Raw genomic sequence first — 56867 nt, 5'->3', positions numbered from 1 at the left:
GACCGGGAGCGACGCGACGCCGAACTGGCCGAGCGTCTGCTGCAGGTGCTCGACGCCCTGGAGCCCGAAACGCTCGGCGCCTACTGCGCCACGCGCGGGGAATTCGACCCGCTGCCCACCCTGGCGAAGTGGCGGGCCGCGCATCCCGAATGCACCCTCGCCCTGCCCCGGGTCCAAGAGGCGACCAAGGCCATGACCTTCATCGCCTGGGCGCCCGGCGAACCGCTGCAGCCCGGCCCCTACGGCATTGCCGAGCCGACGGGCCAGGCCGCCCTCAGCCCCACCACCCTGCTCGTGCCCTGCGTGGGCTTCGCCGACGTCGGGCTGCGCCTGGGCTACGGCGGCGGCTATTACGACCGCTACCTCGCCGGCCGCGAAGAGGTCTACACCGTGGGCCTGAGCTACGCCTGTTGCGAGCTGCATCAGCTCGACATGCAGCCCCACGACCAGCTCATGGATCTGGTGCTGACCGAAGACGGCCTATACGGCCTGGACGCGCTCTCGCTCACCCTGGTCGACTGAACGCCTGTTGCACGCCGCTTGAAGCCGCCCTCCAGCCCGCTTCTGGACGAAGCCGATCTCGCGCCCGACGCCAGCGGCCAGCTTGCCAGCGCCCGCTACGGCGACGTCTACGCCAGCCGCGCCGGTGCCCTCGGGCAGGCGCGCGCCGTGTATCTGCAGGGCTGCGGCCTGCTCGACTCGCCCGCGCGCTGGGCCGGCCGCGATCAGTTCACCATCCTGGAAACCGGCTTCGGCCTGGGGGTGAATTTTCTGGCCACCTGGGCGGCGTGGCGCGCCGACCCGGTGCGCTGCGCGCGGCTCGACTACGTCAGTCTGGAGCTGCATCCGGTGCGAGCCGCCGATCTGCTGCGACACGCGCCGCCCGAGCTGCAGTCCCTCGCCGCCGAGCTCGCCGCGCATTGGCCCCCGCCCGTGCGCGGCCTGCACCGCATCGAGCTCGACGACGCCCGCGTGCATCTGCTGCTGGCCTTCGGCGACGCCACCGATCTGGCGCCACGGCTCAAGCTGGCGGCGGACGCGCTCTACCTCGACGGCTTCGCCCCGGCGCGCAACCCCGCCCTGTGGACGCCCGAACTGTTCCGCGCGCTGGCCCGGTTGACCCGGCCCGGCGCCCCCGCCGCCAGCTACACCGTGGCCCATGCGGTGCAAAAGGGACTGAGCCAGGCCGGTTTCGAGCTCGCCCTGCAGCCTGGCTGGGGCGGCAAGCAGCAACGATTGCAGGCCACGTTCAACCCGGTCTGGAAACGCACCCGCCACACCCTGCCCACGCCTTGGCCCGCCGCCCTGCCCCGGCACGCCGTGGTCATCGGCGCCGGGCTTGCCGGCGCCGCCTGCGCCCACGCCCTGGCGCGCAGCGGCTGGACGGTCGACGTCCTCGAAGCCGGCGCGCATCCGGCCCGCGGCGGCTCGGCCATGCCCGCGGGCCTGGCTCACCTGCAGCCCTCGGCGGACGACAACCTGCTCTCGCGCCTCACCCGCGCCGGCATGGCCGCCTTGCGCCGCGCCCTGCCGCCCGATGCGGCTGACCTCGCGCAGTTCGTCCCCGCCACGCTCACCCCGGCCGATGCCGCCGAAGCCCGGCGCATGCAGGACTGGCGGCGCACCGTGCAACTCCCCCCGGAGATGGCGCAATGGACCGAAGCGGGATGGCAGGTGGACAGCGCCGTCCTGGCCAATCAGGCGGTCTGCGCGGCCTGGCTGGCGTCGCCGCGGATCACCCTGCGCTGCGGCGTGCAGATGGCCCGGTTGCGGCACGACGGCGCGTCCTGGAACGTGCTCGACGCTGCGGGGCACAGCCTGGCCCGCGCCCCGCAGATCGTGCTGGCGACCGCCCTGCAAACCCCTCATCTGCTCGCCGCCAGCGGCCTGATTCCGGGCCCCGACTGGCTGCCCTTGCGTGCCCTGCGCGGTCAGGCGCAGGCGCTGCCCGCGCGGTTGTGGCCCGCGCTGCGGGATCTCAGCCAACCGTGGATGGGAAGCGGCTATGTGCTGCGCCTGCCTGAAGCCGCGGCGCGCCTGCTGCAAGACGCCGGCGATCCAGCCGCCCAGGTCGACGCCCATCACGACTGGCTGCTGATCGGCGCCACCTTCGAGACCGACGATCAGTCCCTCACGCCCGAACAGGCCTGGCAGCACAACCGCGCGGGCCTGAGCGCGCTCACCACCTCGCCCCCTCGGCCGGACCATGTCGGCGCCCTGCGCCACTTCGCCGGCGTCCGCGCCGCCAGCACAGACCGCCTGCCCTATTGCGGCCCCCTGGCCGACCTTGCGCCGCTGCGGGCCAAGCCGCAGCGTGCCGCGGGCAAGCAATTGCACGAACTGCCCCGGCTGCCCGGTCTGGCCGTGTGCGCGGGCCTGGGATCGCGCGGGCTCACCCTGGCACCGCTGCTGGCCGAATTTCTGGTCGCCACGCTCGAAGGCACGCCCCTGCCCCTCGAAACCGATCTGGCCGATGCCCTCGACCCGGCCCGCGTGGCCTTGCGGCGACTGCGGCACGGCGCGGCCTCTTGATCGAGCGCTCGTTGAGCTTCGAGACGACTTCCCGCCCCGGCCCACCCCACAAGTCGAGGGCACGCGCGATCTCCCGTATGGACAGCCTGCCCCGGCGTTTGTAAATTGAACTGAACAAATGGGACGAATCCACGGTGGGTGCCGTGTGAAAGGATCCCAAACTCTCCCTGGAGCCCAACATGCTGGGTGAATACGTCGGTTCCGAGCAGTACGCGCGCCTGCTGCAGCGCGGACAACAAAGCCCCGAGCACTGGCTGCAGTTCGACGCCGGCCGGATGCAGGCGCATTACAACCGCCGCCCGTTCCTGGTGAACCATCTCCTGAACGAGCACCCGATGTTCGGCATCGACGCCTTGTTCGATCTGGCACGCCGCCTGCCCGCGCGCCAGGTGAAGTTCCGTCGCGGCGACATCGCACCCGATGCCGATTTCGACGCGTCCTTCGCCCGCGCCGGCGACGGCCTGACGCTCGAACACCTGCTGGCGCATTTCGAGCCCCTGCACGGTTATGTCTGTCTCAACAACCCCGAGCAGGACGCGCTGTACCGGCCCCACATCGAAGGCCTGCTGGCGGAACTCGCCGCGCACACCCACCCGCTCGACCCGCACATCACCTGGTATTCGACCTATGTGTTCATCTCGGCGCAGGGCGCCGTCACGCCGTATCACATGGACCGGGAGATGAACTTTCTGCTGCAGATTCGCGGGGAGAAGACCGTCGATCTCTGGGACCCGTCCGACCCGTTCATCATGGACCCGGCGCAGAAAGACCGGCTGCTGGCCTACGAGGGCGCCCGCCCGCCCTACAGACCCGAGTTCGAAGAGCGCGCCCTGCACTTCTCGCTGCGGCCGGGTCTGGGGGTGCACCATCCCTTCATTGCGCCGCACCGGGTGTGGACGCATTCCAACCTCTCGGTCTCGCTGGCGTTCACCTTTCGCACCCGCCACTCCGACCGCGACACCGCCGCGCACCAGTTCAATGCCCGGCTGCGCCGTCTGGGGCTGAAGCACCCCAAGCCGGTGGGCGACAGCACCTGGCGCGACGGTGCCAAAGCCCTTTCGCTTCACGCACTCCAACGCCTGCGCCACCCCCTGCATCCCGCGGGCCATTGAGCCCTGGCGGCGGCGCCAGGAAAGGTCAGCCGCCGCCGATATCGATCTCGCGCCACGCGGTGAACTGCTGCTGCAGCCAGGCCAGCATGGCCGCGACCTCGGGCCGCTGCGGCGATCCGGCGCGGGTGGCCAGGTAATAGCCATAGCCGGCATCGACGCGCCGCCCCACCGGGGCGATCAGGGTGCCCGCCGCCAGCAGGTCGCGGATGAGGCCGATCTGCCCCATCGCCACACCCTGCCCCGCCACCGCGGCCTGGATGACCTGATAGGTGTAGTTGAACCGCAGCCAGCGTTGCGGTTCGGGCTGCGGCAGGCCCAGCCCCGCATACCAGCCGCCCCAGGACAGGGCCTGCATATTGGCGCGGGCGATGGGCGGCGCGCCATGCGCCCGCACGTCGTCGATCCAGACGCAGCGGGGCAGATCTTCCAGGCCAGTAGGCGCCCGGCCGCTCTGCGCCAGCGCCGGGCTGCAGACCGGGGTGATCTCCTCGCCGAAGAGAAACGTGGTGCCGGGCGCCTGGGCCAGCGGGTTGTCGCTGCGCAGGCGGCGGATGGCGAGGTCCAGCCCGCCGCTTTCCAGGTCGCTGAGGTTGTCGAAGGTTTCGACGGCAATGTCGATATCGGGATGGATGGCCTGGAATTCGCCCAGACGGGGAATCAGCCACTGGCTGGCCATCGAGGCAAAGGTCGTGATCTGCACCCGGGGACGTCCCTGGCTGGCGCGCAGCCCTTCCACCGCCGTATCGAGCTGGTGCAGCGCCTGCCGCACCACCGCGGCGAACTGCTCGCCCGCGGGAGACAGGCGCACCCGCGGCCCCTCGCGGGTGAACAGCGGCACGCCCACCTGGGCCTCCAGCGTCTGGATCTGACGGCTGAGGGCCGACTGGGTCAGCGCCAGCGCGTCCGCCGCGGCGGTAAAGCCTCCGAGACGCGCCGCGGCTTCGAATCCGCGCAGATGCCCCGCGTCGATCTGACGGCTGCGCGGTATGGCACGCGCGGCGGGGCCTGGCGGCCGTGCGCCCGAATCATCGCTTTTTTGCATGATGAACCTTCCCTATTTGCGCTTTTTCCAAGGGGGCTTGTTGCCTAAACTTCCTCTTCATGAAAGGCCGAAAAACGACTCACCGCCCTTTCAACCCCGGCTTATTTCATGCCTTTTTCACATGCTAACGGAGAGCATCATGCGGCATACCGAAGTGTCCATCCAGCGTGACTGGATTGATTTGCAACTCGGCGACTCGCTGTCGCTGCGGCGCGCCGCCGGGCAAAGCCTGCGGATCGAATCGGCGCGCGCCCCGGCATCGCCCTGCAGCGACCCTTGCCTCTGGCTCACCGAGGAAGGCCAGCCCGAGGATGTGTTCCTGCGCGACGGCGAGGCGTATGTGGTGCGCGGCAGCGGCCGGGTGGTGATGACCGTCTGGCGGGGCACGGCACGGGTGCGTCTGAACGACGCCGCCGCCCCGCGCCCTCAACCGGCCAGGCCGAGTTCGCGCTCCATCCAGTCGGCCAGCGCATGGGCCACGGCGTGCGGCGCCTCCGCCATGAGGTTGTGACCACAGTCGAGCAGCACCGTGCGGTGGCGCGGCAAGGCGGCGCGCAGGTCGTCGGCCTGGGCTGCAGGCGTCATGCGGTCGTGCTCGCCGAGCAGAAACAGGGTGGGGCCGCCCCAGGAGCGCGCGGCGGCGTCACCGCCCGAATAGCGATCGCAGGCCGTCAGGTCCGTGGCCAGCACGCTGCCCCCGGCCCAGTGCGTCTGCTGCCGCAGCAGCAACTCGCGGTAGGCCTGCGGCGACTGGAATCCCGGTGCGGGGCTGAGGGGCTCGGCCTGGGCGTACGACCACCGCACCACATTGGCGATCGCCTCCTCCGGGGCCTGCTCCGCCTGCGCCAGCAGCCGGGGCGAGACGCGCATCGGAAACGCCGTGCCCAGCAGCGCCAGACCCCGAAGCTGACCGGGACGCTGCCCGGCGGCCTGCAGCGCAATCAGCGAACCCATGCTGTGCCCCGCCAGCACCACCGGGCCGATCTGGCGGGCGTCGAGCTGCGCCCAGACCCAGTCGGCCATGCGCTCGATGCTGCCGAGCGGCGGCGCCGGCGTGGCGCCGTGCGCGGGCAGTTCCAGCGGCAGGCACTGCCAGCCGCGCGCCGTCAGCCAGTCGGCCTGCGCCGCCCAGACGCTGGCGTCGCCCCCCGCCCCGTGGAGCAAGATGAGGGGAAGCGAAGAGGGATGGTGGGCAGACATGACGAGGCGTGATTCCGGAGGTGAACCGAGGCGCACCCGACCTGCGGGAATGACCTCTGGTGAGTGCGGGATGCACTGACTATATTTCACCCACTGAAAATCAGAGGAGAACGCCATGAAAGTCAGCGACATTTTGCGGGTGAAGGGCCATGTGCTCTTCACCGTGCCGCCCCAGGCCAGCCTGCTGCAGGCGGTGCAGACCATGGCGCAACATGACATCGGCTCGCTGGTGGTCATGGAGCACGGCAAGCTCGTCGGCCTGCTCACGTTTGCCGAAGTGATGGAGGCCGTGGCCGAAGGCGAAGGAGCCTTGGGCGGTCATATCGTGTCCGAGCGCATGGACACGCACTACGAAGTCTGCGGCCCGGAAACCACCCTGGACACCCTGCGCCGCACCATGCTCGACAGCGGCACCCGCTACATCCCGGTGATGCAGAATGACGCGCTGCTGGGCGTGATTTCCTTCCACGACGTGGCCATGGCCGTGGTCCGCGAACAGGACTTCGAGAACCAGATGCTCAAGGCCTATATCCGCGACTGGCCCGAAGAAGACGGCCAGGCCGGGGCCGACCCCGCGCGCACCTCGGCACCCGCCAGGGGCTGAGCCGCCGCCAAACCCGGCGCGCAGGGCGCCGACGGGTAGCATTCGGGGGCGGCGCCCGATCGCGCCGCGCCGAATCCGCCCCATGCCCACCCTGCTCTATCTCCACGGTTTTCGCTCATCGCCCCAATCCGCCAAGGCGCGCGCCACGGCCTTGCGCGTGGCGCAGCTCAACGCCCAGCGCGAAGCCCTGGGCGAGCCTGCCGTGCGCTGGCTGTGCCCCCAGCTCCCTCCATCGCCGCGCGACGCGATGGACTTGTGCCTGGATCTGCTGGGATCGGTGAAAGGCGACGACCTGCGCCTCATCGGCAGCTCGCTCGGCGGCTTTTACGCCACCTGGCTGGCCCACACCCTGCAGGCGCGGGCGGCGCTGATCAATCCCGCGGTCGATCCGGCCCGCGATCTGTGCGGCCAGATCGGCAGCCTCGCCGCCTGGCACGACCCCACGCTGCGCTTCGACTTCACCGCGGCGCATGTGGACGAACTGCGGGCGCTGCAGGTCGGCGACCTGAGCGCCCCGGTCCCCGAGCCGCAGCGCTATGTCGTGTTGATCGCCCAGGGCGACGAAGTGCTCGACTGGCGTGACATGGCGGCCCGCTACCGCGGGGCGCACTGCACCGTGCTGCCGGGGGGCGACCATGCGCTTTCCGACTATGCCGATCGCCACTTAGATACCGTGCTGCGCTGGTGCCTCGCACCCGCCCGGCCGATTGAGACGCCACTTCCATGACTGCTCCCATGCGACTCCAAGGCCAAATCGCTCTCATCACCGGCGCGGCGCAAGGCATCGGGCTGGCCACCGCGCACACCTTCGCCGCGCAAGGCGCCAGCCTGGTGTTGTGCGACCGCCATGCCGACACCCTGAATCCGGTCGCCGACGCCCTGCGCGCCGAAGGCACGCCGGTGCTCGCCCAGGCCCTCGACGTGGCCGACCGCGGCGCATTCACCGCGCTGGTGGACGCCGCCATCGCCCGGTTCGGCCAGATCGACGTGCTGATCAACAACGCGGGCATCACCCGCGACGCCCGGCTGGTGAGTATGACCGACGAACAGTTCGACGCCGTGATCGACGTGAACCTGCGGGCCGTGTTTCGCTGCACCCAAATCGTCGCGCCGCACATGATCGCGCGCGGCAGCGGCGTCATCCTCAATGCCTCCAGCGTGGTGGCGCTCTACGGCAACTTCGGCCAGACCAACTACGCCGCGAGCAAAGCCGGCATCATCGCCATGACCAAGACCTGGGCGCGCGAACTCGGGCCCAAGGGCATCCGGGTCAACGCGGTGGCGCCCGGCTTCATCCAGACACCCATGATCGCCACGGTCCCCGAAAAGGTGATCGCGCAGATGGCCGAGCGCGTCCCCCTGCGCCAGCTCGGCCAGCCCGAAGACGTGGCCAGCGTGTACGCCTTTCTCGCCAGCCGCGACGCCCGCTACATCAGCGGCACCGTGATCGAGGTCGATGGCGGAATGACGCTATGAGAGTGAGAGCCCCCACGCTCATTGCATTCGCTGCCCCCCGAGGGAGCGGCGCGGCCCTTCGGGCGGCCGGGCGGGCCGCGCTCGTTGCCGGGGGGGGGGCGGGCGGCGGGGCGGGCCGCGCTCGTTGCCCCCACGCTCATGGCATTCGCTGCCCCCCGAGGGGGCGGCGCGGCCCTTCGGGCGGCCGGGCGGGCCGCGCTCGTTGCCCCCACGCTCATGGCATTCGCTGCCCCCCGAGGGGGCGGCGCGGCCCTTCGGGCGGCCGGGCGGGCTGCGCGTTCTGTTTCTTTTGACGGAGTATCCGATTGAGTAATGTGTTGTTTGAAGATGGCGGCAAGTTCCACGCGGGCCGCGTCATGAGCGAGGCCGAGGCCAGTCTGCAGGTCGAACTTGATTCGGGCAAGCGTCAGAAGATCAAGTCGGCCCAGGCGCTGGTGCGGTTCGACCAACCGACGCCCGCCGAACTGATGGCCTGGGCCCAGGCCCAGCAGGACGGGCTCGATCTCGATCTGCTTTGGGAGTTCGCGCCGGAGGACGAATTCCATTTCGAGCAGGTGGCGGCCGATTACTACGGCGGCACGCCCGATGGCGGCCAGCGCGCGGCCATTCTGCTGCGGCTGTTTGGCGCACCGCACTACTTCCAGCGCCGCGGCCGTGGTGGCCAGTTCCGCAAGGCGCCGGCAACGCAGGTGCAGGCGGCGCTGGCGGCCATCGCCCGCAAAGAAGAGCAGCTTCGCCAGATCGAGACTTCCGCGGCAGAACTGGCCGCGGGCCGCTGCCCGCCTGAGATTGCCGAGAAGCTCTATCAGATTCTGTTCAGACCGGACAAGAACAGTCCGGAATTCAAGACGGTGGCGCTGGCGGTGAAACAGACCGGTCATGGCGCCCTCACCCTGCTGCGCGAGGCCGGCGCCATCGCCTCGCCGTGGGCCTTCCACATGCAGCGCTTTCTGCTGGAGCGCTTTCCCAAGGGCACCGATTTTCCGGTGTTGCCCGTGCCGTCCCTGGCCGAAGCGCTGCCGCTGGCCGCCGCCCCGGCGTTCAGCATCGACGACTCGGCGACCACCGAAATCGACGACGCCTTCTCGCTGCAATGGCTGGAGGATGGCCGGGTGCGTCTTGGCATCCACATTGCCGCGCCGGCGCTGGCCCTGACGCGTGATTCCGGCTGGGAGCAGGTCGCCCGCAACCGGCTGTCCACCGTCTATATGCCGGGCGACAAGATCACCATGCTGCCCGACGCCCTGGTGCAGACCTTCACCCTGGAAGCCGGACGCGACTGCCCGGCGCTGTCGCTGTATTGCACGGTCGGCGCCGACCTGCAGGCCACCGCGTTCGAAACCCGCGTGGAGCAGGTGCACATGGTCAGCAATCTGCGCCACGACCAGCTCGATGACGCGGTCACCGAAGACGCTCTTGCGGCAGACCCGGCGGCGCAAAGCTACCCACATGCCAAGGAACTGGCCTGGCTATGGACGTTCGCGCAGGCGCTCAAGCGCGGCCGCGAACAGGTGCGCGGCAAACCCGAGCGCGTCGGCGGGGTGGACTACACCTTCCGCATCGACGGGCGGGAGCGCGGCGCCGAGGCCGCAACCGTGCGCATCGAGCCGCGCCGGCGCGGCGCGCCGCTCGATACCATCGTCGCCGAGCTGATGATTCTGGCCAATGCGACCTGGGGCGGCTGGCTGGCCGAGCTGGGCATGCCCGGCATCTACCGCAGCCAGAGCGGCTTCGGCGCCAATCTGCGCACCCGCATGGGCCTCAAGCCCGCGCCGCACCAGGGGCTGGGCGTGGCGCAGTATGCCTGGTGCACCTCGCCGCTGCGGCGCTACGTCGATCTGCTCAATCAGGGTCAGCTCATCGCCTGCGCCCGCTTCGGCAAGACCGCACTGCTGCAGGCGCCGTTCAAGCCGCGCGACCCGCTGCTGTTCGCCATCGTCGAGTCGTTCGAAGACACCTACAAGGCCTATGCCACCCACCAGTCGGCGCTCGAGCGCTACTGGACGCTGCGGTATCTGGCCCAGCAGGGGCTCGACACCTTCGACGCCAGCGTGCTGCGCGAGGGCGCCGTTCGGGTGGACGGCCTGCCGCTGGTGTTCACCGCCGTGGGCGCACAAGACCTGCCCCGCAACACCCGTGTGCAGGTGCGCATCACCGGCACCGATCTGATCACCCTGGAGGTCTTTGGCCGCGTGCTCAGCCAGATCGACCTGCCACAGTTGGCCATCGAGGCGGGGGCCGAAACGGAAGACGAAGAAGACACCGTGGCCCTGGCCGCGCCCATCAGCGTGGCCGTGGACACCGAGGAGGCCGAGACCGAACCGGGCGCCGAAGCCTCCCGGCAGGCTTCGTAGAATCGCCGCCGTCCATCCTGCCGCCACCGCCGTGCCCGCCCTACGCCTGCGCTCCCTCAGCCCTCTGCAATGGGCCCTGATCGCCTCGATCGGGGTGCATGCGGCCCTGTTGAGTCTGCGCTTTGCCGCGCCGCAGACCTTCAACCGCCTGTTCGACAACGCGCCGCTCGACGTGGTGCTGGTGAACCAGCGCACCGACGACGCTCCCGCCAAGCCCCAGGCCATCGCCCAGGCCAACCTCGACGGCGGCGGCGACGCCAACAAGGGCCTGGCCACCACGCCGCTGCCCTTCACGGCGGATATGTCGCACGGCGACGCCGCGGTCAATCAGCAGCGCAGCCTTTCGGCGCTGGAGCAGAAGCAGCAGCAATTGCTCACCCAGGTCCGGCAGCAGATCGTGCAGCTGGCCCAGACCGTGCGGCAGGAAAGCAACCCCGAGCGGCAGCAGGCGCTGGAGCAGAAGCGCCGCCAGCTGCTCGACCTGCTCGGCGCCATCGAGCGCCAGATCCAGCAGCAGAACGCCAAGCCGCGCCGCCGCTTCATCGGCCCGTCCACCCGCGAAGCCGCCTACGCACTGTATTACGACAAGCTGCGCACCAGAATTGAAACCCTGGGCACCCGCGAGTTTCCGCAAAGCGGCGGCAACAAGCTGTATGGCAGCCTCATCATGTCGATCACCATCGGCGCCAACGGGCGTCTCATCGCCGCCGACGTGGTGCAAAGTTCGGGCAACCCCACGCTCGACCGCCAGGCCCGCGCCATCGTGGAGGCTGCGCAACCCTATGGCCGCTTCACCGACGCCATGCTCAGGCAGGCCGATCAGATCGTGGTGATCTCGCGATTCCGCTTCACCCGCACACAAGGTCTGGAAACCGCCGTCCAGGCCCCGCAAAGCCCGGCGCAAGCCACCCCCTGACCCGGGAGACCGCACGATGACCCCGCTCTACGCCGTGTTCGGCAATCCCATCGCCCATAGCCGCTCCCCACGCATCCACGCCCTGTTCGCCGAGCAGACCGGGGTCGCGCTGCGTTACGAGGCAAGGCTCGCCCCGGTGGATGGGCTGGACACGGCGCTTGGCGCCTTCCATGCCGAAGGCGGCTGCGGCGCCAATATCACGGTGCCCTTCAAGTTCGACGCCTGGCGACTGTGCGCCCGCCGCAGCCCGGCCGCGCAACTGGCCCAGGCGGTCAACACCCTCGGCTGGGACGAGGGCGGCTTGTGGGGCGACAACACCGATGGCATCGGCCTGGTGCGCGATCTGTCGCGCGTGCTTGCTGCCGATGCCCACGCGCCACTGCAAGGCCAGCGCGTGCTGCTGCTTGGGGCCGGCGGTGCGGCGAGCGGCGTGCTGAGCCCACTGATCGCAGCCGGCACGCGAGCGATCGCGCTGTGGAATCGCAGCGCCGAAAAAGCGCAGGCCCTGGCCGCGCGCCACAGTGCCCTGGCCGCGCAACACGGCGTCGATCTGCAGGTCGTGCTCGATCCGCCGACACGCTGGGCCGATGGCGTCATCAATGCCACGGCGGCAAGCCTTGGCGGCCGCACCCTCGATCTGCCCGCAGGCGTTCTGCAGCCCGGGCAGTGGGCTTACGACATGATGTACGGCGCACACGACACGCCTTTCGTCGCCCAGGCCCGCGCCGCCGGCGCCCGCGCCTGGGACGGTCTGGGCATGCTGGTCGAGCAAGCCGCGCAGAGCTACACCCTGTGGCATGGCGAAGCGCCGGACACCGCCCCGGTACTCGCCACGCTGCGGGCCGAAATCACCGCCGCCCCCTCGTCCTGACCATGCGCAAGAACGCTTCCGCGCCGCTGTGGCGCCGCTTGTTGTGGCTGTTCATCCTCTCCGGCGTCGTGCTGCAAGCCTACTTCGCCCTGCGCATCGCGCTGTGGGCAGTGATTCCGCCCTCCAGCTCCACCTTCATGCGCGCCGCCGAACTGCGCATGCTGCGCAGCGGCGACACAGTGGCATGGCAGCACGACTGGGTGTCTTACGACGCGATCAGCCCGCATCTCAAACGGGCCGTCGTAGCCTCTGAAGACGCGACCTTCCTCACCAACGACGGTGTGGACTGGGACGCCATCCAGAGCGCCTGGGACCGCAACCACAGCCGCCACTTCGAGCGCCGCGGCAAGATCGTGGGCGGCTCGACCATCACGCAGCAGCTCGCCAAAAACCTGTTCCTCTCGCCCGAGCGCGACTACCTGCGCAAGGGCCAGGAGCTGGTCATCACCTTCATGCTCGAAGGCATTCTGGGCAAGCGCCGCATTCTGGAGATCTACCTCAACAGCGTGGAATGGGGCCATGGCCTTTACGGCGCCGAAGCCGCTGCGCAGACCTACTTTCACACCAGCGCCGCGCGCCTGAGCCCGTCGCAGGCCGCCAGGCTGGCCGTCATGCTGCCCGCACCGCGCATCTATCAGAAGCGCCTGTATTCGCCCTATATGAATGGCCGCACCGCGGTGATCGCCGCGCGGCAGTGGGACGTGCAGATCCCCCGCTAGGACTGTTGCCCCCACGCTCCGGCTGCGCCTGCGCTGCCCCCCGAGGGGGCTGGAAAAACTTGGGACGGCCCGGCGTTTTTCCGTGCTCGCTCAGCGAGCCGCCAAGTCTCTGAACGCGCCGTCGGCCGCCTGCAGCGTGGCGTCGATCACGGCGTCGTCGTGCGCCGCCGAGACGAAACCCGCCTCGAACATGCTCGGTGCCAGATACACGCCGCGATCGAGCATGGCGTGGAAAAAGCGCTTGAAGATCTCGACATCGGCATCGGCCATGTCGGGATAGTTCTGCGGAAGCCGGGTGGAGAAATAGAAGCCGAACATGCCGCCTTCCGAGTCGGTACGGAACGGCACGCCGTGCCGCTCGGCAGCGGCATCCAGGCCGCGCATCAGCTTCTGCGTCGCGGCGCTCAGGCGCTCGTAGAACCCGGGCTGCTGAATCAGACGCAACTGCGCCATGCCCGCCGCGACCGCCAGCGGATTGCCCGACAGCGTGCCGGCCTGATAGACCGACCCCAGCGGCGACAGCTTCGCCATCACGTCCGCCCGTCCGCCGAAAGCCGCCAGCGGCATGCCGCCGCCGATCACCTTGCCCATCACCACCAGATCGGGGCGAATACCGTAGACCTGCTGCGCCCCGCCCAGGGCCACGCGGAATCCGGTCATCACTTCGTCCCACACCAGCATGGCGCCATGTTCGGTGCAAAGCTCACGCAGCCGCTGGTGCCAGGCCTGCGTGCCGCGGATGAAATTCATATTGCCGGCGATGGGCTCGACGATGACGCAGGCGATCTCGCTGCCGCGCTTGGCGAACAGTTCCTCGATCTGAGCGATGTTGTTGAACTCCAGCACCAGGGTGTGCTTGGCCAGATCGGCCGGCACGCCGCCCGAACTCGGATTGCCGAAGGTGAGCAGGCCAGAGCCCGCCTTGACCAGCAGGCTGTCGGCATGGCCGTGGTAGCACCCCTCGAACTTGACGATGGCATCACGCCCGGTGAAGCCGCGCGCCAGGCGGATGGCGCTCATGCCCGCCTCGGTCCCGCTGGACACCAGGCGCACCTGCTCCACCGCGGGCATGAGCTTGCAGATGGCTTCGGCCATGTCGATCTCGTCGGCCGTGGGCGCACCGAAACTCAGCGAACGCGTGGCGGCCTTCTGCACCGCGGCGGTCACGTCCGGGTGGGCATGGCCGGCAATCATGGGGCCCCACGATCCGATGTAGTCGATGTAGCGCGTGCCCTCGGCGTCGATCATGTAGGGCCCTTCAGCGCGGTCGATGAAACGCGGTACGCCTCCGACCTGACGGAAGGCGCGCACAGGCGAGTTGACCCCTCCGGGGATGGTGCGCTGGGCGCGATCGAACAGTTGCTGGTTCGTGATGGACATGGTGCTCTTTCTTGAATGGAAATCGCCCCGACGAGCAGGGCGATGGACATCAAATGACTTACGGACGGTCTGTCTGGCGCGCGGGCCGCGGAATGCCGAACGCCTTCAAGGTCACTGCAAGGTCGGCGTGCCCGGCTCGCCCGGCATCTCGTCGTCCTCGTCGGTGGGCTGGGCCCAGAAGAAACGGTCGGGGACGACCTGGCCCATGCCGGGGCGATAGCCAAAATCGAGACAGTGATCGAGGTATTCGATGGCCTCGTGGACGGCCTGATCGAGCTTGGCGCCATTGGCCAGAATCGCCGTGAGCACCGCCGACAAGGTATCGCCGGCGCCGGTGAACCCGGCCTCGAACAGCTCGAAACTCTCGCGCAGGAGCACGCGCCTGGGACTCATCAGCACGTTCTCGACCTTGCCCTCGCTGGCCACGATGCCCGTGACAAGCAGGTATTGCACGCCCAGTTGCTGCGACTTCTGCATCAGCGCGTCGAGCGTGGGCGGCGCCTCGCCCTCCCATTCGGGCAGCAGCAACTGAGTGAGTGCACTCTGGTTGCCGGTGAGCACGCGGGTTTGCGGCAGGATGAGGTCCTGCATGGCCTTGATGTAGTCGTCGGTCTGCGACTCGTCGAGCACATGGAAATTGCCGGCATAGGTCACGAGCGGCACCTGGCTGTAGTCCGCCAGCAATTCGGCCACGGCATTGACCACATCGACGCTGCCCAGGAACCCGACCTTCCAGGCGGAAATCTCGACATCTTCGAGCACGGCCCGCGCCTGCTCCACCACCGCATCGGCCTCGATCTCGATGGTGTCGAAGATCTCCGCGGTGTCTCGCACCCAGAGCGCGGTGGTGACGGGCAAGGGATGGCAGCCCACGGCCGAGCACGATGCCAGATCGGCCGCGAGCCCCGCACTGCCGCTGGGGTCGGCGGCGTTGAAGAACATCACGGCGGGAGGGGATTCTGTGGATTCGGTCATCATGACGGCATGGTAGTGCCCAGGCGCGGCGGCGCAAGCCTGGCAAACCTTCGCCTTGATCTGTCACACGGCTTGCGCATGAAGGCGTGGTCTTGGGTCAAAATGCAACATCAAACCCTAGAATCGTTGAATCTTCTCTCTTACCCCGATACGCTGTGGACAAACAAGACTTTTGCAGTTGGATGTGCCTGATCTGCGGCTTCATTTACTTCGAAGCCGAAGGCCATCCAGAAAGCGGCATTGCACCAGGCACGCGCTGGGCGGATGTTCCGATGAACTGGACCTGCCCCGAGTGCGGTGCACGCAAAGAAGATTTCGAGATGGTGCCGGTTTAATCGGGAACGGCAAGTCACCGCAGCGTTTTTCCTTTTCCTCTATCGCAAAGGATGTGCATGGTTGCGCCTACCAGCCCATTCAAAGTGTTGGTCATCGATGACAGCAACACCATCCGCCGCAGTGCCGAGATCTTTCTCAAGCAGGCGGGTTACGAGGTGCTGCTCGCCGAAGACGGGTTCGATGCCCTGTCCAAGGTCAACGATCACAGCCCCGATCTGATCTTCTGCGACATTCTGATGCCCCGGCTCGACGGCTATCAGACCGTGGCCGTGATTCGTCGCAGCGGCAAGTTCGCCCACATCCCCATGGTCATGCTGTCCAGCAAGGACGGCGTGTTCGACAAGGCTCGGGGCCGAATGGTCGGCGCCCAGGATTACCTGACCAAGCCCTTCACGAAAGACCAGTTGCTCGACGCGGTCAAACGCCATCTGAACGCCGCCCTCTCCAGCACCTGATCGCCCCACCCTTCGACTGCCATGTCCGTACACAACATCCTCATCGTCGACGATTCCAAGACCGAGCTGTACTTCCTGTCCGACCTGCTGACCAAGCACGGCTACAGCGTGAACACGGCCGAGAACGGCGAGCAGGCCATGGCCATGCTGGCCGCCGTCAAGCCCGATCTGATTCTGATGGACGTGGTGATGCCGGGTCAGAACGGCTTTCAGCTCACCCGCCAGATCACGCGCGATCCGGCCTACTCCGGCATCCCCGTCATCATGTGCACCAGCAAGAAGCTCGAGACCGACAAGGTCTGGGCCATGCGCCAGGGTGCGTCCGACTACGTCATCAAGCCGGTGAACGCCACCGATCTGCTCGACAAGATCCGCGCCATCGTCTGAGCCAGCGTCCGCCCGATTACTCCCTCGAACCTGTCGCCCATGTCCCGAGCCTCGCTGCGCGAATTCCAGTCCCACCTCGCCCAACGCCTGACGGCCGCACAGAGCGGGCAGGCCCCTTCGCGCTGGCTGGCCGTGATGGCGGGGCAGTGGCGCTTGCTGCTGCCGCTGGAGTTCTCCGGCGAAATTTCGCCGATGCAGCACTGCGCCCCGCTGCCCCACGCCTCGCCCTGGTTTCTGGGCCTGGCCAGCCTGCGCGGCCAGGTCTGCGGTGTCGTGCACCTGGGCCGTTTTCTGGGCGACGGCTCCAACGGGTTGACGCCGCAGGCGCGGCTGATCCAGTTCGCCTCCGCGCTCGATCTCAACACGGCCCTGCTGGTCGATCAACTTGTGGGCCTGCGCAACCCGGATCAACTGCAGAAAGACCCGGATGCCGCCCGCGATGTTTCCCGCCCCTGGCTGGGCGCCGCCTACCGCGATGCAGAGCACAACCTCTGGAACGAAGTCGATCTTCTGGCCCTGGCCGAGAACGAGCACTTCCTGAACGTCACCTGAGACAAGGTGTGAATCATCGGATGACGTCCTTTCCCTGTTTTCTTTCGTAAACCGATCTCGAACGGTTTGCCTCCCCTACGTCCATCAGTCTTCACGGAGCGGTCATGTCCTTACTCTCGTCCCTTTTCGGAACGAAAAACAACGAATCGCAAGGCGACACCGAAATTGCCCCGGCGGCCCTCGGCCGGGGTGGACAGGAAACCCTGCAGATCGATTCCAGCATCGGCGACCCTGCCTCCGCGCTGCATCAGGCCCAGGGCAATCGGCCGCTGATTCTGCGCCTGCCCATGATCAGCCGCATGCTGCTGGCGCAGCAGCAGCGGTTCTTCGGGGTGCTGCTCATCATCTCCCTGGTCCTGCTCGGTCTGACCCTGATCGTGGTGCTGCGCGGCACCTCCGATTCGGCGCGCCAGCTGGAGGCCTCGGGCTCGGCGCTGACCCAGTCGCAGCGTCTGGCGCGGGCGATGAACGCGGCGCTTCTGGGCAACAAGGATGCGTTCGACACGGTGCGCTCCAGTGCTGAAGCGCTCAAGTCCGAAGTCGCCGTGTTGCAGCAGACCAACGTTCCCGTCGGCGGCCAGGCGCTGCTCGACAAGATCGGGCCGGCCGCCGAGACCAGCGTGAAGAACGCCAATCTGCTCATCAAGCAGGAAGACGTGCTGACCACCACCGCACAACAGCTCACCGACATCAACCGCCAGACCGATGCCCTGCTCGACAGCGCTGAAACACTCACCTCGCTGCTGTTGCAGCAGCACGCACCTTCGAGCAACATCAATGCGGCCAGCCAGCTCTCCATGCTGACCCAGCGCATCGACAAGTCGGCCAATGCCTTCCTGTCGTTTCAAGGCGTGCGGCCCGAGGCCGTCTTCACCCTGGGCAAGGATCTGAGCACTTTCAGCGACCTGACCAAGGGTCTGCTGGGCGGCAATGCCGACCTGCAGCTTTCGGCGCTTACCGATCCGCAATCGCGCCAGCAGCTGCAAAGCCTGATCCAGACCTACGCCAAAACCGAAACCGCCGCGCGCACCCTGCTCGCCAACCTGCCTGGCCTGGCCTCGGCGCGTGAGGCGCAGAACGCCGTGCAGACGGCGTCAGGCCAGTTGTACGAAGATCTCAATCGACTGCAGGGCCTTTATTCCGCCCGCACCGGGGTGAGCTGGCCCGCGATCGTGTTCATCGCCGTGCTGGGTCTGCTGGCCATCATCGCCGCGGCCGACCTGATCTACATCATGCTCAACGAGGCGCGCCAGCGCGCCACCCTGGTGGAACTGCAGCGTCGGCAGACCGAACGCCAGGAGCTGGAGGCCCGGCGCACCAACGAATCCAATCAGGCGGCCATTCTGCGGCTGATGAACGAGCTGCAGACCGTGGCCGAAGGCGACCTCACCCAGGAGGCCACCGTGACCGAAGACATCACCGGGGCCATCGCCGACTCGGTCAACTACACGGTCGAAGAACTGCGCACCCTGGTGGGACAGGTGCAGCAGACCGCCGACCAGGTGGGCGAAGGCGCCTCTCAGGCGCAGACCACGTCCGACCGCCTGATGCGCAGCGCGGACGAGCAGCTCCAGAAGATCCGTGAAACCGGCCAGTCGGTGCTGGACATGGCGCAGCGCATCAACCAGGTCTCGGTCCAGGCCCAGCAATCGGCCCAGGTGGCAAACCAGTCGCTGCAGGCCGCCGAGCAGGGCCAGCAGGCGGTGCGCAACTCCATCGACGGCATGAACAGCATCCGCGAACAGATCCAGGACACCTCCAAGCGCATCAAGCGGCTGGGCGAGTCGTCGCAGGAGATCGGCGAAATCACCGAGCTGATTTCCGACATCACCGAACAGACCAACGTGCTGGCCTTGAACGCGGCGATTCAGGCCGCGTCCGCGGGTGAAGCAGGTCGCGGCTTCTCGGTGGTGGCTGAGGAAGTGCAGCGGCTGGCCGAACGCTCGGCCGAATCCGCCAAGCAGATCGCCGCGCTGGTGCGCACCATTCAGACCGACACGCAGGACGCCGTGGCCGCCATGGAAAAGAGTACCCAGGGCGTGGTCGAAGGGGCCAAGCTGGCCGACAACGCCGGTACGGCGCTGGCCCAGATCGACCAGGTTTCGCGCCAACTGGCCGAGCTGATCACGCAGATCTCGCAACAGACCCAGGTCGAGGCGAGCTCGGCCAACAAGGTGGCCGACAACATCCAGACCATTTTCACCGTGACCGAGCAGACCTCCGACGGTACCCGGTCCACCGCCTCGCTGGTGCGCGATCTGGCGCGCGTCGCCGATGATCTGCGCCAGTCGGTGTCGCGCTTCAAGATCAACTGACCCGCCTCCCTCGTTTGCATCCCAACGTCCGCCCCTCGCGTTTTCCGGCATGAACACAGTCCCCGCTTCGAATACCGCCGTGGCATCCGCCCCTGAGACGGACATGGGGCCTCTGGCCTGGCTGCTCGATCAGATCAGCGACAACCTGCAATCGGCCCGCACCGCACTCAAACGCGCCGCGCAGCAGCAGGACGACGGCGTGCTCGGATCGGCCCAGGCCGAGAAGACGGGGCTGCGCACCGCGCGCACCCAGGTGCACCAGGCCGCGGGGGCCATCGAGCTGCTGGGTTTCTTCGGTGCGGCGAGGTTGATGCAGGCCGCCGAGAACGCGCTGGATCGCCTGATCGACCACCCGGAAAAGCTCGACGCCGCGGCGCTGCAGCGCTTTGACGCCGGCTTCAACGCCCTGGTCGACTTCCTTGAGGCGCAACGCGCCGGCAAGAACGAGCCCGCACTCAAGCTGTATCCGCAATACCGCGACCTGATGGAGCTGGCGCAGGCCGAACGCATCCATCCCGCCGATCTCTGGGACTACGACTGGACCTGGCCTGACGCCCCGTCCACCGCCCACGGTGCCGCGCTCAGTCCGGAAGACCGGGCCCAGTTCGAAATGGGCTTGCTGCACGTGCTGCGCGGCCAGCAGACGGCCCAGGCGATGCAGACCCTCGATGCCGTGGCGCAACGCGCCCAGGGCAGCAGCCAGGGGCCGACGGCCAGTCTGTGGTGGCTGGCACGCGGCCTGTTCGAGGCCATCGAACGGGGCCTGCTCACGCCCGATCTCGACATCAAGCGGCTGCTCAACCGGCTCAATCTGCAACTGCGCAGCCAGCTGCAGGGACAAAGCCCGGCGCCGCAGCGTTTGGGGCACGACCTGACCTTCTTCTGCGCCCAGGCCCTTCACGGCAGCGGCGACATCACGGCACAAACGCTGCCCGTGCTGCGGGTCATCGACAACCGGCTTCACCTCGCCGCCGCACCGTTTGCCGACTACCACCAGAGCCATTTCGGCCTGATCGATCCGGCGCTGGTGCAGCAGGTCAGAAAGCGCGTGCAGACCCTGCGCGATGCCTGGAGCGCCCTGGCCGGCCATGCCCAGACCCCTCTCGACACCACGCGCATCGGGCGCCTGACCGAGCTGGCGCAGGCGCTGAGCCAGCCTCTGCACACCCTGGCGCCGGGCAGCGAAGTGCTGCCGCAGGCGCTATCGGCCCTGTTCAAGAAAATCGGTGCCCAGGCCGACTTTCTCACCCCCGAACGTGCACTCGATGTCGCCACGGCCATCCTGTTCCTCGAAATCACCTTCGCCCATTTCCGTCCGGAAGAGCAGCGGTTTCTGGAGCGGTCGCAGATCCTCGCCCACCGCCTCGGCCAAAGCGCCGACGGCCTAACGCCCGACCCGCTTGCCGGCTGGATGGAAGACCTGTTCCGCCAGGCCTCCGAGACCCAGACCATGGGCAGCGTGGTGCAGGAGTTGCGCGCCGACATGAACACCGTCGAGAAGCTGCTCGACGCCTACTTCCGCGATCCCTCGCAGAAGCCCGACCTGGCGCAAGTGCCGCATCTGCTGGCCCAGATGCGCGGCGTGTTCTCCGTGCTCGGGCTGGATGTCGCCAGCCATGCCCTGAGCTATCTGCGCACCGAGATCGACAGTCTCGTGGCCGAAGACGCTCTGCCCGACAGCCGGCGCTTCGACGCCCTGGCCAGCAATATCGGCGTGCTCGGCTTCCTGGTGGACATGCTGTCCTATCAGCCCGAGCTGGCCAAAACCCTGTTCGTGTTCGACGACGACAAGAAAGAGCTGCGCGCCGTCGTGCCCTCCACCCGGCGCACCGCGCCGCCCACCCTGCAGCAGGACGTCGAACACGCGGCGCAGCAGCTCAAGGACGACATCGCCCAGGGCCTCTCTGCGGATGAAACCCAGCAGCGTCTGGCGCAGCTGCGCGCAGAAGCCGCGCTGGCCGGTGTGCCCGATATGCCCGCGCAACTGCTCCAGGCCGCCAGCCCCGAGCCGCAGCCACCGTCGCTCGAAGCCGACACCCTGCCGCCGATGTCGGGCGAGGCGATGGCCGAGCCCCTGTCGGCCGCCCCTGTCGAAACCGCCGCACCCGCTGCGCCCGCCCCTTCCGACGACGACGAGCAGCAGGAGCTGATCGACATCTTCCTGGAAGAAGCACGGGAAGTCATCGGCAACGGCCACGAACAGGTGCAGCAGTTGCATGCGCATCTCGAAGACGAAGGCGCGCTCGCCAGCCTGCGCCGCGCCTTCCACACCCTCAAGGGCAGCTCCCGCATGGTCGGATTGCGCGACTACGGCGAAGCGGCCTGGGCGCTCGAACAGGTGTTCAACCAGCAGATCGCCGACCAGCATCGGGCCTCGCCCGAGTTGCTCGTGCTCGCCGAACAGGCACTCACCCAACTCGGCCACTGGACCGAAGCGATCCAGCAAGGCAGCGCGGGGCCCTTCACCAGCGACGCATTGCGGCAAGCCGCCGACGCCTTCGCCGCGGGAGACGCGGTCGACATGCCGCAGACCGCGACGGCCGAGTTGCCTGCGCAAACGGCCGAGGCGCCAGCCGAAACGCCCTTCGGGCCCCTGCCCACCTTGTTCGATCTGCCGGTCGAGGCGCCCACAGCCGAGACGGCGCCCCACCCCGCAGAGGCCGGGCCGAATTTCACCGACCTGCCCGATCACCTCTTCCTGTCCTCCACCGGGCCGGAGGCCGCAACGCCTGGCGCATCCGAGGTGCCGCCGCCCAGCCAACTCGTCGACGACGAGCCGACGCTTCATCACGAGCCGACCGATTTCAACGCGCTGTTCGAAGGCATTGATCTCGAGCTCCCAGCCCCTGACTCCGAACTCGTGCCCCCGGCCGCAGCCTCCGCAGGGCCTGCCTCCGCGCCAGCGGACGCCGACCTGGCGGATGATCTGGCGCCCGACGAAACGGCCACGACCGAGGAAGACGAGCCCGGCTACCGGCAGATCGGCGATCTGCGCATCCCGACCCCGCTCTACAACATCTACCTCGCCGAAGCCGACGAGCTCTCGCGCCATCTGCACAGCGAGATCCACGCCTGGCTGACCGATCCTGCCCTGTCCCTGGGCGATGCCGCCGTCATCGCCGCACACAAGCTTGCCGGCAGCTCCGCCACCGTCGGCCTGCGCAGCGTGGCCGAGCTGGCGAGCCAGACCGAGCATGCGCTCGACGCCCTGCTCGACCAGCCCGCAGACACCGCCCGTCCCGCCGATCTCGACGCGCTGGCGCAGGCGAGCAGCGACATCAAGCAGTTGCTGCATCAGTTTGCTGCGGGCTTCCTCAAACCCGTGCAATCCGAGCTGTTGGCCCGGCTCGATGCCCTGCGCGAAGCCGCGCTGGCCCGCGGCAATCCATCCGCCGATGCGGCCGCTCCGGCGTCCACGATCCCCGAGCCGGACTTCGCTGCCGAGGCGGCGATCGCGCCGACACCCTTGACCACCGCCCCATCGTGGGAAGCCCCCCCAACCTGGACGCCCGAACCCATCGCGACCAGCGAGCCCGCGTCCCAGCCCGAAGCCGCGGCGCCCTCGTTCACCTCGGCGCCCGACCAGCTGATCGACAGCATCGACCCCGATCTCTTCCCGATCTTCGAGGAAGAGGCCAATGAGCTGCTGCCCGCCCTGGCCGCCAGCCTGCGGCAGTGGGAACAACACCCGATGGACCCCGCCCCCGCAGCGCAGGCCATGCGCGCCCTGCACACCCTCAAGGGCAGCGCTCGCATGGCGGGCGCCATGCAGCTGGGCGACCTGGCGCACAGCCTCGAATCGGACATCGACAGCCTCACGGCCAACGCCCCGGTGAGCGAGGCCGACCTGACCGAATTGCTGGGCCGGTTCGACCATCTCAACACCCGGTTCGACCGCCTCTGCGGCGCGGCGCAACGCGGCGAAAGCCAGCTCAGCGATGCCCCTGCGGCCAGCCAGTCCGAGGTGTTCACACCATCCTCCGGGGCCGAGGCTCCCGCCGCCGCGACGGCCATGCACGAGACCTCCCCGCCTGTCGCTGCCGAGCCGGCGGCCCGCGTCCTCGCACCGCGCATTGCCGCCCAGGCCGTGCGGGTGCGTGCAGGCCTGCTCGACCGCCTGGTCAACCAGGCCGGTGAAATCACCATCTCGCGGGCCCGGCTGGAAAACGAGATCGCCGCCATTCGCACCTCGGTGGGCGATCTGAGCGACAACCTCGAGCGCCTGCGCCAGCAGGTGCGCGAGATCGAAATTCAGGCCGAGGCGCAGATGACCGCGCAGGTCCAGGCCGCGCGCGACGAGAACCGCGACTTCGACCCCCTTGAGTTCGATCGTTTCACCCGCGCGCAGGAACTCACCCGCATGATGGCCGAGTCGGTCAACGACATCGCCATGGTGCAAGGCACCCTGGGCCGCCTGCTGCGCGAAGTCGACGACGACATGACCCGCCAGGCCCGTCAGACCCGCGAGCTGCAGCGCGATCTGCTGCGCACCCGCATGGTCGAGTTCGACAGCCTGTCCGAACGCCTGTACCGCACCGTGCGCCAGGCCGCCAAAGATCTGAACAAGGCCGTGCGCCTCGAAATCGTCGGCGGCACCATCGAGCTCGATCGCGGCGTGCTCGAACGGGTCTCAGGCAGCTTCGACCACTTGCTGCGCAACGCCGTGGCGCACGGCATCGAGACCGCCGAAGAGCGTCAGGCCGAGGGCAAGCCCCCGGTGGGCACGATCACCCTGACCCTGCGCCAGGATGGCAACGAGGTGGTCATCACCCTCGCCGACGACGGCCGCGGGCTGAACTACACCGCCATTCGCGCCAAGGCCGAACAACTCGGGCTCGTCGCGCCCGACCAGCCTTTCTCCGACGAGGATCTCGCCCAACTGGTGTTCCGCCCCCACTTCAGCAGCGCCGAGAGCACCACGGCCGTGGCCGGACGCGGCGTCGGGCTCGATGTGGTGCGCACCGAAGTCAACGCCCTCGGCGGCCGCGTACTGCTCGACAACCAGCCAGGCGCCGGGGCGCGCTTCACCCTGCTGCTGCCGCTGACCACGGCCATCACCCATGTGGTCTTGCTGCGCACGGGCTCCGCGCTGTATGCCGTGCCCGCCAATCTGGTGGACATCGTGCTGCGCTTCAAGCCCGAACAGATCGCCAGTGCCGCGCGCAGCCTGAGCATCGACTATGCCGACAGCACCCTGCCGTTCTACTGGCTGGGCGCGCTGCTCGGACAGTCGGGCGCCAGCGGCGAGCCCCTGGGCAAGAGCGTGCCGGTCGTGGTGATACGCAGTGCCACGCAGCGGGTCGCCATCCAGGTCGATGAAGTGGTGGGCAACCGCGAAGTGGTGGTGAAGAACCTCGGCCCGCAACTGGCGCGCGTGCCGGGTCTGGCCGGCATCTCGGTGCTGCCCAACGGCGACGCCGCGCTAATCTACAACCCGGTGGCCCTCGCCTCGGTGTATGGCGCCAGCGCCGCCGAGCAGATGCAGGCCGCGCTTCTTGCGCCGGCGTCGCGCACGGCCGCAAGCGAGCCCGTCCCCTCCATCTCGGACCAACGTGCCGGAACGCCCCCCGCGGCGGCAGCGCCGGGCGCTGCGCCCCTCATCATGGTGGTGGACGACTCCATCACCGTGCGCCGGGTGACCCAGCGCTTCCTGGCGCGCAACGGCTATCTCGTGCAGCTCGCCAAGGACGGCCTCGACGCGCTGGAACAGCTGCAGCAGACCACCTCCCTGCCCGACGTCATCCTGCTCGACATCGAGATGCCGCGCATGGACGGCTTCGACCTGACGCGCAATATCCGCGCCGATGCGCGGCTGCACAAGCTGCCCATCATCATGATCACCTCGCGCATCGCCGACAAGCACCGCAATTACGCCGCGCAGCTCGGGGTCAATCACTACCTGGGCAAGCCTTACTCCGAAACCGAACTGCTCGATCTGATCCAGACCTTCACCGCGTCCGGCGCTTCGTCGCAGACCTGAGAAGCACGGCACAGGGCCTCAGACCGCGCCCTTCACCACCGCGTAGCGCTCCAGCGTTTCGGCCAGCGCCAGATCGTGTCGCACGATGGGCGCGGGATACGTGACCCCCAGCCCGACCCCGGCGGCCTGCAGCAAGGCCCCCGGCACCTTCCACGGCGCATGAATGTCGCGGGCGGAAAGGGCGGCCAGCTCGGGGACGTAGCGGCGGATGAAATCGCCGTTGGCATCGAACTTCTCGCTTTGCGACACCGGGTTGAAGATGCGGAAATACGGCTGGGCGTCGCAGCCGCTGCTCGCGGCCCATTGCCAGCCGCCGTTGTTGGCCGCGAGGTCGAAGTCGTTGAGATGGTCGGCGAAGTAGCGCTCACCCCAGCGCCAGTCGATGCCCAGATCCTTGGTCAGAAAGCTCGCCACCACCATGCGCAGACGGTTGTGCATATAGCCGGTCTGGTTGATCTGGCGCATGGCCGCGTCCACCAGCGGATAGCCGGTGCGGCCCTCGCACCAGGCGACGAACTGCACCGGGTCGTTGCGCCACTGAATGCGGTCGTAAGCCGGCTTGAACGCCGCATTCACCCCATGCGGATGGTGAAACAGGATCTGAAAATAGAAATCGCGCCACACCAGCTCGGACAGCCAGACCCTCGCGCCCTCGCTGCCCGCCTGCTGCCGCGCCCACGCCATCGCCACCAGTTCGCGCACCGAGGCCGTGCCAAAGCGCAGGTGCACCGAGAGGTAGCTCGGCCCCTTGCGTGCCGGAAAATCGCGTGCCTGGTCGTAGTCGTCGATGCGCCGCTGAAAATCGTCGACCAGTTCCCGCGCGCCCGACGCGCCCAGCGGCAATTTCAGCGCGCGCAGATTCGACGGTGCAAAGCCCAGCTCGGATAGCGTGGGCAGCGGTTTCTGCAGCGCCCGCGACAGCGGGGCCAGACGCCCGGCCGTCAGCTCACCCTCCCAAGGATGCTGCGGCTGGGCGCCGTAACGCGCCAGCCAGGCGGTGCGATAGGGCGTAAAAACCGAATACGGCTTGCCCTGGGCGGTGAGCACCTCGTCGCGCTCGAAGATCATGTGTTCCTTGACCGTTTGCAGCGCGCGGCCGTCGCGCCGCAAAGCGTGTTCGACGGCCGCATCGCGTTCGAGCGCGTCGGGTTCATCGTCGCGGCCGCAGAACACCACCTGGGCGCCCAATGCGGCGGCCAGGGCCGGAATCGCCTCGCGCGCGCTGGCATGGCGCACGACCAGTGCCGCCCCGCGCTCACGCAATGCGGCGTCGATCTCCGTTATCGCCGCAAGAATGAATTCGACTCGCCGGTCGGCGTGCAACCCGCGCTGCAACAGCGGATCGAGGATGTCGCGATCAAACACGAACACCAACGCCACCTTGTCGCAGGCGCGCAGGGCAGCGTGCAGCGCCGCGTGGTCGTGAAGCCGCAGATCGCGCCGCAGCCAGACCAGGCCCAGAGGCAGGCGCGAATCGCGCGGCGAATCAGAGAAAAAGGGCGTGTCGGAAATCATCGGCATCCATTGCGTCGTACGGAAACACACCATAGCCCAGCCCCGGCAGCAGGGCGCGCCAGCGCGATAAACTCCAGCCCATGAACCCCCGACCCGACGCCTCCAATCTGAGCAACCAGTTCTTGATCGCCATGCCGGGCATGGCCGACGAGAACTTTGCCGGCACGGTGGTATTTGTCTGCGAGCACTCGGCCCGCGGGGCGCTGGGCCTGATCATCAACCGCCCCTCCGACATCACCGTCAAGGAATTGTTCGAGCGCGTGGGGCTGGACACCTCCGGTCTGCCCGCCACGCAGGCGGTGCTGCAGGGCGGCCCGGTCCAGACCGAACGCGGCTTCGTGCTGCACGAAGCCACCGAGACCCCCTTCGCCTCCAGCCTCGACATTCCCGGCGGGCTGCAGATGACCACGTCCAAAGACGTGCTCGAACACATGGCCGCAGGCACCGGCCCGTCCCGCAGTCTCATCGCCCTAGGCTATTCCGGCTGGAACGCCGGGCAACTCGAAGAGGAACTCGGGCAGAACGGCTGGCTCACCGTGGAGGCCGACCCCTCCGTGCTGTTCGACACCCCGGTGGAGGCGCGCTTCAACGCCGCCATGGCGCTGCTGGGCTTCAACCCCGCCATGCTGTCCCAGACCGCGGGACATGCCTGAGGCCATGAAGCTGGCCACGGAGCGCGACCTCACCGTACTGGGCTTCGACTGGGGAAAGAAACGCATCGGCACCGCCGTGGGCAACAGCATCACCCGCAGCGCCACCGCGCTTCGCACCTTGCGCGCCGATCGCAACGACCTCAAGTTCGACGCCATCGCCGCGCTGATCCGGGAGTGGCAGCCGCAGCAACTCGTCGTCGGCCTGCCCTTGCACCCCGACGGCGCCGCGCACGACAATACCGCCCACGCCCAGCGCTTCGCGCGCCAGCTCGAAGGCCGCTTCGGGCTGCCGGTGACGCTGGTGGATGAACGCTACACCTCGGTCGCCGCCGAAGACGGGGGCGCCGACGACGTGGACAGCGCCGCCGCCCAGCTCATCGTCGAACAATACCTGCAGCAACGCTGACCATGCCTTCCGCTCCCGCTTCCCCGACAGCCCTCCCGCCCGATGCCGAGGCGCTCTACGCCGGGCTGCTCGCCCAGGTTCGCAGCACGGTGGCGGCGCGGGCCGAGCCGCCCTTGCTCATCGGCATCTATTCCGGCGGCGCCTGGCTGGCGCAGCGCCTGCACGCCGACCTGCAACTGACCCAGCCTTACGGCGTGGTCTCGTCGACCTTTCACCGCGACGACTTCGCCACCCGCGGCCTGCACCCGAGTGCCAACCGCACCGCCTTGCCGGTGCCCATCGCCGACCGCGCCGTACTGCTGATCGACGATGTGCTGCACACCGGCCGCACCACCCGCGCGGCCATCAACGAGCTGTTCGACTTCGGCCGTCCGGCGCGCATCGACCTGGCGGTGCTGGTCGACCGCGGCGGCCGCGAGCTGCCCATCTGCCCGCAGATCGCCGCCAGCACGCTCACCCTGCCCGACACGGTTTCTCTGGCGCTGCTGCGCGATGAAGACGTGATCGAGGGCATCCGCTTTCGCTTCGACCTCGTGAGCCCATAAACCGAGCTGGTGAACATGACCCGCGCCCACAACCCCCAACTCAACAAGCACGGCGAGCTGCGCCACCTGCTCACCCCCGAAGGCCTGCCGCGCGACGTGCTCACGCACATCCTCGACACCGCGCAGGGCTTCGTGAGCTTCGGCAGCCGCGAAGTGAAAAAGGTGCCGCTGCTGCGCGGCAAGAGCGTGTTCAACCTGTTCTTCGAGAACAGCACGCGCACCCGCACCACCTTCGAGATCGCGGCGCAACGTCTGTCGGCCGATGTGTTCAATCTCGACATCCAGCGATCAAGTACTTCCAAGGGCGAGTCGCTGCTCGACACCATCGCCAACCTCGAGGCGATGGATGCCGATGTGTTCGTGGTCCGCCACGCCGACAGCGGCGCGCCCTTTCTCATCGCCCAACACACGCCGCCGCATGTGCACATCGTCAACGCCGGCGATGGCCGCCATGCCCACCCCACCCAGGGTCTGCTGGACATGTACACCATCCGTCATTTCAAGGGCGACTTCAGCAACCTGACGGTGGCCATCGTCGGCGACATCGTGCATTCGCGCGTGGCGCGCTCAGCCATCCACGCGCTCACCACGCTGGGCGCCGCCGAGGTGCGCGCCGTCGGCCCCAAAACCCTGGCGCCCGACAATCTGCGCGACATGGGTGTGCGGGTCTGCCACGACATGGCCGAGGGCATCCGCGGCGCCGACGTCATCATGATGCTGCGGCTGCAGAACGAGCGCATGTCGGGCGCTTTGCTGCCGTCGGCGCATGAATTCAACATGACCTACGGCCTCACCTCCGAACGCCTGGCGCTGGCCAAGCCCGATGTCATCGTCATGCACCCCGGACCGATCAATCGCGGTGTCGAGATCGACAGCGCAGTGGCCGATGGCCCGCGCAGCGTCATCCTCGATCAGGTGCGCTTCGGCATCGCCGTGCGCATGGCGGTACTGTCCATCGTCGCCTCCACGGAAAGCCCCGCATGAGCACCACGCAACTTCTGATCCGCGGCGGCCGCCTCATCGACCCTATGCGCGGACTCGATGCCGAGGGCGATGTCGCCATCGCCGGCGAGCGCATCGTCGCCGTCGGCCGACCCCCCGAAGGCTTCGCCCCCGACCAGACGCTCGATGCGCGCGGCCTCATCGTCCTGCCCGGCCTCATCGACCTCTGCGCCCGCCTGGGCGAGCCCGGCTACGAGCACGAGGGCATGCTGGAAACCGAACTCAACGCGGCGCTGGCCGGCGGCGTCACCCGCGTGGTCTGCTCGCCCGACACCGATCCCGTGCTCGACGAACCCAGCCTGGTGGAAATGCTGCGCTGGCGCGCCCGCCGCCTCAAGCGTGCCCGCGTCTATCCGCTGGGCGCGCTGACCAAGGCGCTCAAGGGCGAACGGCTGAGCGAAATGGCCGAACTGACCCGGGCAAGCTGCATCGGCTTCTCCCAGGCCGATCGTCCCGTGACCGACACCAAGGTGCTCTACAGCGCCATGCAATACGCCAGCACCTTCGGCTACAAGGTCTGGCTGCGCGCGCAAGACGCCTCGCTCAGCCGCGGCGGCATCGCCGCCAGCGGCGCCTATGCCCAGCGCCTGGGCCTGAGCGGCGTGCCCGCCATGGCCGAAACCGTGGCCCTGCACACCCTGTTCGAACTCATGCGCGGCACCGGCTGCGCCGTGCATGTGAGCAAACTCTCCAGCGCAGCCGGGGTGGCGCTGGTACGGCAGGCCAAGGCCGAAGGGCTGCCGCTCACCTGCGACGTGTCGATCAACAACCTGATGCTCACCGACCTGGACATCGGCTACTTCGACGCCCGCGCCCGGCTCGACCCGCCACTGCGCCAGCAGCGCGACCGCGACGCCCTGCGCGCGGCCCTGGCCGACGGCACCATCGACGCCCTGTGCTCCGACCACACCCCCATCAGCGCCGACGACAAAACCCAGACCTTCGCCGACGCCGCGCCCGGCGCCACCGGGCTGGAGCTGCTGCTGTCCACCGCGCTGCAGTTCGCCGCCGACACCCGCCTTCCGCTGGTCCAGGCCCTCGGCTGCGTCGGTCATCGTGCCGCCCAGGCCGCCGGCCTGCCGCCCGCCACGCTGGAAGTCGGCGCCGCCGCGGAGTGCATCCTCGTCGATCCGCAGGCCCGCTGGCACGCCACGCCCGACGCGCTGCACAGCCAGAGCCGCCACACCCCCCTGGCCGAACAGGAGCTGCCCGGCCGCGTGCGGCACGCCGTGATCGACGGCCGCGTGGTGTGGAGCGCCCAGCCCGTCGCAAGCCCTGCATGAACACCGCGCCGGATCGCGCCGCCGCGTCAGCGGCCCTGCCGGCCGAACTGCCCGCTTCGGTTACGGCGCCCAGGCTGCGCCGCGTCAGCGCGCCGGTGCGCTTCGCTACACGGCTGACCCGGCTCAGCGCGCATGCGGTTCGCGGCCAGCGCATCATTCAAAACCGGTTTCCCGAACTGTCCGACACCGAGAAGCGCCAGCACATCCGCGACTGGTCGGCGCAGCTGCTGCATCTCAGCGGGCTCGCATTGCAGGTCAACGGCACACCGCTGCAGACGCCCAGCCTCGTGGCGGCCAACCACGTATCGTGGATCGACATCTTCGCCATCAACGCCGTCCAGCCCGTGCGCTTCGTCTCCAAGGCCGAGGCGGCGCAGTGGCCCCTCATCGGCCCCCTGGTACGCGGCGTGGGCACCCTGCTGATCGAGCGCGAGCGGGCCCAAGACGTCGTGCGCGTCATCCACCAAATGGCGCAATGTCTGCAGCAAGGCCACCACGTCGGCGTGTTCCCGGAAGGCACCACCAGCTACGGCCACGACCTGCTGCCCTTCCATGCCAATCTGTTCCAGGCCGCCTGCGTGGCCGATTGCCCGGCTGCGGTGCAGCCCGTGGTGCTGTTCTATGCCGACCAGCGCAGCGGCCGCTTCAGCCGCGCCGCCTCGTACGTCGGCGACGAAACCATGGTCGGCAGCCTGTGGCGCATGAGTGCCGCCGCGCCCCTGCGCGTCGAGGTTGACTACCTCGCCCCGCTGCGCGCCCCCACCCGCCGCGCCCTCACCCAACAAACCCGCGACGCGATCGCCGAGCACCTCCACCAGCGCCTGCGCGACAGCCGCTGATCCTGCGCGAGCCCCTACAATCCCGCGCTCACCTCGCCGTAGTTCAATGGATAGAACGGCCGCCTCCTAAGCGGCAAATACAGGTTCGATTCCTGTCGGCGGGACCAATCCCTTCAGCGCCGTCCCGCGATCGGCGGCACGTCGAACTGCACGTCGCCGCACTGCCCGCGGTGGCGCAGGGCGTGGTCGATGAGGATGATGGCCACCAGCGCTTCGGCGATGGGCGCGGCGCGGATGCCCACGCAGGGGTCGTGCCGACCATGGGTTTCCACCGTGGTGGGCGCGTTGTGCATGTCCACCGATTGCCGCGGCAGGCGGATGCTCGATGTGGGTTTGATGGCCATCGACGCCACCACGTCCTGCCCGGTGCTGATGCCGCCGAGCACGCCGCCGGCGTTGTTGGAGGTGAAGCCCTGCGGGGTGAGCTCATCGCCATGCTGCGTGCCCTTCTGCGCCACGCTGGCGAAGCCCGCGCCGATCTCCACGCCCTTGACTGCGTTCAGCCCCATCAGCGCGTGGGCGATGTCGGCGTCGAGCTTGTCGTACAGGGGCTCGCCCCAGCCTGCGGGCACGCCGCTGGCCGCAACCATGATGCGCGCGCCGACCGAATCGCCCGATCTGCGCAGCGCGTCCATATACGCCTCAAGCTCGGGCACGAGGTCGGCGTTGGGCGAGAAGAACGGGTTCTGATGCACCACATCCCAGGTCTGGAACGGGATGGGCACTTCGCCGAGCTGGGTCATGCAGGCGCGCACGGCCACGCCGTGATGCGCGGCCAGCCACTTCTTGGCCACCGCACCGGCGGCGACGATGGGCGCGGTCAGCCGTGCGGATGAACGGCCACCGCCGCGCGGATCGCGCAGGCCGTACTTGCGCCAGTAGGTGTAGTCGGCGTGACCGGGGCGGAAGGTGTTGAGGATGTTGCCGTAGTCTTTGCTGCGCTGGTCGGTGTTGCGGATGAGCAGGGCAATGGGCGTGCCGGTGGTCTTGCCCTCGAACACGCCGGAGAGAATTTCCACCTGATCGGCTTCCTGCCGCTGCGTCACATGGCGGCTGGTGCCGGGGCGGCGGCGGTCGAGATCGGGCTGGATGTCGGCTTCGCACAGGTCCATGCCGGGCGGGCAGCCGTCGATGACGCAACCGATGGCCGGGCCGTGAGATTCGCCAAAGGTGGTGACTGCAAACAGCAGGCCGAGAGTGTTGCCGGACATGGATGACTTTCAGGATTGAGGAGTGGTCGTAACGCCTGGTGCGCGTGCGGCGAGCGTCTGCAGCAGCTTGTCGTGCACGCCGCCGAAGCCGCCGTTGCTCATCACCAGCACACGGTCACCGGGCCGCGCCGCCGCCGCGACGGCGGCCACCAGCGCCCCCAGATCGTCGAACGCCCGCGCCTTCGCGCCCAGCGGCTGCAACACTTCGGCGAGATTCCAGCCCAGGCCGCCGGCATAGCCAAAGCTTAGGTCGGCGCCCGACAGGGCATCGGGCAGAAGCGCCTTCATGGCGCCGAGTTTCATGGTGTTGGAACGCGGCTCGAACACGGCCAGGATGCGGCCTGAAGCAGCCTGGGAATCGGCCTGCATCTGCTGGCGCAGGCCGGCAAGGGTAGTGGCGATCGCGGTGGGGTGATGGGCGAAGTCGTCGATGACCTGCACGCCGCCGGCCGTACCGCGCAGTTCCATGCGGCGCTTCACGCCCTGAAAGCTGCACAGCGCGGCGCAGGCCTCGTCGGCGAACACCCCGGCATGCCGGGCCGCGGCGATGGCGGCCAGGGCATTGCTGCGGTTGTGCGCGCCGGTCTGCCCCCAGCGCACCTCGCCCATGCGCTGGCCGCGCAGCCGCACCTCGAACTGCTGTTCGCCGCCTTGTGCCGACCAACCCTGCTCGCCATCATCGAAGCGCGCGACCTCGCTCCAACAGCCGCGCGCCAGCACACGGGCCAGCGCTTCCGACGGCGCGTTGACCACGAGCTGACCGCTGCGCGGCACGGTACGCACCAGATGATGAAACTGGGTTTCGATGGCCGCGAGGTCGGGGAAGATGTCGGCGTGGTCGAACTCCAGGTTGTTGAGCACGGCCGTGCGCGGGCGGTAATGCACGAACTTGGAGCGCTTGTCGAAAAACGCGGTGTCGTACTCGTCGGCTTCAATGACGAAAAAACCTCCCCCTCCCGGCCTCCCCCACGTTGTGGAGGAGGTGAGATCGCCCCCTCCCCACGCGTGGGGAGGGTTGGGGTGGGGAGTCTTGTCGCCCCCCAGCCGCGCTGACTGGCCGAAATCCAGCGGCACGCCGCCGATGAGAAAACCGGGATTCAGCCCCGCGACATCGAGAATGTGCGCCAGCATCGACGTGGTGGTCGTCTTGCCGTGCGTGCCGGCGACGGCCAGGGTCCAACGGCCCTGCAGCACATACTCGGCCAACCACTGCGGCCCACTGACATAAGGCAGCCCGGCATCGAGAATCGCCTCCATCAAAGGATTGCCGCGCGACACCACATTGCCGATCACCCACAGATCGGGTTTGAGCGCGAGCTGATCGGCGCCATAGCCCTCGACCAGATCGATGCCCAACTGTTGCAACTGCGTGCTCATGGGCGGATAGACCTGCGCGTCGCAGCCGGTCACCCGGTGCCCGGACTCCTTCGCCAGTGCCGCCACGCCGCCCATGAACGTGCCGCAAATGCCAAGAATATGAATATGCATGGCGGGAGATTCTATTGATCCGGCCTTGGGAAAGATGAACGGATCATGGACCGCGCCATGCAAGGGTCTCCCCCTCCCAACCTCCCCCACGCTGTGGGGGAGGAGAGAACTGCGCTGCGCGCGATCTGCGTAAGCCCTCCCAACCTCCCCCACGTCGTGGGGGAGGCGTGTTCCCTCCCTCTCCACTTGTGGGGAGGGCCGGGGTGGGGCGCCGGTTCAAATGTCAACGTGCCGGATCAGGAGCCGACGCCGCAAACCTCGCGCAACCGCGTTTGCACGGACAATAGCTGCTCCACCCTTACCCGACCTCGCATGCCTACCGACCCGAGCGGCACGCCCGCCGTCACCCTCTACCTGGCCTCCGCCAGCCCGCGGCGCCAGGATTTGCTGCGACAGGTCGGCGTGCCCTTCGCCTTGCTCGCGCCGCAGCCCGAAGAAGACAGCGAAGCGCTGGAAGCCGCGCTGCCTGGCGAGATGGCCGCCGACTATGTGCAGCGCGTGACCCGGCTCAAGCTGGAGGCGGCGCGCGAACGGCTGACCCGGCGCCATCCCGACCAGGCCGCCGCGTCGGCCTTGCTGCTGTGCGCCGACACCACCGTGACGCTGGACGGCCGCATCTACGGCAAGCCGCAGGACGCGACTGATGCTGCGCGCATCCTGCGCACCCTTTCCGGTGCGACGCACGAAGTGCTCACCGCGGTCTGCGTGCAACGCGGCGCAGTGCGCCACGCGGCACTGCAAACCTCGCAGGTGCGCTTCGCGCCCTTGAGCGACCAGGACATCGCCGCTTACATCGCCACCGGCGAACCCTTCGGCAAAGCCGGTGCCTATGCCATGCAGGGCCTCGGCGCGGCCTTCGTCGAGCAGATCAGCGGCAGCGCCAGCGGCATCATCGGCCTGCCGCTGTTCGAGACGCTGAGGCTGTTGCGCGCCGCGGGCTGGCCGGGCGCCCCCCATTCCCAAGAAGTCAAGACCTCGTCGCCATGAACCCCACGCCCGAAGACATTCTCATCAACATCACCCCGCAGGAAACCCGGGTCGCCCTGGTCGCCCACGCCGCCGTGCAGGAGCTGCACATCGAGCGCAGCCTGGAGCGCGGGCTGGTGGGCAACGTCTATCTCGGCAAGGTCGTTCGGGTGCTGCCCGGCATGCAGTCGGCCTTCATCGAGATCGGACTGGAGCGCACCGCCTTTCTCCACGTGGCCGATCTGTGGCAGCGGCAGTCGGTCCCCGTGAACACCGACGCCGCCGCCGATGCCCCCGCCCCGCCCGTGCAGCCCATCGAGAAACTGCTCTACGAAGGTCAGACCCTGATGGTGCAGGTGCTCAAGGACCCGATCAACACCAAGGGCGCGCGACTCACCACCCAGATCAGCCTGGCCGGTCGCATGCTCGTGCACCTGCCGCAAGACGACCACATCGGCATTTCGCAGAAGATCGACGGTGCCGAATCACGCGCCGCGCTGCGCGAACGCATGAGCGCGCTGCTGGCGGCAGAGGCCGGCGGCTCACAAGGTTTCATCGTGCGCACCAATGCCGAGGACGCGAGCGACGCCGAGCTGGCCGAAGACATCGCCTATCTGCGCAAGACCTGGCTTGCCATCCAGCAGCGCGCCCACGACGCCAGCCCCAGCACCCTCGTCTACCAGGAGCTGAGCCTGGCGCAGCGCGTGCTGCGCGATCTGGTGAGCGATGCCACGCGCAGCGTCCAGATCGACTCGCGCGAAAACTTCGAGCTGCTGCAGGCCTTCGCGGCCGAGTACATGCCCCGGGTGAGCAACCGCCTGCAGCTCTACCGCGGCGAACGCCCCCTGTTCGAGACCGCCAACGTGGACGAAGAGATCGAGCGCGCGCTGGGTCGGCGGGTCGACCTCAAGTCGGGCGGCTACCTCATCATCGACCAGACCGAGGCCATGACCACCATCGACGTCAACACCGGCGGTTTCGTGGGCGCCCGCAACTTTGACGACACCATCTACCGCACCAATCTGGAAGCCACGCAGGCCATCGCCCGGCAACTGCGGCTGCGCAATCTGGGCGGCATCATCATCATCGACTTCATCGACATGCACAACGTCCAGCACCGTGCCGCCGTGCTCGACGAACTGCGCAAATCGCTCGCCCGAGACAAGGTGAAAGTCACCGTCAGCGGCTTCTCGCAACTGGGGCTGGTCGAACTCACGCGCAAACGCACCCGCGACTCGCTGGCGCACATGCTGCTCGAAGCCTGCCCCACCTGCAGCGGCCTCGGGCAGGTGAAGACGGCGCGCACGGTGTGCTACGAGATCCTGCGCGAGATCCTGCGCGAGGCCAAGCAGTTCAACCCGCGCGAATTCCGCATCGTCGGCGCCGCCGACGTGATCGACCTGTTCCTCGAAGAAGAAAGCCAGCACCTGGCGTCGCTGTCGGACTTCATCGGCAAGCCCGTCTCGCTGCAGGTCGAACCCGCGTTCTCGCAGCAACAGTACGACATTGTGCTGACTTGATGCGCCCATGAAAAACGGCGTGCTTGAGCACGCCGTCGTCCTTGCAGCCTGGCTGCCTGCCGATTTACTTCGGGCAAGTCGCGGTGGTGCTGGGCACCTTGCCGACCAGCAGCAGGAAGGCGCTGAACGGGTCCATCGCGCGCATGGCGACCATCTTGGGGCCCTGGAACTCCAGCCGACCGAACATCATGGCCTTCATCGGACCGTATTCGCCCTTGCCCATTTCCTCCCACTGCTTGGTGTTGGCATGCATGAGGAAATCGACATCGAAATTGGGCTTGAGGGTGGGTGCGCCGCCGGAGACGCACATGGCTTTGTCGTTCTGCAGCTGCAACTTGAGTTCAACCACCGTGTCCTTGCCGCAATCGGTGCGGTACATCTCCACCAGTTTGTAGCCGCGGCCCTTGTCGTCGTGCATGAACTCGCCCTTCAGACCGTTGGTCAGCTCGGGGGTGTTGTTCCATGCGGTGCAGGCTTCGCTGGCCCATTGGGGCGACATCAGCACCGGGGCATCGGCCCAGGCGTTGGCGGCCACCGCCGACAGGGCCAGACCAGCGGCCAGCCCGAGGGCTTGCAGGGTGCGGCGGGGGTTGAACATTGTTTTCATAGGGTGTTGTCTCCAAGTGGGTTGAAACGCTCGCGCAGAGGTGGTGATGGAGCCCGGCCATGGCGCGACGACACGGCGAAAGGCGTTTTGGTCTAGCGCGGCAGCAGCTCCTGCGCACGCTGGGCAAAGGCGGTGGCCTGCTTTTCGTCGATGAACAGGCGGATGAACTTGACGCAGGCCTGCACGGCGGCGGCACGGCCTTCGGGCGTATCGGGGTGCTGCTCGATCTTCTGCACCAGCCGGGGGGCCTGCGCCCCGAACTGTTCTTCCACCAGGGCGATGAGCAGGGCGTGCGGACTGGCGGCGGCCGTAGCCGCTGCGGCGCTCGTGGTCGCAGCGGCGGCCGGGCCGGGGGCCTGCCCGGCTGCACCGACCGCGCCACGGGCGAGATAGCCCTCGTCGATGAGGCCGCGCAAGGCCTGCAGGCAGCGCTTGGGATCAGTACCCGCCTTGAGCAGCTCTCGAACAGGCCGGTGGCCGTCGGCCAGGATGAGCAGGTTGCGCTGTCCGGGCAGCAGGCCGTGGGCGCGGGTGGCAAGCTCGTCGCGGCCCTTGGGCGTCTTCTCGAAAATCCAGTCCAGCGGCAATTCAGCAGACATCCACCTCGGGTTCGCGTTGACCACGAACCTGCCTCCAATATTTTTTGCCCGCGTCGCGTCGCACGGTAGTGGGTGGAGTATGCCGATTTGTCAGGGCCTTGGCACCCGGATAAACCAGCAGAAAAAGCCCGCGCGAGGCGGGCTTGCTTGGTCACCGCGCGATTCAGGCCTTGGCGGTGGGCGGCAGGCCGGTGATGTAGCCCACGGCGGCACCGTAGCCACCCTCGTAGCTGGCGTTGATCAGCGGCTCCAGGGTGCTGAACACCTTGGCGTGCAGGCCGGTGGTGTCCGTCACGCCGTTGGACGTAACGGTCTTGATCTCCCAGTCGCCGGGGTGCTGGAAGTTGCTCATCACATACATCCAGCCGTTCACGTCGTCCACGCCCTGCAGCCCTGTGCTTTCCGCGCCCGAGGGCGTGGAGAGGATGCGGCTGAGCGCTTTCGTGTCGACGTTGTAGGCCCAGAGAAAGTTGTTGACGTGCATGCCGCTGTCTTCGCCGATAAACAGGGTGCGCAGCTTTTCCGAGAACTTGATGTTGTCGGGATTGGCGATTTTGTTCGGGTTGGCGAGGTTGCCCAGGGCATCGGGCGTGGCAAGGTCTTCCCCCACCAGCGCGGCAGGTGCGGCCATGTCCACGGGCACCCAGTCGCTGTTCATCGCCGTGCCGCCAGCATCGGCCTGGCCGCCCTTGAGGTTGAGCGCATACACCGCCCCCGCCTTCGGCCCGGCGACCTTGAAGCCGGGGATGCTGCCGTCGGTCATCGAGGCCTGGATGTAGGACATCGCCGAGTAGGCGACCTTGTCCTTGGCATTCACCGTGGTGCCTTCCATTTTGGTGAAGGCCATGGTGCCGCCCATCAGACCCGCGTAGCGGTGGGTTTCGAGGAAGGCGGCGGCTTTTTCCTGGCCGGGTACGAGCTTGATCCAGTTTTTCTTGCCGCCCAGCCAGACCTGGGTGTAGCCGGTAGCGGGCGGGGTGGCGAGCGCGGGGTCGGCGGTCTTCACGTCCATGATGCTGGGGGCGCCGCCGTTCTGCGCCGCGGCCTGGGCCAGGACCAGCACCTCGTCGCTGGTGGCGTGACCCAGGTTGATCCACTTCAGGGTGAAGGTGCCGGTGCCCTGCCCCGCCGGGCTGGTCTGCGTGGCCTGGGCGACATAAAGCGTGCCGGCCGACAGATCGGCGGCCTTGTCGGCGATGAAGAGGAACAGGCCGCCGTTGGTGGCGTCGTCGCCCATCAGACAGGTGCGCTGGTCGGGCATGACCTGGATGAGCTCATGCGAGATGCGGCCCAGGCCGTAGTGCTTGACCACCGTGGCCGTGCCGTCGGGGTTGACGGTGACTTCGGGCATGTGGCCGTAGAGGTAGGGGTTGGCTTTTTGCGGGTCGTTGAGCGCGTTGGAGTCGCCGTACAGATTGGTGATGTAGGCCTGGAACTGGGTGTTCTTGGCGATGGCCGCAGCATCCGGCTCGTATTCCTCGCTGCTGAGATGCGTGCCCCAGGGCGTGAGGCTGGCGCCGCAGGTGATCCACAAGCCGTTGGCAGGCTTGGTGGGCACGTTGAAAGACTTCACCAGGCTGAGCTTGCCGGTGGCCGGGTCCTGGTCGAGGGTGAGCACGGCGATGGGCGACGGCAGGGTGCCGTAGGCCGAGACGCCGGCCTGGTCCAGGCTGGTGTATTCGAACTGCACCACGGCGAACACGGTGTTGCCCTTCACGTCGGCCACCTTGGCGTTCGGCACGGTCAGCAGCGAGGTGCCGTCGGGGGCGTCGGAGAAGAACTGGCGCTCCTTGCCCGCCACGGAGGTGTCCATGATGGGATTGCCGTTGATGTCGAAGTAACCTCCGGCGATCAGGCTGCCGCCGTTGCCGTCGGGCACCGACTGGCCGGTGATGAAGAAGGCCTGGTAGCCCAGCGGATAAGTCTGGCTGCTGCCATCGCTATACGCCACCTTGAGGGCCGAGGCCACGCTGGTGGTCGCCATGGTCGTGGGCGCGCTGAGGTCGGGCGCAGCCATGGCGCTGAACGCGGTGGCCGTCGGGGAGGCCGCATTCGCGGTGCCGCCGCCACCGCCACAGGCGGCGAGCAGGACTGAGCCTCCCAGCCCAGCGCTCAGGGGAATCAGGGGAACGCCTCCGAACAGTTTCAGGGCCTGGCGTCGCGAAGGATTGGCGGGGATTGGGGGCATCTCGAACTCCATCAGGGAAAGTCATTCATGCAACTCGTTACCAAACAGGACGAAACGTTACATGCGGAATGTGACAACAGCTTGAAGCACAGACCCTGCTGCGGTCCCCCCCGGCGCGCCAGCCCGCCAACGTGCGAAGATGTTGCGTTGCCGCCTGCCCGCCGAAGTGAATGATGCCCAAAATATTCGTCCCAGCCGCCCCCCATCCCCGCAACCCCGGGCGCCGCCTTTGCCTGCAGGCTGGCGCGGGCCTGGCGCTGAGCGCATTGCTGCCCGAGGCCGCGCGCGCGCAGACCTTGCCATCGGCCTCGGCGCCGCCGCTGGCCCAGGCCTCGGCTCCCGCGGCCGCCTTGGGTGACTGGAGCGCCAGCGGCGTGCAGGCCCTGGCTGCGCGCATCGTCGAGCGCAACGACCTCCCCGAAGCCTTGATAACGCGGCTCATCGCCAAGGCCCAATACAGCGCCACGGTGGCGCGGCTCATCCTCCCCGGCCCGCCCGGCAAAAAGAGCTGGAAGATCTATCGCAGCCGCTTTCTCGACAGTCTTCGCATCGGCGCAGGCAGCGACTTCATGCAGGAATTCGGCGTGTGGTTCCAACGGGCGCAGGAACGCTACGGGGTGCCGCCGCACATCGTCGCGGGCATTCTGGGGGTGGAGACGATCTATGGCCGCAACATGGGCAACTTCCGCGTGGTCGATGCGCTCTCGACCCTGGCGCTGCGCTACCCCGCGCAGGCCCCGCGCGACCGCAGTGCCTATTTCGGCGTGCAACTCGGCGACTTCTTCCAATGGTGCGCCCAGGACGCGCGCGACCCCCTGAAAGTGCGCGGCTCCTACGCCGGCGCCATCGGCATGCCGCAGTTCATGCCCGAGAGCATCCTGCGCTACGCGGTGGATTTCGACCAGGGCGGCGGCATCGATCTGATCAACGACCCGGCGGACGCCATCGGCTCGGTGGCCAGCTATCTGGCGGCCAAGGGCTGGGTACGCGGGCAGCCCGCGCATTTCCCGCTGCAGTTGCCGCCCGATCTGCCGCAGGCCACGCTCGACACCCTGCTCGGCCCGGACATCACCCCGACCTTCACCGCCGATCAGCTGGCGGCGATGGGGCTGCCCCTGCTGCCCCAGGCCCGCGCCTATGCGGGCAAGCTGGCCGTGGTGCAGCTGCCCAATGCCGGATCAGATCCGGACTATGTGCTGGGCACCGACAATTTTTACGTCATCACCCGCTACAACCAATCGGCCTTTTACGCGCTGGCGGTCATCGAGCTCGGCGAGGTGGTGGCGGCCGCGGCGGCGGCTGCGGCTCAGTCCTGAGAGGGAGTGACCCTCTCCGGCGTGGCACTGAGCTGGCGGATGCCATCGAGCACGATGATGCTGAGCTCGGCCACATCCTGACCGAAGCGGCGGGCGGCGGCCAGATCGCCCAGGTCCAGCGCCATCTTGGCCTGCCGGGCCAGTTCGTGGATCTCGGCATGCTGTTCGATCAGAAGCCCATAGCGCGGATCGCGCCCGTAGTACAGACGGCCCTGGCCATTGAGCCAGAGGCCCAGGTGACACTGGTTCTCGGCCTGCGCTTCGAGCACATGATCGGGAAAGGGCACTTCGCCGCGCACGGCCTGTTGCAGGCGCTCGACCCGGCGCCGCTGCGCGACCTCCACCTCATGCGGAAACTCAGAGGCGCGCAGATCGGCCGCGGGCCGCACCCAGGTCTGCACCCAGGTGGCCACGGCCTCGGCCGGCAAGGGCCGGGCGATGGCATAGCCCTGCGCCAGGGTGCAGTTCATCGCCGCCAGCACCGAGAGATGCTCCAGCGTCTCGGCGCCTTCGCCGATGACCTCCAGGCCCAGCAGATTGGCGGCGGTGACCACGGCCGACACGATGGCGAAATCCTTCGGATCGTTGACCATGTCGCGCACGAAGGACTGGTCGATCTTGATCGACTGCGCGGGCAACTGCTGCAGGTAGGTGAGCGAGGCCGAGCCGGTGCCAAAATCGTCGAGCGCCACGCCCAGGCCCAGGTCCTGGCATTCCTGCAGCACCTGGCGGGCCTGCTCCAGATTGCGCAGCGGAGCCGATTCGGTGATTTCGAGGACGAGCCCGCTGGCGGGAAAGCCAGGGTGGTTGCGCAGCGCCTGATGAAGATCGTCCATGAACTCCGGCGCCAGCAGATGCTCGGCGCTGATGTTCACGGCGATATGCAGATCCAGCCCCTCGGCGCGCCAGAGCGCGCCCTGGGTCAGCGCCTGATCGAGCACGAAGCGGCCGATGGCGCGGGCCAGCCGACCATGGTCGAGCACGCTGGCGAAATCGGAAGCCACCTGCTCTTCGGCCTGCTCGCTCTGCAGACGCAGCAAGGCTTCCACCCCCACCACGGCGGGCCGGGTGGGATCGCCGCCTATGGCCACGATGGGCTGGTAGCGCAGCGACAGCCGCCCCTGCTGCAGCGCAGCCTCCACGCTCTCGACCAGATGTTTCTGGCGCTGCGCCTCGCGCTCGAAATCGGCCTTGAACCGCAGGTATCGATCCCGTCCGGCCGACTTGGCCGCGTAGAGCGCGAGATCGGCGCGGCGCAACAGGGTTTCGGCGTCCCCGCCGTCCTCCGGGTAAAGGGCGCAGCCCAGGCTGACCGAAATCGACGCCTGCCGCCCTACCCCAAGATCGAAGGGCTGACGCAGGACGGCGAGGATGCGCTGGGCCGCTGCCTCCGCGGCAGCCTCGCCGCCAAAACCTTCCGTCAGCAGCACCGCGAATTCATCGCCGCCCATCCGGGCCATGATTTCGCCCTCGCGCAGAATGGCCTGCAGGCGCTGTGCCGTCTCGCGCAGCAAGGTGTCTCCTGCCGAATGCCCATAGGCATCGTTGACCTGCTTGAAGCCATCGAGATCGAGCAGCAGAAGCCCGAACTGGCCCTGATGCGTCCACGCCGTTTCGAGGGCCACTTCCAGCCGCTCGCGCAGCAGGGTGCGATTGCCCACCGCCGTCAGCGGATCCGTGATCGCCAGGGTGCGCAGCCGCTGCTGCTGGGCCAGCGCCTGGGTCTGCTCGCGCACGATCTGGCCATTGGCATAGCGATAGAGCACGGTGAGCAGAAGCAGCAGGAAGACCAGACCCACCATCGGCGGCCAGATGGTGTGCAGATACTGCGTCCACAGCAGGCTGCTCGGCACGGACACAGCCACCGCCAGTTCGGGGTGAGTCTGCAGACGCTGCCAGCTGCCCATGCGCATCAGGCCGTCGGCGGCGACCCAGCCGTCGTAATGGGCGCTGGTGGCGGCCGGATGATCGATCAGCGATTGGGCGAACACGCCCTGCTGCGGGCTGGCGTAGAACGCCTTGCTCTTCGGTGCAGGCCAGCGTGCCAGCACATAGCCGTCGTTGCGCGCCAGCACGGCGGCAATGCCCTTGTAGGGCAGCGCGGTGTTGGCCAGGCTCTGCTGCAGGAAGGTCTGGGTGCTGACGGCGGCGATGACGTAGAAGGCCGGATGCGATTGGCCGGCCGGAATTTCGCGCACCAGAGGAATCACCCATTCGCCCAGCAAAGGGCCGATCAACGGCCGGCCGATGATCAGGCCGTTTTTCAACGGCAGGGCCCGCAGCCGGACGAGTGCCTCCATCAGGTCGGGGTAGTGCCGAAGATCGGGCAGATTGTCCGACCGCAGCGAGGTGCCCAGAAGTCGGCCATCCATCGACACCACATTGACCGACAGGGCGCCGGGCAGCAAGGCCTGACGCCGCTCCAGCAGGATCTGCAAGACCTCCGGGTGCTGCAGCAGATCGGCCTTGTCCTCCAGATCGGAGCCCGTAGCTTCGAGTACGGAGGAATAGCCCTGGAAATACGACTGCGTGGCACTCACCAGAAAGCTGGAGCTGGTGTCGAGCGAGCCGAACAGAATCTGGCGCTGGTCGCGCCAGGTGGTCGCGGCATAGAGCAGCGCGAGCACGAGGCAGGCCACAAACAGGCCCCAATAGGTGCGGCGGATCCAGCGCTGCGCGATCGGCGCGGGCGCCAGTCCGTGGTCACGGGGTGAGAACAGGGGCAGCTCGGCCTGCGGCTCCATCCCGTAGGTCAGAGTATCGGGTGCGGTGCCGTGGGCGATCGGCTCGGAAGTCATGCAGGGGGAAGGGACGAATGGATGCTGGCGCGCAAGGGCAAAGATGTATCTTTGCCGACCGGTCGCACTTTACAGTGCGCGGTCCGCGAATCACAACGCCCTGTTCCCGGAGGCTCCGCGAGATCGTCGGAATGTGTGAAGCACTTCACAGTTCCTGCTCCAGCGGAACCGGCTGCTTGCGCGCGTTGAGCGCCACGTGAATCCCGGCGAAGATGAGCAAGGCCGCCCATAGGTGATACCAATGGATGGTTTCGTGAAGGAACAGCCAGCTCAGCAGCGCGGCGAACAAGGGCGCCAGATTGCCGAAATAGGCCGGAATCTGCGCCCCGACCTTGCCGACCGCACTCCCCCAGCACCAGTAGGCCAGGAGCGATGGCAACACCGAGACATAGGCCAGCGCCGCCCAAACCTGCGGCCCCCAATGTGTGGACTGACCGGCAATCCAGCGCTCGGCCAGCATGAAGGGCAGGATGGACACCACGCCCCAGATCATCTGCGCCGCCAGCGAGGTCATCGGCGCCAGGCCCAGAGGCCGCTGCCGCAGCTCCCAGGTGTAGATGGCCCAGAGAAACACGGCCACCAGCATGATCAGGTCGCCCGGCGCGAAATGCAGCGCCGCGAGATGCGCCAGATCGCCCTTGGCCACGACCAGCGCCACACCCGCCATCGACAGCAAGGCGCCCAACCATTGCGCCCGCCCCACGGGCTGTTTGTAAAACGCCCCGCCGATGAGCAGGATGAACACGGGCGCGCTCGCGGTGATGAGCGAGACATTGAGCGGCGTGGTCGTCTCCAGCGCCACATACTGCAGCGAGTTGTAGCTGCCCACGCCCAGAATGCCCATGACGGCGAGCGACTTCCACTTGCGGCGCAACACCTCGCGGTGGCGCCACAGATCGGGTCCGACGATGAGCAGGGCCAGCAACAGCGCAAAGAGCCAGCGGTAAAAGCTCAGCGCGAGCGGGGGAATCTGTCCCACCATCAGCCGTCCCACCACCGCATTGCCGGCCCAGAACAGGGGTGGCAGGGTGAGCAGCAGCGCGGTGCGGGGATCGAGAAGCGGGGGATGTTGGGAGGGCATGGACGCATTATTTCAGTGCGCCGGTTTCTGCGCCGCCTGGATCGAAACCCCAGTTAAGGCGACACCGAATAAGTTCCCGCGACGGCGCGCGCCGGGCTGCGGGAGGGAAGGCAAGGCGCAGACCGCCTGCCGCCTGGATGCGCGACACGCAAGGGACTGATTCAGCGTTGCCTTAATCCTGCCTGATGCCGTTTGAGCCAGCGCCCTGCCCCGGCCCTCCCCACAAGCGGAGAGGGAGCCAACACGCCTCCCCCACAGCGTGGGGGAGGTTGGGAGAGGGAGGGCTTTGCATGGCGCTTCCCGTGAATCCTGCATACCTCCGCATGACATCCCCTCAGGTAAAACAGCCCCCCGCGTTTCCATGAAACCGACTCGGGGCCGGGTCGGCACACCGCCGCCGAGGCCCTCAGTCGTAGGCCACGGCCTGCGCCAGCCGCGGTGCGGCGGCATCCTTGGCGGCAAGCTGAGGATCGGCGCCCTCCAGCCGCCAGTCGATGGCCAGTTGCGGGTCGTTCCAGATCACCGAGCGTTCATGCGCGGCGTACCAGTAGTCGGTGGTCTTGTAGAGGAAGTCCGCGCTCTCGCTGAGCACCACGAAGCCATGCCCGAAGCCCGGCGGCACCCAGAGCTGGCGCTGGTTCTCGGCCGAGAGTTCCACCCCCACCCACTGACCAAAGCGCGGCGAGCTGCGGCGCAAGTCCACCGCCACGTCCCACACCGTGCCCGCCACCGCCCGCACCAGCTTGCCCTGCGGCTTAACGAGCTGGTAGTGCAGGCCGCGCAAGACCCCGCGCACCGAGCGCGAGTGGTTGTCCTGCACGAACTCGACATCCAGGCCGGTATCGGCGGCGAAGGTCTGGCGGTTGTAGCTCTCGAAGAAGAAGCCGCGGGCGTCGCCGAAGACCTTGGGCTCCAGGATCAGCACTTCGGGCAGGGCCGTGGGAATGACCTTCATGCGCCCTCCTGCAGCAGTCGCAGCAGATACTGGCCGTAGCCGTTCTTCTTCATCGGCGCGGCCAAACGGTCGAGCTGGGCAGCGTCGATCCATCCGGCGCGGAAGGCGATCTCTTCGGGGCAGGCCACCTTCAGGCCCTGGCGCTTTTCGATGGTGGCGATGAACTGCCCGGCTTCGAGCAGGCTGTCGTGGGTGCCGGTGTCCAGCCAGGCATAGCCGCGCCCCAGGGTCTGCACCTGCAGGCTGCCCTGCTCCAGGTAGACGCGGTTGACGTCGGTGATCTCCAGTTCGCCGCGCGGCGAGGGCTTGAGGCTGGCGGCGATGTCGCACACCTGGCGGTCGTAGAAGTACAGGCCGGTGACGGCGTAGTTGCTCTTGGGGTGGCTGGGTTTTTCTTCGATGCTGATGGCGCGACCGGTGACGTCGAACTCGACCACGCCGTAGCGTTCGGGGTCGTGCACGTGGTAGGCGTAGACGGTGGCGCCCTGGGTCTGGGCGTGGGCTTCTTTGAGCGAGGCCTGCAGGTCGTGACCCCAGAACAGGTTGTCGCCCAGCACCAGGCTGCTCGGTGCGCCCGCGATGAAGTCGCGGCCGATGACAAAGGCCTGCGCCAGGCCGTCGGGGCTGGGCTGCACGGCGTACTGCAGGTTCAGGCCCCACTGGCTGCCGTCGCCCAGCAGTTGTTCGAAGCGCGGGGTGTCCTGCGGGGTGGAGATGATGAGCACGTCGCGGATGCCCGCGAGCATGAGCGCGGACAGCGGGTAGTAGATCATCGGCTTGTCGTACACCGGCAGCAGCTGCTTGCTCACGGCCTGGGTGACGGGGTAGAGCCGGGTGCCGGAGCCACCGGCGAGGATGAGGCCTTTGCGGGGCTGGGTCATAGGGGGCGCTCAGGGTTCGGGAGTTCGTCGCGGGGGAGTTCGTGAATCAAGCGCTGCACCTGGATGGACCAGGGCGGCAGGGTGAGGCCGAAGGCGGTTTGGAGCCGGGTGCAGTCGAGGCGGGAGTTGGCCGGACGCGGGGCGGGCAGGGGGTAGTCGGTCGTGGCGATGGGCTGCACGGCCTCGGGGGCGCAGCGCAGCGGCAGGCCGCGGGCGATGGCTTGGGCGATGACGTATTGGGCGTAGCCGTGCCAGGAGGTGCTGCCTTGCGCGGTGAGGTGGTAGAGGCCGCTGGCGCGTTGCGCCAGTGCCGCGTCGCTTTGTAGTCGGTGCAATATCAGCGCGCTGACGTCGGCGATGAGTTCGGCGCTGGTGGGGGCGCCGACCTGATCGGCCACCACGCGCAGGCTGTCGCGCTCGGCGGCGAGCCTGAGCATGGTCTTGGCGAAGTTGGCCCCGCGCGCCGCATACACCCAGGAGGTGCGCAGGATGAGGTGGCGGCAGCCGCTGGCCGCAATGGCCTGCTCGCCTGCGAGCTTGCTGCGGCCGTAGACGCTTTGCGGATTCGGCGTGTCGGCCTCGGTGTAGGGCGCGGGTTGGGCGCCGTCGAAGACGTAGTCGGTGGAGTAGTGCAGCAGCCAGGCGCCGTTCTGCGCGGCGTAGTCGGCCAGCATTTGCGGGGCGTCGGCGTTGAGGCGCTGCGCCAGCTCGGGCTCGCTCTCGGCCCGGTCCACGGCGGTGTAGGCGGCGGCGTTGACGACGACGTCCGGCCGCTCGCGATCGAGCAGGGCCTTCAAGCCGGTCAGGTCGCTGAGATCGGCCTGCGCGCGGGTCATCGGCAGCACGGTGCCCAGCGGCAGCAGGGCGCGGCGCAGCTCCCAGCCGACCTGGCCGTCGGCACCCAGCAGCAGCAGGCGCGGCGGGGTCATGCCTGCACCGCCGCCACGGCCCCGTACTGCTGGCCGACCCACTGGCGGTAGGCGCCGCTGGTGACATGCTCCACCCACTCGGCGTGGTCGAGATACCACTGCACGGTGCGCGCCAGACCGGTGGTGAAGGTTTCCTGCGGCGTCCAGCCCAGCTCGCGCGCGATCTTGTCGGCGTCGATGGCGTAGCGGCGGTCGTGGCCGGGGCGGTCGGCCACAAAAGCGATCTGGCGGCGGTAGCTCTGGCCATCGGTCCGCGGGCGCAGGCGGTCGAGCAGGTCGCACAGGGTGTGGACGACGTCGAGGTTCTTCACTTCGTTGTGACCGCCGACGTTGTAGGTCTCGCCCAGCGCCCCGGCGTCGAGCACGCGGGCGATGGCGCGACAGTGGTCTTCCACATACAGCCAGTCGCGCACGTTCTGGCCGTCGCCGTAGACCGGCAGGGGCTTGCCGGCCAGGGCGTTGTGGATCATCAGCGGGATGAGTTTCTCGGGGAACTGGTAGGGGCCGTAGTTGTTGGAGCAGTTGGTGGTGAGCACCGGCAGGCCGTAGGTGTGGTGCCAGGCGCGCACGAGGTGGTCGCTGGCGGCCTTGCTGGCGCTGTAGGGGCTGTTGGGGGCGTAGGGGGTGGTCTCGGTGAAGGCGGGATCCTCGGTCCCGAGGCTGCCGTAGACCTCGTCGGTGGAGACGTGCAGGAAGCGAAAGGCGGCTTGGTCGCCCGCGGGCAGCGCGGCCCAGTAGGCACGGGTGGCTTCGAGCAGTTCGAAGGTGCCTTGCACATTGGTGCGGATGAAGTCGCCGGGGCCGTGGATGGAGCGGTCGACGTGGCTCTCGGCGGCGAAGTGCAGGATGGCGCGGGGGCGGTGCGCGGCCAGCAGCGCGGCCACCGCGGGGCGGTCGCCGATGTCCACGTGCGCGAAGGCGTAGCGCGCATCGCCCTGCACGCTGGCCAGACTCTCCAGGTTGCCGGCGTAGGTGAGCGCGTCGAGCACCAGCACGGGTTCAGTCTGCGTGCCCAGCCAGTGGTGGACGAAATTGGCGCCGATAAAACCGGCGGCTCCAGTGAGGAAAATCATGGATGTAGGCCAATAGGTGAGGACGCGGCATGCCGCACGGGCATAAGGATAGCGGCCCAAGCGTCGAGATCCGCCTGGGCGCCGCGGCTTCTGCACTGGGCTTTCAGCACTCGACGATGTTGACCGCCAGCCCGCCCCGGGCGGTTTCCTTGTACTTGGTCTGCATGTCGGCGCCGGTGTCGCGCATGGTCTTGATGACCTGATCGAGCGAAACGATGTGCTGGCCATCGCCGTTGAGCGCCATGCGTGCGGCGTTGAGCGCCTGCACCGAGGCCATGGCGTTGCGTTCGATGCAGGGCACTTGCACCAGGCCGCCGACGGGGTCGCAGGTCAGGCCGAGGTGGTGTTCCATGCCGATCTCGGCAGCGTTCTCCACCTGTTCGGGCGTACCGCCGAGCACGGCGCAGAGGGCGCCCGCCGCCATCGAGCAGGCCACGCCGACCTCGCCCTGGCAGCCGACCTCGGCGCCGCTGATCGACGCATTCTCCTTGTAGAGCAGGCCGATGGCGCCCGCGGTGAGCAGGAAATCGGCCACTCCGGCATCGCTCGCGCCGGGCACAAAGCGGGTGTAGTAATGCAGCACGGCGGGGATGATGCCCGCGGCGCCATTGGTCGGCGCGGTGACCACGCGGCCGCCGGCGGCGTTTTCTTCGTTGACGGCCAGGGCGAACAGATTGACCCAGTCGAGCAGTTGCAGCGGATCGGACTGCGCGCCCTGCGGCAACTGCACGCCTTCGGCCGGTACCGGCAGCGCGCCCCCGAGGCGGCGATACCAGTCGGCCGCACGACGGCGCACCTTCAGCCAGCCGGGCAAGGCGCCCTCGGTCGCGCAGCCGCGCGCCACGCAGGCCTGCATCACCCGCCAGATGGCAAGCAGGCCCGAATCGATGTCGGCGTCGTCGCGCCAGTGGCGTTCGTTGATGCGCATGACGGCGGCGATGCTGCCGTGCTGGCGGGCCAGAACCAGCAGTTCGGCCCCGCTATGGAAAGGCAGCGGAAGTACCGTGGTATCGGGCGCAATGGCCTGTTGGCGACTGCCATCGGCGGCGAGTTGTTCGCTCACCACGAAGCCGCCGCCGACCGAGTAATACACCCGCTGCGCAAGCTCGGCGCCTTGCGCATCGAAGGCGGTGAAACGCAGGCCGTTGGCATGCATCGGCAGAGGCTGCAGGGCGTGGAAGACGATGTCGCGCACGGGGTCGAAATCGAGCACCGGCCCGCCAGGCAGCGCCAGTCGGTGTTGCGAGCGCAAAGCGGCCATCTTGCGCGGCACGCTGTCGACATCGACCGTGTCGGGCGCCTCGCCCATGAGGCCGAGCATCACGGCGGTGTCGCTGCCATGGCCCTTGCCGGTGGCGCCGAGCGAGCCATGCAACGCGCAGATCAGGCGTGCGGCGCGATCGAGCAGGCCGGCATGCCGCAGGTGTTCGACGAACAGATGCGCGGCCCGCATCGGCCCCACGGTGTGCGAGCTGCTGGGGCCGATGCCCACCTTGAACAGATCGAACACCGAGACGGCCATGGCGTCTACATCAACTCAGGCCTGCGCCTCGCTGGCCGCGACGAGGTCGGCAGCGAAAGCGTCGACCGATTCCGGCGTGGTGTCCCAGGCACACATCAGGCGGCAGCCGCCGTCGGCGATGAATTCGTAGAAGCGCCAGCCCTTGCCGTGCAGGGTGTCGATGACGGCACGAGGCAGATGGGCGAACACGGCGTTGGCCTCGGGCGGATGCATCACCCGCACGCCGGGCACCGCATGGATGGCCGCGTACAAGCGCTGCGCCATGGCGTTGGCATGACTGGCGTGACGCAGCCAGGTGTCGTTTTCCAGCATGCCCAGCCAGGGCGCGGAAATGAAGCGCATTTTCGAGGCGAGTTGTCCGGCCTGCTTCACCCGCCAGGCAAAATCGGCGGACATGTCGCGGTCGAAGAACACCACGGCCTCGCCCACCGGCAGGCCGTTCTTGGTGCCGCCGAAGCACAGCACGTCCACGCCGGCGCGCCAGGTGATGTCGCTCGGATGACAGCCCAGCGTGGCCACGGCGTTGGCGAAGCGCGCGCCGTCCATGTGCAGCTTGAGATGGTGGCGCTTGGCCATGGCGGCAATCGCCCTCACCTCCTCGACGCTGTACACGGTACCGAGTTCGGTGGCCTGGGTGATGGAGACGACCTTGGGCTTGGGGAAGTGGATGTCGCTGCGCTTGGTGACCAGTGCGTCGATGGCATCGGGCGTGAGCTTGCCGCGCCGCGCCTGCGCGCTTTCGGCCTCGGTGATCAGCAATTTCGACCCGCCGGAGAAAAACTCCGGGCAGCCGCACTCGTCGGTTTCGATGTGGGCCACCGGGGTGCAGATCACCGAGTGATAGCTCTGGCACATGGACGCCAGCGCCAGCGAATTGGCCGAGGTGCCGTTGAACACGAAGTAGACGTCGCAGTCGGTCTGGAACAGCTCGCGCAGCCGGTCGGAGACGCGATGCGTCCAGCCGTCGTCGCCGTAGGCCGGCTGATGGCCCGAGGCATTGGCCTGCAGCAGCCAGTGCAGGGCTTCGGGGCAGATGCCAGCGTAGTTGTCGCTGGCGAAATGTTGTCGGATTTCAGGGGTGTGCATGATGCGATTCTTAGGCGTAGTCGCTGATGGGCAGGCAGGCGCACTGCAGGTTGCGGTCGCCCCAGGCGTTGTCCACCCGGCCCACGGGCGGCCAGTACTTGCTTGCCTTCAGCGCCGGCGTCGGGAAAGCGGCCTCCTCGCGGCTGTGGGCATGCGCCCAATCCGCGCCGAGCACGCTGCCTGCGGTATGCGGGGCGGACTTGAGCGGATTGTCCTCGCGTGGCCAATCCCCCTTTTCCACCCGGGCAATCTCGGCGCGGATGGCGATCATGGCGTCGATGAAGCGGTCGAGTTCCGCGAGCGCCTCGCTTTCGGTCGGCTCGATCATCAGCGTGCCGGGCACCGGGAAGCTCATGGTCGGCGCATGGAAGCCGTAGTCCATCAGGCGCTTGGCCACGTCTTCGTTGCTGATGCCCGTGGCGTCCTTCAGCGGGCGCAGGTCGAGAATGCACTCGTGCGCCACGCGGCCGTTCTCGCCGGTGTAGAGCACCGGATAGTGGTCCTTGAGCTTCTCGGCGATGTAGTTGGCCGACAGAATGGCCACGCGGCTGGCCTGGGTCAGGCCGTCCGCGCCCATCATGCGCATATACATCCACGAAATCGGCAGCACGCTGGCATTGCCCAGCGGCGTGGCGCTGACCGCACCGACGGCGCCTTCACGCTCCAAGCCCGCGGCACGATGCACCGGCAGGAACGGGGCAAGGTGGGCGCGCACGCCGATCGGCCCCACGCCCGGGCCGCCGCCGCCGTGCGGAATGCAGAAGGTCTTGTGCAGATTGAGGTGCGACACGTCCGCGCCGAACTCGGGCGGACTGGCCAGGCCGACCAGCGCGTTCATATTCGCGCCGTCGACATACACCTGCCCGCCATGCTCATGGATGATGTCGCAGATGGCGCGCACTTCGGTCTCGAACACGCCGTGCGTGCTCGGGTAGGTGATCATGCACGCGGCGAGCTGGCCCGCGTGCTGCTCGGCCTTGGCGCGCAGATCGGCCAGATCGACGTTGCCCTGAGCATCGCAGGCGGTGACGACCACCCGCATGCCCACCATCTGGGCCGAGGCGGGGTTGGTGCCGTGGGCCGACGATGGAATGAGGCAGACATCGCGATGCCCTTCCCCCCGACTGGCGTGATAGGCGCGAATGACCAGCAGGCCGGCGTACTCGCCCTGCGATCCGGCGTTTGGCTGCAGGCACATGGCGTCGTAGCCCGTGGCGGCGCACAACCATTGTTCGAGCTGCTGCGCGAGCTGGGCATAGCCGCGCGTCTGGTCGGGCGGCGCAAAGGGATGGATGGACGCGAACTCGGGCCAGGTGATGGGCACCATCTCGCTCGTGGCGTTGAGCTTCATGGTGCAGGAGCCCAGCGGAATCATGGCGCGGTCGAGCGCAATGTCTTTGTCGGCCAGACGGCGCAGGTAGCGCAGCATCTCGGTTTCGCTGTGATAGCGGCGGAACACCGGATGACTGAGGATTTCGCTGGTGCGGGCGAGCTGCTGCGGCCAGCGCGGCGCCACGCCTTTCTCGGCCGCGGTGAACAGCGGCGCTGCATCCACGCCAAAGCAGGCCAGGATGTCGGCCAGATCGGCGCGGGTCACGGTTTCGTCCAGCGATACCGCGACATGCTGTTCGCCGATGCGGCGGAAGTTGATGCCCCGCGACAGCGCTGCCGCATGCACGTCTGCGGTGCGCGCGCCCGTATGCACCGTGAGGGTGTCGAAAAAGTCGGCATTGAGCACCGGCAGACCCGCCTGCTCCAGGCCCCGCGCCAGCAACACGGCATAGGCGTGCACCCGCTGGGCAATGCGGCGCAGCCCCTCGGGGCCGTGATAGACCGCATACATGCTCGCCAGCACGGCCGGCAGCACCTGCGCGGTGCAGATATTGCTGGTGGCCTTTTCGCGGCGGATGTGCTGCTCGCGGGTTTGCAGCGCCAGGCGGTAGGCCGGTTGTCCGTGCGCGTCCTGGCTGACGCCGACCAGACGACCGGGCAACGAGCGCTTGAGCGCATCGCGCACCGCCAGATAGCCGGCGTGCGGGCCGCCCAGGCCCAGCGGCAGACCGAAGCGCTGGGTCGTGCCGCAGGCGATGTCGGCGCCTAGTTCGCCCGGCGACATCAGCAGGGTGAGCGCCAGAAGGTCGGCCGCCACGACCACCAGGATGCCCCGGGCCTTGAGCGCGGCGATGCGCTCGCGGTCATCGCGCACGGCGCCGTCCACGCCGGGATACTGCAGCAGCACGCCGAAATACTCGCCTTCGAGCGCTTCATCCACCGCACCGCTGACCACCTCGATGCCAAGTGGCGCGGCACGGGTGTGCAGCACTTCGAGGGTTTGCGGCAGCACATCGTCGGCCACGAAGAAGCGCTGCGACTTGCTCTTGCTCGATCGCAACGCCAGGGTCATGGCCTCGGCGGCCGCGGTCGCTTCGTCGAGCATGGAGGCGTTGGATACATCCATGCCGGTGAGATCGGCGACCATGGTCTGGAAATTGAGCAGCGCCTCCAGGCGCCCTTGGCTGATCTCGGGCTGGTAAGGCGTGTAGGCGGTGTACCAGGCGGGATTTTCCAGCACATTGCGCTGGATGACGCCGGGCATCAAGGCGTTGAAATAGCCTTGGCCGATGTAGCTGCGCATCACCTGGTTGCTGCTGGCGAGGCCGCGCAATTCCTTCAACGCCTGAGCTTCGTCGACGGCGGCCGGCAGATCGAAGGCCTGCTGGCGGCGGATGGCCGCCGGAATCACCGCCTGCATCAGGCCGGAGAGGTCGCTCGCGCCCAGCGCAGACAGCATGCGTTGCTGATCGGCCGCGTCGGGGCCGATGTGGCGGCGCTGGAAGGCCTGCGCGTCTTCGAGTTCGCGCAGCGCGGGTTGGGTGGACATCAACATGCGTCTCTCCGGCAAGGCAGGTGTAATCGGCGTTCTCAATCAGGCGCTCTTGAGCAGTTCGGCGTAGGCGGCTTCGTCCATGAGGCCGTCGAGCTGGCCTGGGTCGGACAGCTTGATGCGGAAGAACCAGCCGCTGTCCTGCGGATCGGTGTTGGCCAGCGAGGGATCGGCGCGCAGGGTTTCGTTCACCTCGGTCACTTCGCCCGAAACCGGGCTGAACACGTCGGCTGCGGCTTTCACCGACTCGACCACGCCCACGGTGTCGTGTGCGGCGACGGCGCGGCCCACCTCGGGCAGATCGACGAACACAACATCGCCCAGCGCATCTTGCGCATGGGGGGTGATGCCCACCGTGGCAACGCCGGCGGCGTCAACGCGAATCCATTCATGGTCGGGGGTGAATTTCAGGCTCATGGAGAACTCCGGGTATCCAAAAAAGGGAAGTGATGGGGGCGTCAAAAAATCAGGTTGAAACAAGCCTTCAACCACGCCAATAGCGATGCGGGACGAAGGGCATGGGTTGCAACTGCATGGGTACGGCGCGTCCGCGCACCTGCGCATACAGCGTGCCGCCGGGGACGGCGAACTCGGCGGTGACGTAGGCCATCGCCACCGGGCCACCCGCGCTCGGCGCGAAGCTGCCGCTGGTCACACGGCCCGCGTGACGACCGTCGGCGGCGAGCAGATCGACGCCCTCGCGCACGGGCGTGCGGTCCAGGCCAATCAGGCCGATGCGGCGTCGGGGTGCCAGCGTCGGGTTGTCGATCTGCGACAGAATGATGTCGGCACCCGGAAAACCCCCGGCGCGTGCGCCGCCGGTGCGTCGCACCTTCTGAATCGCCCAGGTCAGACCCGCCTCGACCGGCGTCGTCGAGACGTCGATATCGTGGCCGTAAAGACACAGACCGGCTTCGAGGCGCAGGGTGTCGCGGGCGCCCAGGCCAATGGGCTTCACCTCGGGCAACGAGAGCAGCAACCGCGCGAGCCGATCGGCATCCGCCGCAGCCACCGAAATCTCCAGACCATCCTCGCCGGTATAACCGCTGCGCGTGGCGAAAATTCGAACCGGCCCGCCAGCTGCGGGCACGTCCATCCACGCGCCCATCATGAAGATCAGATCGGCGGCCTGGGGAACGAGGCGCGCGAAGGTCGGCACGGCCTGCGGCCCCTGCAGCGCCAGCAAGGCCTGCTCGGGCATCGGCACCACCTCGCAACGATCCGACAAGGTCTGCAGCAGCGCGATGTCCTGCGCCTTGCAGGCCGCGTTGACGATGAGGAACAACTCCTGCCCGGCCCTGTCCGCGCGCTGCCGGGGAATCACCATCAGGTCGTCGAGGATGCCACCCTGAGCCTCGGTGAAAAGCGCATAGCGTTGCTTGCCCTCGGGCAATCCCTGGATGTCCATGGGAACCAGTGACTCCAGCGCCGCAGCCGCAGCGTCGCCGCGCAACGCCACTTGGCCCATATGCGAAATGTCGAACAAGCCCGCACCCTGTCGAGTATGGAGGTGCTCCGACAGAATGCCCGCCGGATACTGCACCGGCATGGCGTAGCCCGCAAAGGGCACCATGCGGGCACCCAGTTCGAGGTGCAGCGCATGCAAGGGCGTGGAAATCAGGTCGGATGCAGTGTGGGACACGTCAGTTCTCGCGGGGGATGAGGCGCAAGCGCCAATGCCGCCGCGTCTTCCGCCTCTGCGGCACAAGACACGGCACTCAACCCCTCGCTGTCCCGGGTACCTGAGAGATTGATCCGGTCAGCAACCAGACTTGCCCCTTCGGTGGGCGCTCGACTACAGCGCCACTCTCCAGTGAGGAACACCTTGCGGTGCGGTCAGTCCTTTTGCCTGAGCGGTACACCCCATCGGTAAATCACCATGGGGCTTACGCCTTCGGCGGCTGCACAGACATGCACATGCGGCTCTCTCCTGACGCGACGCAGTGTATCGCAGCACGGCCCCGGGACTCGGCCCAGAGTCTATTTTTTTCGGCGTTCGCCCCCCAGACCGAGACTCTCCCGGTACTTCTGGCGTCTGGCCTTCTGACGATCGGCCATGTCGTTCATAGCCCGCTTTTTCGAGATGCTGAACATGGGATCGATGATTTCCCACCAGACGAACGCCAGCGCCAGAGGCAAAAGCACCCACCACCACGACCAGGACGCCACTGGCGCCACGTCCAGAACTTTGAGCGCGATGAAAATCAGACCCAGAATGACGAATGCCATGACGCTCTGCCCTTGTGAGGAAATACCGACAAGATACAAAAGGAAACACGCCTTTGCATCGCCCGTGTTGCTTGTGATCAATCTG

Annotated in this window: 48 protein-coding genes, 1 tRNA gene and 2 riboswitches (1 of these 51 only partly in view); of the genes, 27 read left to right on the top strand and 22 right to left on the bottom strand. The window is 67.8% G+C overall.

Features of this window, described 5'->3' with window-relative positions; genetic code table 11:
• The 3 genes from BVH73_RS10840 to BVH73_RS10830 all read left to right on the top strand — a co-directional run.
• Positions 1 to 522, top strand: the 3' portion of a protein-coding gene (locus BVH73_RS10840) for a 5-formyltetrahydrofolate cyclo-ligase (protein WP_079418576.1). 99 nt of this gene lie to the left of the window's left edge; the window shows 522 of its 621 coding nt (coding positions 100–621); its start codon lies beyond the left edge, outside the window; the stop codon is at positions 520 to 522.
• 18 nt (positions 523 to 540) lie between these two features.
• Entirely contained in the window at positions 541 to 2532 is a 1992-nt protein-coding gene (mnmC, locus tag BVH73_RS10835; protein WP_079418574.1) for a bifunctional tRNA (5-methylaminomethyl-2-thiouridine)(34)-methyltransferase MnmC2/FAD-dependent 5-carboxymethylaminomethyl-2-thiouridine(34) oxidoreductase MnmC1, read from the top strand.
• Between the two features lie 179 nt (positions 2533 to 2711).
• The gene (locus BVH73_RS10830; protein WP_079418573.1) at positions 2712 to 3644 is read left to right on the top strand and encodes a cupin domain-containing protein; all 933 of its coding nucleotides are present in this window, start codon (positions 2712 to 2714) and stop codon (positions 3642 to 3644) included.
• 25 nt (positions 3645 to 3669) lie between these two features.
• Here the strand turns inward: BVH73_RS10830 and BVH73_RS10825 are convergent, their stop codons facing one another.
• Positions 3670 to 4686, bottom strand: a complete 1017-nt coding sequence (locus BVH73_RS10825; RefSeq protein ID WP_079418571.1) for a LysR substrate-binding domain-containing protein — start codon at positions 4684 to 4686, stop codon at positions 3670 to 3672.
• Positions 4687 to 4825: 139 nt separating this feature from the next.
• Between BVH73_RS10825 and BVH73_RS10820 the strand changes: the two genes are divergently transcribed.
• Positions 4826 to 5197, top strand: coding sequence for a DUF2917 domain-containing protein (locus tag BVH73_RS10820; RefSeq protein WP_079418569.1), 372 nt, complete (start codon positions 4826 to 4828; stop codon positions 5195 to 5197).
• Here the strand turns inward: BVH73_RS10820 and BVH73_RS10815 are convergent.
• Positions 5113 to 5886, bottom strand: coding sequence for an alpha/beta fold hydrolase (locus tag BVH73_RS10815; protein WP_079418567.1), 774 nt, complete (start codon positions 5884 to 5886; stop codon positions 5113 to 5115). The two genes, BVH73_RS10820 and BVH73_RS10815, sit on opposite strands and share 85 nt — an antisense overlap.
• A 115-nt stretch (positions 5887 to 6001) precedes the next feature.
• Between BVH73_RS10815 and BVH73_RS10810 the strand changes: the two genes are divergently transcribed.
• The 7 genes from BVH73_RS10810 (at position 6002) to mtgA (ending at position 12826) form a co-directional block, all read left to right on the top strand.
• Positions 6002 to 6490, top strand: coding sequence for a CBS domain-containing protein (locus tag BVH73_RS10810; protein ID WP_079418565.1), 489 nt, complete (start codon positions 6002 to 6004; stop codon positions 6488 to 6490).
• Positions 6491 to 6572: 82 nt separating this feature from the next.
• Complete coding sequence (locus tag BVH73_RS10805) at positions 6573 to 7217, top strand: YqiA/YcfP family alpha/beta fold hydrolase (RefSeq protein ID WP_079418563.1); 645 nt, start codon at positions 6573 to 6575, stop codon at positions 7215 to 7217.
• 8 nt (positions 7218 to 7225) lie between these two features.
• Positions 7226 to 7966 carry a 3-oxoacyl-[acyl-carrier-protein] reductase gene (gene fabG / locus BVH73_RS10800; protein WP_079418561.1) on the top strand — a complete coding sequence of 247 codons (741 nt, stop codon included), beginning with the start codon at positions 7226 to 7228 and terminating at the stop codon, positions 7964 to 7966.
• Between the two features lie 305 nt (positions 7967 to 8271).
• Positions 8272 to 10320, top strand: a complete 2049-nt coding sequence (locus tag BVH73_RS10795; RefSeq protein WP_079418559.1) for a ribonuclease catalytic domain-containing protein — start codon at positions 8272 to 8274, stop codon at positions 10318 to 10320.
• A gap of 31 nt (positions 10321 to 10351) precedes the next feature.
• Complete coding sequence (locus BVH73_RS10790; RefSeq protein ID WP_079418557.1) at positions 10352 to 11236, top strand: energy transducer TonB; 885 nt, start codon at positions 10352 to 10354, stop codon at positions 11234 to 11236.
• 16 nt (positions 11237 to 11252) lie between these two features.
• Complete coding sequence (gene aroE, locus BVH73_RS10785) at positions 11253 to 12107, top strand: shikimate dehydrogenase (RefSeq protein ID WP_079418555.1); 855 nt, start codon at positions 11253 to 11255, stop codon at positions 12105 to 12107.
• Positions 12108 to 12109: 2 nt separating this feature from the next.
• Positions 12110 to 12826 carry a monofunctional biosynthetic peptidoglycan transglycosylase gene (gene mtgA / locus BVH73_RS10780; RefSeq protein ID WP_079418553.1) on the top strand — a complete coding sequence of 239 codons (717 nt, stop codon included), beginning with the start codon at positions 12110 to 12112 and terminating at the stop codon, positions 12824 to 12826.
• Between the two features lie 90 nt (positions 12827 to 12916).
• On the opposite strand, the gene hemL is transcribed toward mtgA, so the two are convergent.
• The gene (gene hemL / locus BVH73_RS10775) at positions 12917 to 14206 is read right to left on the bottom strand and encodes a glutamate-1-semialdehyde 2,1-aminomutase (protein ID WP_079418551.1); all 1290 of its coding nucleotides are present in this window, start codon (positions 14204 to 14206) and stop codon (positions 12917 to 12919) included.
• Between the two features lie 111 nt (positions 14207 to 14317).
• Positions 14318 to 15184, bottom strand: a complete 867-nt coding sequence (thiD, locus tag BVH73_RS10770; RefSeq protein WP_079418549.1) for a bifunctional hydroxymethylpyrimidine kinase/phosphomethylpyrimidine kinase — start codon at positions 15182 to 15184, stop codon at positions 14318 to 14320.
• Between the two features lie 179 nt (positions 15185 to 15363).
• Between thiD and BVH73_RS10765 the strand changes: the two genes are divergently transcribed.
• The 6 genes from BVH73_RS10765 to BVH73_RS10740 all read left to right on the top strand — a co-directional run bounded on the left by BVH73_RS10765 (position 15364) and on the right by BVH73_RS10740 (position 25206).
• Positions 15364 to 15516: a rubredoxin gene (locus BVH73_RS10765; protein WP_079418548.1), complete on the top strand. Its 153-nt coding sequence runs from the start codon at positions 15364 to 15366 to the stop codon at positions 15514 to 15516.
• 57 nt (positions 15517 to 15573) lie between these two features.
• Positions 15574 to 15972: a response regulator gene (locus BVH73_RS10760; RefSeq protein WP_079418546.1), complete on the top strand. Its 399-nt coding sequence runs from the start codon at positions 15574 to 15576 to the stop codon at positions 15970 to 15972.
• A 21-nt stretch (positions 15973 to 15993) separates the two neighbouring features.
• Positions 15994 to 16359, top strand: a complete 366-nt coding sequence (locus BVH73_RS10755; protein WP_079418544.1) for a response regulator transcription factor — start codon at positions 15994 to 15996, stop codon at positions 16357 to 16359.
• A 39-nt stretch (positions 16360 to 16398) separates the two neighbouring features.
• Positions 16399 to 16911, top strand: coding sequence for a chemotaxis protein CheW (locus tag BVH73_RS10750; RefSeq protein WP_079418542.1), 513 nt, complete (start codon positions 16399 to 16401; stop codon positions 16909 to 16911).
• A 104-nt stretch (positions 16912 to 17015) separates the two neighbouring features.
• Complete coding sequence (locus BVH73_RS10745) at positions 17016 to 19226, top strand: methyl-accepting chemotaxis protein (protein ID WP_079418540.1); 2211 nt, start codon at positions 17016 to 17018, stop codon at positions 19224 to 19226.
• 79 nt (positions 19227 to 19305) lie between these two features.
• The gene (locus tag BVH73_RS10740) at positions 19306 to 25206 is read left to right on the top strand and encodes an Hpt domain-containing protein (RefSeq protein ID WP_245800319.1); all 5901 of its coding nucleotides are present in this window, start codon (positions 19306 to 19308) and stop codon (positions 25204 to 25206) included.
• Between the two features lie 18 nt (positions 25207 to 25224).
• Here BVH73_RS10740 and BVH73_RS10735 read toward each other — a convergent pair whose 3' ends face one another.
• A complete protein-coding gene (locus BVH73_RS10735; protein ID WP_154048539.1) occupies positions 25225 to 26721 on the bottom strand; it encodes a cryptochrome/photolyase family protein in 1497 nt (498 codons plus the stop codon).
• Positions 26722 to 26801: 80 nt separating this feature from the next.
• On the opposite strand from BVH73_RS10735, the gene BVH73_RS10730 reads away from it, so the two are divergent.
• The 7 genes from BVH73_RS10730 (at position 26802) to BVH73_RS10700 (ending at position 31556) form a co-directional block, all read left to right on the top strand.
• Complete coding sequence (locus BVH73_RS10730) at positions 26802 to 27374, top strand: YqgE/AlgH family protein (RefSeq protein ID WP_079418534.1); 573 nt, start codon at positions 26802 to 26804, stop codon at positions 27372 to 27374.
• Between the two features lie 4 nt (positions 27375 to 27378).
• Positions 27379 to 27780, top strand: a complete 402-nt coding sequence (ruvX, locus tag BVH73_RS10725; protein ID WP_179947946.1) for a Holliday junction resolvase RuvX — start codon at positions 27379 to 27381, stop codon at positions 27778 to 27780.
• A gap of 2 nt (positions 27781 to 27782) precedes the next feature.
• Positions 27783 to 28325 (top strand): bifunctional pyr operon transcriptional regulator/uracil phosphoribosyltransferase PyrR, encoded by a 543-nt coding sequence (gene pyrR / locus BVH73_RS10720; protein WP_079418530.1) that lies wholly within the window; start codon positions 27783 to 27785, stop codon positions 28323 to 28325.
• A 15-nt stretch (positions 28326 to 28340) separates the two neighbouring features.
• Positions 28341 to 29309, top strand: a complete 969-nt coding sequence (locus tag BVH73_RS10715) for an aspartate carbamoyltransferase catalytic subunit (RefSeq protein ID WP_079418528.1) — start codon at positions 28341 to 28343, stop codon at positions 29307 to 29309.
• A complete protein-coding gene (locus BVH73_RS10710; RefSeq protein WP_079418526.1) occupies positions 29306 to 30610 on the top strand; it encodes a dihydroorotase in 1305 nt (434 codons plus the stop codon). Before BVH73_RS10715 ends, BVH73_RS10710 begins: the two co-directional genes overlap by 4 nt.
• Positions 30607 to 31449: a lysophospholipid acyltransferase family protein gene (locus BVH73_RS10705; RefSeq protein ID WP_079418524.1), complete on the top strand. Its 843-nt coding sequence runs from the start codon at positions 30607 to 30609 to the stop codon at positions 31447 to 31449. Before BVH73_RS10710 ends, BVH73_RS10705 begins: the two co-directional genes overlap by 4 nt.
• A 32-nt stretch (positions 31450 to 31481) precedes the next feature.
• Positions 31482 to 31556 (top strand) — tRNA-Arg (locus BVH73_RS10700).
• Between the two features lie 6 nt (positions 31557 to 31562).
• Here BVH73_RS10700 and aroC read toward each other — a convergent pair.
• The gene (gene aroC / locus BVH73_RS10695; protein WP_079418522.1) at positions 31563 to 32660 is read right to left on the bottom strand and encodes a chorismate synthase; all 1098 of its coding nucleotides are present in this window, start codon (positions 32658 to 32660) and stop codon (positions 31563 to 31565) included.
• A 9-nt stretch (positions 32661 to 32669) separates the two neighbouring features.
• Positions 32670 to 34148: a UDP-N-acetylmuramate:L-alanyl-gamma-D-glutamyl-meso-diaminopimelate ligase gene (gene mpl / locus BVH73_RS10690; RefSeq protein WP_079418520.1), complete on the bottom strand. Its 1479-nt coding sequence runs from the start codon at positions 34146 to 34148 to the stop codon at positions 32670 to 32672.
• A gap of 312 nt (positions 34149 to 34460) precedes the next feature.
• Between mpl and BVH73_RS10685 the strand changes: the two genes are divergently transcribed.
• Both BVH73_RS10685 and rng read left to right on the top strand, forming a co-directional pair.
• Positions 34461 to 35135: a Maf family protein gene (locus tag BVH73_RS10685; RefSeq protein ID WP_079418518.1), complete on the top strand. Its 675-nt coding sequence runs from the start codon at positions 34461 to 34463 to the stop codon at positions 35133 to 35135.
• Positions 35132 to 36634, top strand: a complete 1503-nt coding sequence (gene rng, locus BVH73_RS10680) for a ribonuclease G (protein ID WP_079418516.1) — start codon at positions 35132 to 35134, stop codon at positions 36632 to 36634. The genes BVH73_RS10685 and rng overlap by 4 nt, the downstream gene beginning before the upstream one ends.
• 64 nt (positions 36635 to 36698) lie before the next feature.
• Here the strand turns inward: rng and BVH73_RS10675 are convergent, their stop codons facing one another.
• The 3 genes from BVH73_RS10675 to BVH73_RS10665 form a co-directional block, all read right to left on the bottom strand.
• Positions 36699 to 37241 (bottom strand): SCP2 sterol-binding domain-containing protein, encoded by a 543-nt coding sequence (locus tag BVH73_RS10675; RefSeq protein WP_079418514.1) that lies wholly within the window; start codon positions 37239 to 37241, stop codon positions 36699 to 36701.
• Between the two features lie 92 nt (positions 37242 to 37333).
• Positions 37334 to 37840, bottom strand: coding sequence for a hypothetical protein (locus BVH73_RS10670; RefSeq protein WP_079418512.1), 507 nt, complete (start codon positions 37838 to 37840; stop codon positions 37334 to 37336).
• A gap of 163 nt (positions 37841 to 38003) precedes the next feature.
• Positions 38004 to 40028 carry a PhoX family protein gene (locus tag BVH73_RS10665; RefSeq protein ID WP_079420537.1) on the bottom strand — a complete coding sequence of 675 codons (2025 nt, stop codon included), beginning with the start codon at positions 40026 to 40028 and terminating at the stop codon, positions 38004 to 38006.
• Between the two features lie 170 nt (positions 40029 to 40198).
• Between BVH73_RS10665 and mltB the strand changes: the two genes are divergently transcribed.
• Positions 40199 to 41344, top strand: coding sequence for a lytic murein transglycosylase B (gene mltB, locus BVH73_RS10660; RefSeq protein WP_079418510.1), 1146 nt, complete (start codon positions 40199 to 40201; stop codon positions 41342 to 41344).
• Here the strand turns inward: mltB and BVH73_RS10655 are convergent.
• The 12 genes from BVH73_RS10655 to BVH73_RS10600 form a co-directional block, all read right to left on the bottom strand.
• The gene (locus BVH73_RS10655; RefSeq protein WP_079418509.1) at positions 41335 to 44142 is read right to left on the bottom strand and encodes an EAL domain-containing protein; all 2808 of its coding nucleotides are present in this window, start codon (positions 44140 to 44142) and stop codon (positions 41335 to 41337) included. The two genes, mltB and BVH73_RS10655, sit on opposite strands and share 10 nt — an antisense overlap.
• Before the next feature lie 145 nt (positions 44143 to 44287).
• On the bottom strand, positions 44288 to 45223 hold the full coding sequence (locus BVH73_RS10650) for a DMT family transporter (protein ID WP_079418507.1): 936 nt from the start codon (positions 45221 to 45223) through the stop codon (positions 44288 to 44290).
• Positions 45224 to 45629: 406 nt separating this feature from the next.
• On the bottom strand, positions 45630 to 46178 hold the full coding sequence (gene rfbC, locus BVH73_RS10645) for a dTDP-4-dehydrorhamnose 3,5-epimerase (RefSeq protein ID WP_079418505.1): 549 nt from the start codon (positions 46176 to 46178) through the stop codon (positions 45630 to 45632).
• Positions 46175 to 47059, bottom strand: a complete 885-nt coding sequence (gene rfbA, locus BVH73_RS10640; protein WP_079418503.1) for a glucose-1-phosphate thymidylyltransferase RfbA — start codon at positions 47057 to 47059, stop codon at positions 46175 to 46177. The genes rfbC and rfbA overlap by 4 nt, the downstream gene beginning before the upstream one ends.
• The gene (rfbD, locus tag BVH73_RS10635; RefSeq protein ID WP_079418501.1) at positions 47056 to 47988 is read right to left on the bottom strand and encodes a dTDP-4-dehydrorhamnose reductase; all 933 of its coding nucleotides are present in this window, start codon (positions 47986 to 47988) and stop codon (positions 47056 to 47058) included. The genes rfbA and rfbD overlap by 4 nt, the downstream gene beginning before the upstream one ends.
• Positions 47985 to 49061 carry a dTDP-glucose 4,6-dehydratase gene (gene rfbB / locus BVH73_RS10630; protein WP_079418499.1) on the bottom strand — a complete coding sequence of 359 codons (1077 nt, stop codon included), beginning with the start codon at positions 49059 to 49061 and terminating at the stop codon, positions 47985 to 47987. Before rfbB ends, rfbD begins: the two co-directional genes overlap by 4 nt.
• Before the next feature lie 103 nt (positions 49062 to 49164).
• Positions 49165 to 50583 carry an L-serine ammonia-lyase gene (locus BVH73_RS10625; protein ID WP_079418497.1) on the bottom strand — a complete coding sequence of 473 codons (1419 nt, stop codon included), beginning with the start codon at positions 50581 to 50583 and terminating at the stop codon, positions 49165 to 49167.
• Between the two features lie 15 nt (positions 50584 to 50598).
• On the bottom strand, positions 50599 to 51669 hold the full coding sequence (locus tag BVH73_RS10620; RefSeq protein ID WP_079418495.1) for a threonine aldolase family protein: 1071 nt from the start codon (positions 51667 to 51669) through the stop codon (positions 50599 to 50601).
• Between the two features lie 10 nt (positions 51670 to 51679).
• On the bottom strand, positions 51680 to 54556 hold the full coding sequence (gene gcvP / locus BVH73_RS10615) for an aminomethyl-transferring glycine dehydrogenase (protein WP_079418493.1): 2877 nt from the start codon (positions 54554 to 54556) through the stop codon (positions 51680 to 51682).
• 39 nt (positions 54557 to 54595) lie between these two features.
• Entirely contained in the window at positions 54596 to 54970 is a 375-nt protein-coding gene (gcvH, locus tag BVH73_RS10610; RefSeq protein WP_079418491.1) for a glycine cleavage system protein GcvH, read from the bottom strand.
• Positions 54971 to 55037: 67 nt separating this feature from the next.
• Positions 55038 to 56195 (bottom strand): glycine cleavage system aminomethyltransferase GcvT, encoded by a 1158-nt coding sequence (gene gcvT / locus BVH73_RS10605; protein ID WP_079418489.1) that lies wholly within the window; start codon positions 56193 to 56195, stop codon positions 55038 to 55040.
• 77 nt (positions 56196 to 56272) lie between these two features.
• Positions 56273 to 56377, bottom strand: a riboswitch (glycine riboswitch).
• Positions 56378 to 56381: 4 nt separating this feature from the next.
• A riboswitch (glycine riboswitch) is annotated at positions 56382 to 56496 on the bottom strand.
• A 37-nt stretch (positions 56497 to 56533) separates the two neighbouring features.
• Positions 56534 to 56782, bottom strand: coding sequence for a TIGR04438 family Trp-rich protein (locus BVH73_RS10600; protein ID WP_079420535.1), 249 nt, complete (start codon positions 56780 to 56782; stop codon positions 56534 to 56536).
• Positions 56783 to 56867: the final 85 nt, after the last annotated feature.

The sequence above is a fragment of the Thiomonas intermedia genome (assembly GCF_002028405.1).
Taxonomy (GTDB): domain Bacteria; phylum Pseudomonadota; class Gammaproteobacteria; order Burkholderiales; family Burkholderiaceae_C; genus Thiomonas; species Thiomonas intermedia.
Note: the sequence above shows the minus strand (reverse complement) of the source record. Positions and strands in the feature narration are given on the sequence as shown.

Excerpts from the sequence above, each read along its gene's own strand:
- aroC (WP_079418522.1), bottom strand. The coding sequence starts at position 32,660 with ATGTCCGGCAACACTCTCGGCCTGCTGTTTGCAGTCACCACCTTTGGC.
- BVH73_RS10710 (WP_079418526.1), top strand. The coding sequence starts at position 29,306 with ATGAGCACCACGCAACTTCTGATCCGCGGCGGCCGCCTCATCGACCCT.
- mltB (WP_079418510.1), top strand. The coding sequence starts at position 40,199 with ATGATGCCCAAAATATTCGTCCCAGCCGCCCCCCATCCCCGCAACCCC.
- BVH73_RS10810 (WP_079418565.1), top strand. The coding sequence starts at position 6,002 with ATGAAAGTCAGCGACATTTTGCGGGTGAAGGGCCATGTGCTCTTCACC.
- BVH73_RS10830 (WP_079418573.1), top strand. The coding sequence starts at position 2,712 with ATGCTGGGTGAATACGTCGGTTCCGAGCAGTACGCGCGCCTGCTGCAG.
- BVH73_RS10765 (WP_079418548.1), top strand. The coding sequence starts at position 15,364 with ATGTGCCTGATCTGCGGCTTCATTTACTTCGAAGCCGAAGGCCATCCA.
- mtgA (WP_079418553.1), top strand. The coding sequence starts at position 12,110 with ATGCGCAAGAACGCTTCCGCGCCGCTGTGGCGCCGCTTGTTGTGGCTG.
- mpl (WP_079418520.1), bottom strand. The coding sequence starts at position 34,148 with ATGCATATTCATATTCTTGGCATTTGCGGCACGTTCATGGGCGGCGTG.
- BVH73_RS10755 (WP_079418544.1), top strand. The coding sequence starts at position 15,994 with ATGTCCGTACACAACATCCTCATCGTCGACGATTCCAAGACCGAGCTG.
- rng (WP_079418516.1), top strand. The coding sequence starts at position 35,132 with ATGAACCCCACGCCCGAAGACATTCTCATCAACATCACCCCGCAGGAA.
- BVH73_RS10620 (WP_079418495.1), bottom strand. The coding sequence starts at position 51,669 with ATGCACACCCCTGAAATCCGACAACATTTCGCCAGCGACAACTACGCT.
- ruvX (WP_179947946.1), top strand. The coding sequence starts at position 27,379 with ATGAAGCTGGCCACGGAGCGCGACCTCACCGTACTGGGCTTCGACTGG.
- thiD (WP_079418549.1), bottom strand. The coding sequence starts at position 15,184 with ATGATGACCGAATCCACAGAATCCCCTCCCGCCGTGATGTTCTTCAAC.
- BVH73_RS10805 (WP_079418563.1), top strand. The coding sequence starts at position 6,573 with ATGCCCACCCTGCTCTATCTCCACGGTTTTCGCTCATCGCCCCAATCC.
- aroE (WP_079418555.1), top strand. The coding sequence starts at position 11,253 with ATGACCCCGCTCTACGCCGTGTTCGGCAATCCCATCGCCCATAGCCGC.
- BVH73_RS10655 (WP_079418509.1), bottom strand. The coding sequence starts at position 44,142 with ATGACTTCCGAGCCGATCGCCCACGGCACCGCACCCGATACTCTGACC.
- BVH73_RS10600 (WP_079420535.1), bottom strand. The coding sequence starts at position 56,782 with ATGGCATTCGTCATTCTGGGTCTGATTTTCATCGCGCTCAAAGTTCTG.
- BVH73_RS10820 (WP_079418569.1), top strand. The coding sequence starts at position 4,826 with ATGCGGCATACCGAAGTGTCCATCCAGCGTGACTGGATTGATTTGCAA.
- BVH73_RS10665 (WP_079420537.1), bottom strand. The coding sequence starts at position 40,028 with ATGCCCCCAATCCCCGCCAATCCTTCGCGACGCCAGGCCCTGAAACTG.
- pyrR (WP_079418530.1), top strand. The coding sequence starts at position 27,783 with ATGCCTTCCGCTCCCGCTTCCCCGACAGCCCTCCCGCCCGATGCCGAG.
- BVH73_RS10625 (WP_079418497.1), bottom strand. The coding sequence starts at position 50,583 with ATGGCCGTCTCGGTGTTCGATCTGTTCAAGGTGGGCATCGGCCCCAGC.
- BVH73_RS10650 (WP_079418507.1), bottom strand. The coding sequence starts at position 45,223 with ATGCCCTCCCAACATCCCCCGCTTCTCGATCCCCGCACCGCGCTGCTG.
- BVH73_RS10705 (WP_079418524.1), top strand. The coding sequence starts at position 30,607 with ATGAACACCGCGCCGGATCGCGCCGCCGCGTCAGCGGCCCTGCCGGCC.
- BVH73_RS10750 (WP_079418542.1), top strand. The coding sequence starts at position 16,399 with ATGTCCCGAGCCTCGCTGCGCGAATTCCAGTCCCACCTCGCCCAACGC.
- BVH73_RS10825 (WP_079418571.1), bottom strand. The coding sequence starts at position 4,686 with ATGCAAAAAAGCGATGATTCGGGCGCACGGCCGCCAGGCCCCGCCGCG.
- BVH73_RS10745 (WP_079418540.1), top strand. The coding sequence starts at position 17,016 with ATGTCCTTACTCTCGTCCCTTTTCGGAACGAAAAACAACGAATCGCAA.
- gcvP (WP_079418493.1), bottom strand. The coding sequence starts at position 54,556 with ATGTTGATGTCCACCCAACCCGCGCTGCGCGAACTCGAAGACGCGCAG.
- rfbD (WP_079418501.1), bottom strand. The coding sequence starts at position 47,988 with ATGACCCCGCCGCGCCTGCTGCTGCTGGGTGCCGACGGCCAGGTCGGC.
- rfbC (WP_079418505.1), bottom strand. The coding sequence starts at position 46,178 with ATGAAGGTCATTCCCACGGCCCTGCCCGAAGTGCTGATCCTGGAGCCC.
- BVH73_RS10685 (WP_079418518.1), top strand. The coding sequence starts at position 34,461 with ATGCCTACCGACCCGAGCGGCACGCCCGCCGTCACCCTCTACCTGGCC.
- hemL (WP_079418551.1), bottom strand. The coding sequence starts at position 14,206 with ATGTCCATCACGAACCAGCAACTGTTCGATCGCGCCCAGCGCACCATC.
- rfbA (WP_079418503.1), bottom strand. The coding sequence starts at position 47,059 with ATGACCCAGCCCCGCAAAGGCCTCATCCTCGCCGGTGGCTCCGGCACC.
- BVH73_RS10730 (WP_079418534.1), top strand. The coding sequence starts at position 26,802 with ATGAACCCCCGACCCGACGCCTCCAATCTGAGCAACCAGTTCTTGATC.
- rfbB (WP_079418499.1), bottom strand. The coding sequence starts at position 49,061 with ATGATTTTCCTCACTGGAGCCGCCGGTTTTATCGGCGCCAATTTCGTC.
- BVH73_RS10760 (WP_079418546.1), top strand. The coding sequence starts at position 15,574 with ATGGTTGCGCCTACCAGCCCATTCAAAGTGTTGGTCATCGATGACAGC.
- fabG (WP_079418561.1), top strand. The coding sequence starts at position 7,226 with ATGCGACTCCAAGGCCAAATCGCTCTCATCACCGGCGCGGCGCAAGGC.
- BVH73_RS10815 (WP_079418567.1), bottom strand. The coding sequence starts at position 5,886 with ATGTCTGCCCACCATCCCTCTTCGCTTCCCCTCATCTTGCTCCACGGG.
- gcvH (WP_079418491.1), bottom strand. The coding sequence starts at position 54,970 with ATGAGCCTGAAATTCACCCCCGACCATGAATGGATTCGCGTTGACGCC.
- BVH73_RS10670 (WP_079418512.1), bottom strand. The coding sequence starts at position 37,840 with ATGTCTGCTGAATTGCCGCTGGACTGGATTTTCGAGAAGACGCCCAAG.
- BVH73_RS10675 (WP_079418514.1), bottom strand. The coding sequence starts at position 37,241 with ATGAAAACAATGTTCAACCCCCGCCGCACCCTGCAAGCCCTCGGGCTG.
- BVH73_RS10735 (WP_154048539.1), bottom strand. The coding sequence starts at position 26,721 with ATGATTTCCGACACGCCCTTTTTCTCTGATTCGCCGCGCGATTCGCGC.
- BVH73_RS10715 (WP_079418528.1), top strand. The coding sequence starts at position 28,341 with ATGACCCGCGCCCACAACCCCCAACTCAACAAGCACGGCGAGCTGCGC.